Below are 56,801 nucleotides of genomic sequence, written 5' to 3'. Positions count from 1 at the left end.
AGGCGACCTCCCCGAAGCGGCCGGACTGCTGGACGAAACGACGTTCCGCCGTGTCCGGCACGTGGTCACCGAGAATGACCGGGTCCTGCAGACTGTGGAACGGCTGAAGGCGGAGGGCCCGTCATCCATCGGGGCGCTGCTGGACGCCAGCCACGCCTCCATGCGGGACGACTTCGAGATCTCCTGCCCCGAGCTGGATCTCGCCGTCGAGACTGCCCGGGCCCACGGAGCCATCGGCGCCCGGATGACCGGGGGCGGATTCGGCGGCGCGGCCATCGCGCTGACACCGGTGGGCGCCGAACCGGAGGTGCGCGCCGCCGTCGTACGCGCGTTTGCGGAGGCTGGTTACGCGGAACCGGACGTCTTCACGGTGTCCCCCGCCCCGGGCGCCCGGCGGATCGCCTAGCCCCGGACGCAAGCAGGGCCCCGCCGCACTGGCGGGGCCCTGCTCATGTGTCAAGAACGACGGCGTTACCCGCCCGGCGCCTAATCGTCGCCGCGGAGGATGGACAGCAGGCGGATGATCTCGACGTAGAGCCAGACGAGCGTCACTGTCAGGCCGAACGCGGCCGTCCAGGAGAAGCGCTGCGGGGCGCCGTTACGGACACCGGCCTCGATGCTGGTGAAGTCCATGATCAGGGAGAACGCGGCCAGGCCGATGGCGAGCAGGCCAATGAAGACGCCAAGGGGGATACCGAAGATTTCCACGCTGGTGCGCAAACCGAAGGGCTCCTGGACAGCACCGGTGAGCATCATGACCATGTTGATTAGCGCGAATACCGCGTAGCCAATGATGGCGATCATGAAGAAGCGCATTGCCTTGGGCGTGGCGCGGACCTTGCCGCTCTTGAACAGCACGAGGGTTACGGCGAACACGGACAGGGTGCCGATGACAGCCTGCAGCCCCACTCCCGGGTACATGGTGTCCAAAACCCGGGTGAGACCACCAAGGAAGAGGCCTTCCAGCCCTGCGTAAGCAAGGATCAGTGCCGGCGAAGGCTGCTTCTTGAACGTATTGACCAGTGCCAGGACGAAGCCGCCGAGCGCGCCGACGATCATCAGGAGTGAAGCGAGGCCCATGCTGACGAACATCGTCACCGCGGCACCGACGAGCAGCACTCCGAGGCAGGAAGCCGTCTTAACGATGACATCGTCGAAAGTCATCCGGCCCGTGTCCGCGGGTCCGGCAGCGGGCTGGTTGTACATGTCCTGCAACTGCTGGTCGGTCATGTTTGGCTGCGTGTTCCAGCCCTGCTGCCCGTAGGGAGCCTGGCCATACGGCTGCTGCCCGTACGGCTGCTGCCCAAAGGGGGCCTGGCCGTAACCGGGCTGGCCATACGGCGAGTGGCCGTACGGTGCAGGCGGTGCCTGGGTCGCTCCACGGAAATTCTTTCCGTTGAAGATCGGGTTGCCGCCAAGTGCCATTGCGGAATTCCTCCATAGGGATGTCAGTGAAACCTTAAGGTTTACGGTACCAATTACCACGCCGGGTTGGCGCATAAAGTTCCCGCCGGTCCAAGGCGCAACCCAACCGTAACCGTGGACTGTTTAGAAATACCGTGGCACAACATTTGTTTCTTTAGTTCTTCTATACAAACGGCATACGCGGGCTTCACAGTTGTTATCCGATCGCTACCTGCAGGGCGCCGATCACGGCGTTTGAGCCCGTCAGACGGCTGTAGCATAAACCCAACAGGGTGACGCAACTCACAACCGTGGGTGGCGCGTGACTTTTTGGCGCCTGCCAGCCCTGGATCCGTTCGCAACGGCTGCAATGGAGCAGCCTGGACCGCCCCCAAGTGGAGGTTTTTCAATTTGAGAAGTACACCCCAAGGCCCACCGGCCGCAGGACGCCTCGGTTTGCTCAGATTATGGGGAGCCGTGAGCGCTGCCATCCTGGCACTCCTTCTGGTGGCAGCGCCGGCCTCACAGGCCACTTCCCCATCACCGACACCATCCCCGTCGAACCAGACCTTCCAGAACAACATCAGCGGGTTCCTCCGCGATGATGCCCGCGCACCACTGGCGGACGTGACCATCACCGCGAAGAATGGCGACTTCACCGGCACGGCCAAGTCCTCCGCCAACGGTTCGTGGAGCATCGGAGTGCCCGAGCAAGGTACCTACACCGTGGAGTTGGACGAGTCAACGCTCCCGGAGGGAATCAAGCTCGCGGACGGCCAGGAAAACCCGCGCGAAGTGACATTTAGCCAGACCTCCAACCTGTCCGTGATCTTCGCCTTCGGCAAAGGCATCGTGGTCCAGGAACAGGACTTCGGCCAGAACCTCCTCAACCGTCTGGTGGCCGGCCTAAGCTTCGGCCTGCTGCTGGCCCTTGCTGCCGTCGGGTTGTCGCTGATTTTCGGCACCACTGGCCTGACCAACTTTGCCCATGGTGAAATGGTCACCCTGGGCGCGGTGCTGGTCTTCGCGTTCAATGCCCTGGGCCTCCCGTTCTGGCTGGCGGTCATACTCGCACTGGTCGGCGGCGGGCTCTTCGGCTATGCACAGGACCGCGGCCTTTGGCGGCCCCTGCGCCGCCGCGGCACCGGACTGGTTCCCATGATGATCGTCAGCATCGGCCTCGCCCTTGCTGTCCGCTACGTCATCCAGTTCTACTTCGGGGGCGCCACCCAGCAGCTTCCGTACGCCCAGAGCCCCGAGGTCCAGATCGGCCCGGTATCCATCTCCCCGAACAACCTGTGGTCACTGGTCATCAGTGCCGTGGTGATCAGCCTGCTGGGCATCGTGCTGCTCAAGACCCGTCTGGGCAAGGCAACCCGCGCCGTGGCGGACAACCCGGCACTCGCCGCCGCTTCAGGCATCGACGTGGACTCGGTCATCCGGCTTGTATGGATCACCGGCGGCATGCTCGCCTCCCTCGGCGGTATCCTCTGGGCCTACTACCGGCCCGGCGTCACCTTCGACATGGGCTCGGCCATCCTGCTGCTGATCTTCGCCGGCGTCACCCTCGGCGGCCTGGGCACCGTGTTCGGCGCCTTGGTCGGCTCCATCATCGTGGGCATCTTCGTTGAGCTGACCACCGTGTTCGGCCTCGCCGCAGACCTTAAATACGTGGGAGCACTTTTCATCATGATCGTTGTCCTCTTGTTCCGGCCCCAGGGCATCCTGGGCCGCCGCGAGCGCGTGGGTTAGGAGAGAACCATGGACTTTGGATTCATTCTTGCCAGCGCCGCCGGCGAAATTTTCAGCCCCACGACGGCCGCCTACGCACTTGCCGCCCTGGGCCTCGCCGTCCACTTCGGCTACTCCGGCCTGTTGAACTTCGGCCAGGCCGGCTTCATGGCGATGGGAGCCTACGCGTTCGCCATCTCCACCTTGACCTTCGGCGTCCCCTTCTTCGTGGGACTGCTGATCGCCATCGTCGCCGCCGCGATCTTCGCGCTCCTGTTGGGTATTCCCACCCTGCGCCTGCGCGCTGACTACCTCGCCATCGTCACCATCGCCGCTGCGGAAATCGTGCGGTACATCGTCACTACCAACCAGCTGACGTCCGTAACCGGTTCGGCCAACGGCCTCGCCGCGTTCGAAGGCGGGTTCTACGCGATGAACCCGTTCCCGGACGGCGACTACTTCGGTATGAACAACCGGGACTTCTTCATCCGCGTGGTGGGCTGGGTCCTCGTTGCCGTGTGTTGCCTGCTCGTGTGGCTCCTGATGCGCAGCCCGTGGGGCCGCGTCCTCAAGGGCATCCGTGAGGACGAAAACGCGGTCCGCTCCCTGGGCAAGAACGTCTACGCCTACAAGATGCAGGCCCTGATCATCGGCGGTGTGCTCGGCGCACTGGCCGGCATGATCTTCACCCTCCCCCGCGGAGCGGTGCAGCCGGCCAACTACGGGACCGAACTGACGTTCTTCCTCTACACCTGCCTGCTTCTGGGCGGGCTGGGCACCGTGCTGGGACCCGTCATCGGCGCCATGATCTTCTGGGTGGTCCTGTCGCTGACCCAGGGCGTCCTCTACGGGCTGATCGAATCAGGTGCCATCACCTGGCTGAACACCGTCCAGGCCGGTCAGCTGCGTTACATCCTGGTGGGTGTGGCACTGATGCTGCTGATGATCTTCCGGCCACAGGGTGTTTTTGGAAACAAGAAGGAGCTGGCGTTCGCATGAGCATGCACAGCGAAGAACCCACAACCCCGTCCGGCGCAGAGCCGGACTACATGACGGATACCCGGCCCATTGCGGCCGGCGAGACCGCCCCGGGCTGCAAGAAACGCGATCCGATCGTGGTTGCGGAAAACGTGACCCGCAGCTTCGGCGGTATTAACGCGGTGGACGTCGAATACCTGGAGATCCCCCGCCACAAGATCACTGCGCTGATCGGACCCAACGGTGCCGGAAAGACCACCCTGTTCAACCTGCTGACGGGCTTTGACACGCCCAATACCGGAAAGTGGCAGTTCGAAGGCAAGAGCCTGGCCGGCGTTTCGCCCTACAAGGTGGCACGCATGGGCATGGTCCGCACCTTCCAGCTGACCAAGGTGATGGGCAAGCTGACGGTCATGGAAAACATGCGGCTCGGAGCCTCGAACCAGCCCGGCGAGAGGCTGTCCAAAGCCCTGTTCAAGGGCATCTGGGGCGGCCGGGAGAAGCAGATCACGGAAGAAGCCAATGTCCTGCTGGAGAAGTTCAAACTGGATGCCAAGAAGGACGACTACGCGGCGTCCCTCTCCGGCGGCCAGCGAAAGCTTCTCGAAATGGCCCGCTCCCTGATGGTCCGGCCCAAGCTGGTCATGCTGGACGAGCCGATGGCCGGCGTGAACCCGGCACTGACCCAGTCCCTGCTGGACCACATCAAGAACCTGAAGGCCGAGGGCATGACGGTCCTGTTCGTCGAGCACGACATGCACATGGTGCGGCACATCGCCGACTGGGTAGTGGTCATGGCCGAAGGCAAGGTGGTGGCCGAGGGCCCTCCGGGCGAGGTCATGAAGAACCCGGCCGTTATCGACGCGTACCTTGGCGCGCACCACGACGTGGACCTTGGCGATACCGAAGGCATCAAGGAACTTGCGGCCGAATTGGTGGCCGACGAGGAATCCATTGTGGGGACCGAGAACGCTGGCATCATCTCCGTTGACGTCGTTGAGGCGGAGACCGACGAGGCGCCGGAGGAACGCGGCACGCACGACCCGCGCCGCGGACGGCACGGAAGCACGGAAACGGGCCCGACAGAGAAGGACAGCCAATGAGCAGCACCAGCGCGGCACCGGCCGCACATCCCGTCAGCGATGGCGACTCGGTGGTCAAGGTCACTGACTTGGTGGCCGGCTACCTGCCCGGCGTAAACATCCTGAACGGCTGCAGCATCGAAGCCCGGAAGGGCGAGCTGATCGGCATCATCGGACCCAACGGCGCGGGCAAGTCCACGCTGTTGAAAGCCATGTTCGGACTGGTCAAGGTCCACTCCGGCACCGTGGTGGTGCGGGGCCAGGACATCACGGGGCTGAAGGCCAACAAGCTCGTGACCCGCGGAGTGGGTTTCGTTCCGCAGACCAACAACGTGTTCGCCACGCTGTCCATCGAGGAAAACCTGCAGATGGGGATGTTCCAGCGGCCCAAGGACTTCGCCGAGCGGTTCGACTTCGTCACGGGTCTCTTCCCGGAGTTGGGCAAGCGCCGTGCACAGCGCGCTGGCTCGCTCTCCGGCGGTGAACGACAGATGGTTGCCATGGGGCGGGCTCTGATGATGGATCCGGCGGTGCTGCTGCTGGACGAGCCCTCCGCCGGCCTCTCCCCCGTCAAGCAGGACGAGACGTTCCTTAGGGTCCACGAGATCAACCGGGCCGGCGTGTCGGTGATCATGGTGGAGCAGAACGCCCGCCGCTGCCTGCAGATCTGCGACCGCGCCTACGTCCTGGACCAGGGCAAGGACGCGTACACGGGAACCGGCCGGGAGCTCATGAAGGACCCCAAGGTCATCCAGCTCTACCTGGGGACGCTGGCCGACACCGTCGACTAGCCCTCCCCCGAAGCCGGGAAACCGCATCAGGGGCCGTCACCGCGAGGTGGCGGCCCCTTTTTCGTGGCCGGGCCCAACAAGCCCAGCAGGTTTTCGCGCCGGTTTTGGACATGCGCACCGCGGACCCGCGCAGCCTATTACCGAAACCACGGCGGATGTCCGAAACCGCCGCCCGAGAAGGGAAGCAAGAGGCCCCCGTCCGGCTGGACGGGGGCCTCTTGATCGTTCAGGAAGGGGCTTTACAGCTTGCCGAATTCTTCCTTGACTGCCTTGTACGTGTTGTCATCCTGGTACTCGTAGATGCCAATGTACGCCTCGGTGGGGTCACCGGCGTCGGAGAACGTTACGGGGCCGGACTGGCCGTCGTAATCGATGTCCTTGCCGTCGCGGAGGAGGGTGACACAGCCTGCGTAGGAGGTGCACTTCTCGCCGCCTTCGGAAACTTCCTTGAGCTTCGCGGCGATGTCCACGCCCTTGGTGCTCTTGGCGGCTTCCGAAGCCAGTGAGATCAGGTTGACGGCGTCGTAGGACTCACCGGCGTAGCTGTAGTCCTTCAGGGCCGGATCGATCGCCAGCAGCTTCTTCTTGAAGTCCTCCTTGGCGAACGTGCCCGGGATGGTGCCCTGCGCGCCCTTCAGCGTGCCGGCCTTGAAGTCCTTGCTGTAGTCGGACGTGTTGCCGTCCACCATGAACAGCTGCGTGGGCTTGACGCCCTTGCCGGTCATCAGCGGAACGATGCTCTTGGCCTGGTCGAAGGTGATCAGGGCAATGGCGTCCGGCTTGGCAGCAATGACCTTGTCCACCTGGCTGCTGAACTGGGTGTCGCCCTCATTGAAGAGCTCCTCGGCGACGACCTTGCCGCCGGCGGATTCGAAGGCCGACTTGATGTTCTTGGCCAGGCCCGTGCCGTAGGCATCGTTGAGGACGATCAGCCCCACGGTCTGGGCGCCACAGGTGGCCATGTAGTTGCCCAGGACCTTGCCCTGCAGCACGTCGGACGGGGCAGTACGCCAGTACAGGCCCTTGTCATCCCAGGTGGTGAAGTCCGGGGACGTGTTCGCCGGGGAGAACTGGATCACGCCTGCGCCGGTGATCTGATTGATGACCGTCTTGGACACACCGGACGATGCGGCACCGATGATGGCGCTCACGCCCTGGCCCAGGAGTGCAGAAGTGGACTGGGTGGCGATGTCCGTCTTGGTGTCGCCCGAGTCGCGGTGGATTACGTGGATGGGCTTGCCCAGGACGCCGCCAGCCTTGTTGACTTCATCGACACCAAGGTTGACGCCTGCGATTTCGGGCGGGCCCAGGAAGGCCAGGGAGCCCGTGGTGGGCAGCAGTGAACCGATCTTCAAAGGCTTATCGGTGGTGGTGCCTGAGGGCGGAACCGATGCGGGGGCCGGAGCCTGGCTCGCTGCCGCGCCACCGGTGCCTTCAGGTGCGGGGCACGCAATGCCTGCCGCAGCTTCGGAGGCGGTCTCGGACGCCGTGGGTGTGGACGAACCGCCGCAAGCCGTTGCCATAAAGGCAACGCCGATGCCAAGCGCTGTCAGCTTGGCAACGCGGGTTCCCGCCTGGGGAAATAATGTCATGAACTAGCTCCTCGATCTAAAGGTGCGAACGGCCTTTGACGCGAAAAATCAGGTATTCCTGATCAGGTTCAAGCTAATGTAATTTGCCGCCGAAAATAAGTGATTGAGGTCACATCCTTATAACAGTCGTTGCCTATGCGGAATTAAACGCCGAAAGCCGCCCGCACAGCGGACGGCTTTCACTTCCGGGCGCGCTTTCCCGGGCTTTTTCGTTTGTACCCCAGGTGGGACTCGAACCCACAACACGCGGATTTTAAGTCCGATGCCTCTGCCAATTGGGCTACTGGGGCGCCGCAACAATGGTATCCCGACACAGAGCCCCGTCATCGTTTTCAGCCGGCCACACTCTTCGGACCGCGGTTCCGGGCGGAGAGCGCGGCAAGCTCTTCAAGGGCGCGGGGCGCGTCCGCGACAGGCACCAGCAGGTGGTCGTGGTGGAACCCGGCCAGCACATTGCAGCTGATCCCGGCCTGCGTGAGCGCCCTGCTGACCGCGGCAGTGAGGCCTACGGCCTCCAGCGCAGAATGTACCTCCAGGGTGATCCAGGCGGCCACAAAGTCGTAACTGAGTCCTTCGGCGTCCGCGACGGACCGCGGGAGGACAACCGTCAGGCCTTCGGCTTCGCGGACGGCCGCCTCGATGCCGGGAGTCAGCGGCCGGCCGTGCGGCCACAGGACGTACACGTACTCACCGTCGCGCTGCACCGGCCGCAGGCCGGCCAGCAGGGCCTGGAGGTTCATTTCGCCGCTCATGGGAAAAGTCTAGGACGGGCGCCGCGGCAGCGGACTCCCCCGGTAAAGCGTGACGGCGGCCGTCCCGGCAATGGGGACGGCCGCCGTCGGGCGCTCAAGAAGGGAGCCGGGCTACTTGGCGTTGGCCGGCACCGATTCCTTGGCCCCGGCGGGAGCCGCCGCTGCGGGCTCGGGGGCAGCAGCCGGCTTGGGGGCCGGGGTGGCCGCGGCCACGAAAGCGCCGCGCGGGTTGTCCAGGTCCATCAGCTGCGTCGTGTCGCGGCCGGCGAAGAATGCGATGATCCAGTTCAGGACCACGCGGAACTTGCGCTCGAACGTGGGCATGGCCATGCCGTGGTAGCCACGGTGGGCCAGCCAGGCCAGGGGTCCCTTGAGGCCGATGCGGCCCAGCAGGTTGATGTTGGCAACGCCCTTCCACTCGCCGAAACCAGCCACGGCACCCAGGTTCTTGTGCTTGTAGTCCTTCATCGGCTTGTCCCAGCGGGATGCCCACAGGTTCTTGGCCAGGCGCTTGGCCTGGCGCAGCGCGTGCTGCGCGTTGGGTACGCAGGTGCCGTCCGGCAGGCCCTTGCCCGTAAGGTCCGGAACCGCGGCGATGTCGCCGGCTGCCCAGGCGTTATCCACGATGCCTTCGTCGCCGCCGATGCGGAGGTCCGGAAGGACGCGGACGCGCCCGCGGGGTTCCAGCGGGAAGTCGGTGGAACGGACCATCGGGTTGGCCTGAACGCCAGCAGTCCAGACGAGGGTGTCCGCTTCGAATTCCTGGGCGGGGGTCTTGTCCGGCAGGTTGATGAGCTTGAGGGAGCCCTCGGCGCTGTCCAGGGAGGTGTTCAGCAGCACCTCGATGCCGCGGCTGCGCAGGTGCTCCACGACCCATTCGGCCTGGGAAGCGGTGACTTCGGGCATGATGCGGCCCATGGCCTCGACCAGGACAAAGCGGACTTCCTCCTGCTTGACGCGGGGGTTGTTGCGGACCGCGGCGCGGGCCAGGTCCTCCATCTCGGTGATGCATTCGATGCCTGCGAATCCGCCGCCCACCACCACGAAGGTGAGGGCTTTGGCGCGCTCAGCAGCGTCCGTCATGGTGGACGCAACCTCGATGCGCTCCAGCACCTTGTTGCGCAGTGCAACGGCTTCCTCGATGGTCTTCAGGCCGATGCCCTTGTCCGCGAGGCCCTTGATGGGGAAGGTACGGGTGATGGCGCCGGCTGCGAGGACGACGTCGAAGTAGGGAACCTCGAAGTGTTCGCCGCCGTCCGCGGGAGCCACGACAGCGGTGCGGTTCGCGTGGTCGATCGAGGTCACGCGGCCCTGGATGAGTTCAGTCTGCTTGAGGTGCTGGCGGTGGGAGACCACTGCGTGGCGTGCCTCGATGTTGCCACCTGCCACCTCGGGGAGGAAGGGCTGGTAAGTCATGTAGGGCAGTGGATCCACGAGGGTGACGATGCCACCGGCATTCGCGATCTTCTTCTGCAGTTTGAGTGCTACGTACAGGCCGACGTACCCGCCGCCGACGACGAGTACCCGGGGACGGTCCTGGAGCTCTGGTGTGGTTGCCATGTATTAAACGATACAACAGTTTGTGAAAATCTTCACTAGCGGGACCGTGGGCCGGGAAAAGCCCGGGAATGCCTAGGATTTGCCCGGCGAATCCACCTTCTCCACGGCACCGGTGGCCGGCTCCTCCCGCGTCAGCGACGGGTCCTTGGCGGCGCGGCGAAGCTGTACGGCCGCTGCCGCGATGATTGCCACGAAGAGCACCGAAAAGCCGATCACGACGGCGGCGCCGACGGCCGAGTCGCGCGGGGACGGCGCCTTGACTGCGGGCACCGTGGCCTCGGGAAGGGTGGGGACGGCACTGGGCACCTCCGCGGTGGGCAGCGGAACGGGCGTGGAGAGGTTGCCGCGCCGGTGCACCCGGATCCACTCGGCGATGCTTCCGAGCGGGTTCGCCGAAACCTCGGGAACGTCATCCTTCAATGCTGCCGCCGCGTCCAGCACGCCGAACCCGTAGAGCGGGTCTTTGCCGGACGGGCCGGCATCCTTGGCCGTGGCAACGATGCGGTTGATGACCTGCTCGGCGCTCATCTCAGGCCACTTGGACCTGATCAGGGCAGCCACACCCGCCACCATGGGGGCGGAGCCCGAGGTGCCCTCCCATTCGGCGTAGCCGCCGCCGGGAAGCCCCCCTATCAAGTCCTCAGCCGGGGCCGCCACACCGATGCTGATGCCCTGCGAGGAGGCGTCCACGCTGGCAACGCCCTTGCGGTCCAGGCCAGCCACGGTCAGCACACCGGGAATGGTTGCGGGCGCGCCCACCTGGACGTTTCCGCCCACCCGGTTGCCGGCCGCCGCCACGATGACCACGTCCTTCTGCTCGGCGTACAAGAACGCGGCGTCCCAGCTTTGCGGCCACTGCGGCGTGGTGCTGCCCAGTGAAATGTTGATGACCTTGGCACCGTTATCCACCGCCCAGCGTACGGCCTCGGGAATCTGGTCCTGGTCGCTCTTGCCCGACGGGTTGGGCGAGCCCAGCCACGTGGAGACGGAAAGGATCTCGGCTTCGGGGGCCACCCCCACCATGCCGTCCGGGCCAGCTGCCCCGGTTTTCGGGACGGGGCTGGGCGAGGCGTCCTTGGGCTGGTGCCCGCGTCCGGCCAGGATGGTGGCCACCAAGGTGCCATGTTCGGGCTTCGCCCCGATGCTCTTCTGCCCGTCTGCCTCGCCCGAGCCGGATGCGTCAAAGCCGCCGGAAACGGCGCCCTTGAGGTCCGGGTGCTTGGCGTCCACGCCGCTGTCGATCACGGCCACCTTCACACCCGCGCCCTTGGAAACCTTCCAGGCCTCGGTGATCCCGGTTTCCTTCAGCCAATACTGTTTGTCCCGCCATTCGTCCGCCCGCGCAGCCGGGGCTGTGGTCACGCCGGCCGCGACGAAGAGGCCGGACAGCAGCATGACCAGCAGCGCCGTGGCTGCCTTGCCAAGCGCAGCGGTCGCCCCGTTGAAAATCGCCATGGGTCAGCCGATGCTCAGCGCAATGCCGTCGAGGATGTCATGCTCGCTGGCCGTGGCCGTGGAGATCCGGCCCCCGGTCAGCGCGCCCAGCTGTTCGAGGACGCGCCGCCATACCAGTCCCCCGGCGCCGATGACGTCAACCCGGCCAGGGTGCATATACGGCAACGCTGCCCGGTCCGCGCGGGGCATCCGGAGCAGCTCCGCGGCGGCCTCGCTCACTTCGGCAAGCGGGAGTTCGGCACCATGGATGGCGTCCGGGGAATATTCCGGGAGCCGCAGGGCGTGGGCGGTGATGGTGGTGACGGAGCCGGCAACGCCCACGACGGCGGTGGCCTGCTCCAGGGGAACGTCTTCCCGGGCGCGGGCGATGGCTGCGTCCACGTCGGCTTCCGCGGCGGCTATCTGGTCCGCGGTGGGCGGGTCGTCGGCAAGGTGCCGCTCGGTGAGCCGGACGCAGCCGATGTCCACAGACTTCGCCGCGGTGACGCCGTCGGCCGTGCCCAGCACGAATTCCGTGCTGCCGCCGCCAAGGTCGACCACCAGGACCTGCTGCCCGTCCAGGACAGGCAGGACGCTGCTGGCCCCCGCGAAGGACAGGGCCGCTTCCTCTTCCCCGGAGATCACTTCGGGTTCGACGCCCAGGAGGTCGCGGATGCCGTCCACGAAGACCTGCCGGTTGCGGGCGTCCCGGGTTGCCGAGGTGGCGGCGAACCGGATTTTCTCCGCGCCGTGCTCCTTGATCAGCTGCCCGTAGGCGGCGGTGGCGGCGAACGTGCGCTCGAGCGCCTCGCGGGCCAGCTCGCCGGTGGCGTCCACGCCTTGGCCCAGCCGGACCACGCGCATTTCGCGGACCACATCGGTGAGGACAGGGCTGCCGCTGCTGCGATCGATGTCCGCGATGAGCAGGCGGATGGAGTTGGTGCCGCAGTCGATGGCAGCGACGCGGGTCATTCGGCGGCTCCTGCCGGGCCGGCCGACTTGCGGACGGGCGCGGGACGGCCCACGATGTCCGGCAACCCCTGGGGTCCATGGCGGCTCAGGTCGCGGGAGGGTGCTTCACCGCTGGTGTCCCAGGCGCCGTCGCAGTAGCAGCGGTCCCTGGTCCACCACTCGCTGATGAGGTCCAGGGCTTCGTCACCGAGCGGGTTCACGCCGGGGCCGGCAGCGAGTGAATGGCCCACCAGGACGTGGAGGCATTTGACGCGGGTGGGCATTCCGCCGGCGGAAATGCCGTCGATCTCCGGAACAGCGCCGGTGCCGCAGCGTTCGCCGATGGCCTGCCGGGCGGCCAGGTAGGCCTCGTGCGCCGAATGGTAGGAGCCTGCCAGGTCCTGGTCTTCGGCGAGGCGCCCGTTCATCTCGTTCATGACACCAGCGGCTTCGAGCCGGGACACCGCGGACGTGATCACGGGGTGAGTGAGGTAGAAGGTGGTGGGAAACGGTGTGCCGTTGCCCAGCCGCGGTGCCGTGGCGGCCACGAGGGGGTTGCCGCAGACGCAGCGCGCCGGAATCTCCACCACGTCGCGGACCGGCCGTCCCAGCTGCCGACTCAGTACTTCGAGGTCGCGGGCAGATGGTTGGCGGGATTCTTCCCGGGCGGCTGCCGTGGTGTGTTCCATCGTCGCGGGCCGTCCTTCCTGTTGCGGTTCAGTCTGTGGCCGCGCGCCGGACGGACTCCCACAGGGAATCCACCCACGGCAGATCGGCGGGGTCTTGTGCTGCTGCTGCGCCGGGCTGGCTACTGCTTTCTCCGGCTGGCAGATCGCTGCCGAAAACCCAGTAGCCGGTTTCCCCCGGCATAACCATGTTAATGCGGTCGCGGGCCTGCTGCTTCACGTAATTGGGGTCCTGCCACCGCGACACCTGCCGGCGCAGGGCGTCGCCCTCGGCTTCGCGGGCAGCGATGTCGGCGTTCAGGGCGTCGATTTCGGCCCGTTTGTCGAAGAACACTTTGACGGTGGGCGCCAGCATGATGGTGATGGCAATCATGACGACGGCGAGGGCCAGCATGCGTCCGGAGAACGCCTTGGCGGGCACCGGCTGCGCCTCTTCCGCGGGCGGGGCGGCCGGCGCGGCAGGACTACTGCCGCCGGCGGCGCCGGGACCGCTCTCCGATGTTTCCTCCGGGGCCTTGCCGGCGCCGAAGTCCGCCCGAATAACGTCGGCACCATCCGGGGATTCCGAGGCAGGACGGGACGGTGCAATCTTTGGGACTTTGGGACGGCGGGTAGCCATGACACTCCTGAAAACGCAGCTGCCAAAACAGCAACGGTGGCTATGGTCTTTCAACCATAGCCACCGTTGCGGTGCAGGCTCGGCTACTAGCCCTTGAAACGCGGGAAGGCGCTGCGGCCGGCGTAGCGTGCGGCATCGTCGAGCTCTTCCTCGATGCGCAGCAGCTGGTTGTACTTGGCCACGCGCTCGGAGCGGGCCGGGGCGCCGGTCTTGATCTGGCCGGCGTTGGTGGCCACCGAGATGTCGGCGATGGTGGTGTCCTCGGTCTCGCCGGAGCGGTGCGAGGTGATGGTGGTGAAGCCGGCGCGCTGGGCCAGGCTGACGGCGTCGAGCGTTTCGGTGAGCGATCCGATCTGGTTCACCTTGACCAGCAGGGAGTTGGCGGTCTTCGTGTCGATGCCGCGCTGCAGGATGGACGGGTTGGTAACGAAGAGGTCGTCGCCCACCAGCTGGACCTTGTCGCCGATGGTGTCGGTGAGGGTCTTCCAGCCGTCCCAGTCGTTCTCGTCCAGCGGGTCCTCGATGGACACCAGCGGGTAGTCGGCCACGAGCTCGGCGTAGTAGGCGCTCATCTCGGTGGCGGACAGGGACTTGCCTTCGAACTGGTAGGCACCGTCCTTGAAGAACTCGGAGGAGGCGACGTCCAGGGCCAGGGCGATGTCCTTGCCCGGGGTGTAGCCGGCGTTCTTGATGGCTTCCTGGATCAGGTCCAGTGCGGCACGGTTTGACGGCAGGTTCGGGGCGAAGCCGCCCTCGTCGCCCAGGCCCGTGGACAGGCCCTTGTCCTTCAGGACGGACTTGAGGTTGTGGTAAACCTCAACACCCCAGCGCAGGCCCTCGGAGAAGGTCTCGGCCCCGATGGGGGCGATCATGAACTCCTGGATATCAACGTCGGAGTCGGCGTGTGAGCCGCCGTTGAGGATGTTCATCAGCGGCACGGGCAGCACGTGCGCGTTGGGACCGCCGAGGTACTTGTACAGCGGCAGGTCGGCGGAGGCGGCGGCGGCGTTGGCGACGGCCAGGGACACGCCCAGGATGGCGTTGGCGCCGAGCTTGCCCTTGTTGGGGGTGCCGTCCAGGTCCAGCATGGCCTGGTCGATGCTGCGCTGGTCGGTGGCGTCGAAGCCGGTGAGGGCCGGAGCGATCTGGTCGATGATGGCGTCAACGGCCTTCTGGACGCCCTTGCCGAGGTAACGGCCCTTGTCGCCGTCGCGCAGTTCCACGGCTTCGTGCTCGCCGGTGGAGGCGCCGGAGGGGACGGCTGCGCGGCCGATCTGGCCGTCAGAGAGCAGGACCTCGACTTCTACGGTGGGGTTGCCGCGGGAATCGAGGATCTCGCGGGCGTGGATGGCATCGATAAGCGCCATGAATTTTGCTCCTTATGGGCGATTAACGGGGGAATGTGGCAGAAAGATTCGACGTCCTCGTCAGGGACCAGCGTAGTCCAGAGTGGTACAGGTTACGGAAACCTATCCAGCCCCCGGACGTCATGATGGCGCGTGCCCGGGCTTTGCAGGGTCCTGCTGGTAGCGCCGCACCGCCCCGCGCAGGGCACGCTCGGCATCCAGCCCCGCAGCCTGGGCGGAACGCACGACGCCGAACAGCAGCTCCCCGAGCGCGTCTTCCGTTGCGGGGGCGGCAGCCGCGGGCGGCAGTTCCAGGCCGGCGCGGGCGGCCCGGTCCAGCGACTTCTGCGCCTTGGCCAGGGCCGGCAGCGCATCCGGAATACCGTCGAAAGGGCCGCGGCCCGCCGGCCCCTCGGTGCGTTTGACCGCGTCCCACTTCTGCTCGATCTCCGCCACGGTGGCCGGGAAGCTGTCCTGCAGCGAGCCGTCAGGCCGGAAGACGTGGGGGTTGCGCCGGACCATTTTGGCATCCAGGCCGCGCGCCACGTCGTCGAAGGTGAACGCGCCCCGTTCCTCCGCGAGGCGGGCGTGGAGGACCACCTGGAGCAGGACATCGCCCAGTTCCCCCTGCAGCTCGGCGTCGGAGTGGCCCCCCTCGATGGTCTCGGCCACCTCGTAGGCCTCCTCCAGGAGGTACTCCACCAGGGAGGCGTGCGTGAGCGCCCCCATCCACGGGCAGTGCTCCCGCAGCTGCGCGATTACCTGAATCAGGCGTTCGACCGGACTTTCAGCCAAGGTTGGCGTAGGCGTCGTTGATGTACTCCACCAGCGCTTCCTTCTCCTCCAGCGGCAGGAAGGATGCCTCCGCGGCGTTGAGCGTCAGCTCCAGCAGGTCGTCCAGGTCGTAGTCGAACGTCTCCACCAGGAGGTCGAACTCGTCGGTGAGGGTTACGCCGCTCATCAGCCGGTTGTCGGTGTTGATGGTGACGTTGAAGCCCAGCTGGTAGAGCATGTCCAGCGGGTGGCTCTCCATGCCTTCGCCGAAGCCGGCAATGGCACCGGTCTGCAGGTTGGAGGACGGGCAGATTTCCAGGGCGATGCCACGGTCCCGCACCCAGCTCGAGAGGTCTCCGAGGGTCACCAGGCCGATGCTGCCCTCGCCGTCGCCCTCTTCGGCGGCCTCGTCGTCGTCGAACTCCACCATGATGTCCTCGGCGATCCGGACGCCATGGCCCAGCCGCAGCGCGCGGCCGTCCACCAGGGCGGACTGGATGCTTTCAAGCCCGGCTGCCTCGCCGGCGTGGACAGTCGCCGGGAAGTTGTGCTGGGCCAGGTAGGTGAAGGCATCCCGGAAGCGGGCGGGGAGGAAGCCGTCCTCGGCGCCGGCGATATCAAAGCCCACGGCGCCCTTGTTGCGGTGGCGGACGGCGAGCTCGGCGATTTCCTGGCCGCGGTCCGCGTGGCGCATGGCGGTGATGAGCTGTCCCACTTGGATTTCGCGGCCGGAGTCGCTGACGGCTTCAACGCCGGCTTCCAGTCCCTCCTGGACGGCTTCAACGGCTTCGTCCAGCGTCAGGCCCTTCTGCAGGTGCTGCTCGGGAGCCCAGCGGACCTCGCCGTAGACCACGCCGTCGTCTGCCAGGTCCTCCACGAACTCCTTTGCCACGCGGTACAGGCCCTCGTGGGTCTGCATCACGGCGATGGTGTGATCGAACGTTTCCAGGTAGCGGACCAGCGAACCGGAGTCGGCGGACTCCCGGAACCACTCGCCGAGCGCCACAGGATCGGTGGACGGCAGGGTATGTCCCACGGCTGCTGCCAGTTCAATGATGGTGGCCGGGCGGAGACCGCCGTCCAGGTGGTCGTGCAGCGAGACCTTCGGCAGGGTCTTCAGGTCGAACTCGATGGCGGGGGCGGTGTCAACAATAGGCTCAGTCACGTACCCACCTTAGGGTGGGCGCAGGCGCAATGCCAGCGCCTATTCCGGCGCCGGCTTGCCATCCCGCGGAACCCGGGCGAGGAATTCGTCCGGTTCCGGATGAAGCGCGCCGGACGGGCCGCCGTCGAGCCATTCGTCCACCTCTTCGGCGTCCTTGCGGGACAGGTGGCGGTGCCACCAGCGGAGCGTGTGGTCCATGACGATGCCCAGGACGACGGCGAACACCACGGCGATTCCGGCGCTGAGCAGCGGGCTGTCGTGCAGCCAGTGGAAGGAGCTTGCCAGCAGCCCGATGCCGATGGAGTAACCCACCCACGTCAGGCAGGCGAACGCGTCCAGGAGGAAGAACCTGCGGTGCCCGAAACCGGTGCTCCCGGCTACGTAGTTGACGGCCACCCTGCCCCAGGGGATGTAGCGGGCGGTGAAGATCAGGACGGCGCCGCGCTTGTCCAGTTCCCCGCGGGCCCAGTCGAAGGCCCGGCGCACCTTGGGCCGACGCATCCACCGCCAGCGGTCCAGGCCGATGCGCCGGCCCAGCATGAACGCCATGTTGTCGCCGGCGATCGCACCAACCAGCGCCGTGCCGCCCAGGATCCAGAGGTTCGGCTCCCCGCTCTGCCGGGAGAAGGCCGCCAGCGCCACGATGAGGGTTTCGCTGGGCACCACCATGGCGAAGCCGTCCACGAAAAAGAACAGCAGGAGGACCGGGTAGATCCACCACTGGCCCGCCGCATGGAGCACGGCCTCACTTATAAAATCCACGCGGTCCTGCTTCTCGGAAAAACGCCGTCGACGTGACGGAAATCGCCCCCTAAGTCTCCCACGGGCAGGCCGGATTCGCTACGCTTCGGGTTCCTTCATCCGTTCCACGATGGGCGGCTTGTGCCGGAATCGGTTGACGGCCACATCCACCACGATGCCGAGGGCCACAGCGCACACGATGGCGATCGCGGCGCCCAGCAGGTGGTTGTCCTCGAACCACTGGCCGAAGAACAGGCCGATGCCCACCGAGTAGGCCGCCCACAGCGTGGCAGACAACACCGTAAGCCCCACGAACCTGGTCTGCGGATAGCTGCTGACGCCGGCGGTGAGGTTGACGGCGACGCGCCCGATGGGGACGAACCTCGCCACAAGGATCAGCGCCGCCGGACGCTTACGGAGTTCGCGGCCGGCCCAGCGGAACGCCCCCTGCATCCGGGGACCGCGCATCCAGGACCAGCGGGTGGTGCCCACCCGGCGGCCGATCAGGTAGGCAATATTGTCCCCTGAGAAGGCGCCCGCGGCGGCCACCAGCATCAAGACCCAGGGATTGGGAACCTGTGCGGTGGCCGCGACGGCGGCAAGGCCCACCACCACCGATTCGCTGGGAATCGGCGGGAAGAAGCCGTCAATGATGCAGCACGCCAGGACCAGGACCAGCACCCAGGGCTGGCCGGCCGCCGCGAGGATGAAGTCATTAATGGCCTGCACGGTTCTATTACGCTATGCGGTCGATAATGAGCTGCTGCGCCGGGCGTGAGCCTTCCGGGGCGATGACCACGGCACCTTCCAGGGCCTCCTTGGCCCGCGCGAACCGCTCAGGCGTATCGGTGAGCAGGGTCATCAGCGGCTCGCCGGCCCGCACCACGGCTCCGGGCTTGGCGTGCATCCTTACCCCCGCCCCGGCCTGCACCGCGTCCTCCTTGCGGGCACGGCCGGCGCCAAGGCGCCAGGCAGCCACGCCCACGGAGAGGGCATCGAGTTCCACCAGCACGCCGTCGGCAGGGGCGTAGACCACCTCGGACTCGCGGGCCACCGGAAGTTTGGCCCGCGGGTCGCCGCCCTGGGCCTCGATCATCCGGTTCCATACGTCCATGGCCCGGCCGTCTTTCAGCGCGGCGGCGGGATCGGCGTCGTGCACCCCTGCGCAGGCGAGCATCTCCTCGGCGAGCCGGACCGTCAGTTCCACCACATCGTCCGGTCCGCCACCAGCGAGGACCTCGACGGATTCCTCCACCTCAATGGCGTTGCCGGCGGTGAGGCCCAGCGGGGTGTCCATGTTGGTAAGCAGTGCCACGGTGTTCACCCCGGCGTCCTTGCCCAACGCCACCATGGTCTCGGCCAGCTCCCGCGCCTTCGCCTGGTCCTTCATGAAGGCCCCGGAGCCCACCTTTACGTCCAGGACCAGCGAACCGGTGCCTTCGGCGATCTTCTTGCTCATGATGGAGGAGGCGATCAGCGGAATGGCCTCCACGGTGCCCGTGACATCGCGCAGGGCATAGAGCTTCTTGTCCGCAGGCGCCAGCCCCGCGCCCGCGGCGCAGATCACGGCTCCCACGTCCTGGAGCTGCGCCAGCATTTCCTCATTGGTCAGTGACGCGCGCCAGCCTGGAATGGATTCAAGCTTGTCCAGCGTGCCGCCGGTGTGGCCCAGGCCCCGGCCCGAGAGCTGCGGAACGGCAACGCCAAACACGGCCACCAGCGGTGCCAGGGGCAGGGTGATCTTGTCCCCCACCCCCCCGGTGGAATGCTTGTCCGAGGTGTACTTCAGGCCGCCGTCGGGCCGGCGCAGGCTGGAAAAGTCCATGGTCTCGCCGGAAGCGATCATCGCGGCAGTCCAGCGGGCGATCTCGGTGCGGTCCATCCCGTTGAGCAGGATGGCCATGTTCAGCGCCGCCATCTGCTCATCGGCGATCACCCCGCGGGTGTAGGCGTCAATGGTCCAGTCGATCTGCTCCGGACTGAGCGCCCCCTTGTCCCGCTTGATGCGGATGATGTCCACGGCGTCGAAGGCCTCGGCGTGGTTCTGGGTCATCGGGTTCCCTCCAGGTGTTCGGGACCGAAGGCGTCCGGGAGGACCTGGTCCATGGTCTTGATTCCTTGCGTGGTCATGAGTTCCATGTCCGGGGCGCGGAATTCATACAGCAGCTGCCGGCAGCGGCCGCAGGGCATGAGGATGTTGCCCTCCCGGTCGACGCAGTAGAAGGCTCGCAGCCGGCCGCCGCCGGTCATGTGGAGGTTGCCCACCAAGGCGCATTCGGCGCACAGCGTCAGGCCGTAGCTGGCATTTTCCACGTTGCAGCCGCTGATGATCCGGCCGTCACCGGTGAGGGCCGCGGCCCCCACCGGGAACCTGGAGTACGGTGCGTAGGCATTGCGCATGGCCGCGGTGGCCGCTGCTGCCAGCGCGGACCAGTCCACCTCCTGCGGCGAGGTTTCCACGGCGCTCATCCCTTGACGTACGGGATGCCGCTGGCCGCCGGTCCCCGGGACCTGCCCACCAGTCCTGCCACCGCCAGCACGGTCACCAGGTACGGCAGCATGGCCATGAACTGGCTGGGCACCGGAGTTCCGATAATGGTCACGATGCTCTGCAGGTTATCCGCGAAACCGAAAAGCAGTGCGGCGAAGAACGCGCCGATGGGGTTCCAGCGGCCGAAGATCAGCGCGGCAAGGGCGATGAAGCCGCGCCCTCCGGAGATCTCCTTGGTGAAGCTGTCGATGGCCACGAGCGTGAAGAACGATCCGCCGATACCGGCCACGGCACCGCCGAGGGTGACATTCCAGAACCGGGTGAGGTTCACGTTGATGCCCATCGTGTCCGCGGCCTGCGGGTGCTCGCCCACGGCGCGGACCCGAAGGCCCCAGCGGGTCTTGAACAGTCCGATCCAGACGGCGATCACGGCCACGTACATCAGGTAGCCCACCAGCGACTGCCGGAACAGGATGGGCCCGATGATGGGGATGCCGGACAGGACGGGGATCTCAATGATTTCCAGGCCGGGGGGTGAGTTGAACTTTGCCTTGTCAGCCTGCATCACCGTGCTGAAGAGGAAGCCCGTGACGCCGGACACCAGGACGTTCAGCACCACGCCGACGATGATCTGGTTCACCAGGTACTTGATGCTGAACAGTGCCAGCACCATGGAGACGAGCGCTCCTGCCACGGCCGCGGCCAGCAGGCCGATGAAGGGGTTCTGCGTCACGGTGGCCACGATGGCTGCGGTGAACGCGCCGCCCAGAAGCTGACCCTCGATGGCGATGTTGACCACACCGACCCGTTCGCAGAGCACACCGGACAGTGAGCCGAATACCAACGGCACGGCGAGGGTAACGGAACCTGCGATCAGGCCCGCAAGGGAGATGTTAGGGGTGCGGGCCCCGCCCACCACCCAGATCAGGAAGGCTGCAACGAACAGGACCGTGAACAGGATGGTGGCCCAGCCGGGTGCGGAACGGTCCCTGGCCTTGAGGTAGACCGAGTAGGCAGCGAGGCCAACCATGAGGGCGGAGAGCACCAGTCCGGCGGCGAAGGCGTTGATTTCCAGGGCGGGCAGCTGAAAGAAGTCACTGCCGGTGGAAATGCCGAAACTTGCCGTGCTGCGGGGCGCCAGGAATCCAAAGAAGACCAGGGCCACGAGCGCCAGCACGCAAAGCATGACAGGCGTCTTCCAGGTGGCCGGTTTGGCCGCCAGCGGTGCAGGGCCGCCGTCGGGTCCGTCAGGCTGGGGCTTTTCGGCGCGGGGCGGGGTAACTGTCGTGCTCATGCTGCACCTCCGGTGGAAGCTGCCTGACGGGACGTGGTGGCGCGGACGCGCTTGCGGCGCCGGGGGTTGAGCCCGAACACCGCCCGGACCAGCGGCGGGGCCGCAATAAACAGGACGATCAAAGACTGGACCACCAGGACGATGTCGATGGGGGTGCCGGTCTGGATCTGCATCTGAACCGCTCCGGCGCGGAAGGCGCCGAACAGCAGGCCGGCCGCAAAGGTACCCCACGGCGTCGAACGTCCCAGCAGCGCGACCGTGATCGCGTCAAAGCCGTAGGTGGCGGCCACACCGTCCGTCAGCACCTTCTCGGTGCCGGCAACCTGGGCCACTCCGGACATGCCCGCGAGGGCGCCGGCAATGGCCATCACCAGGATGGTCGAGCGGGACACGTTGATGCCGGCCGTGCGGGCGGCGCTCGGATTGGCTCCCACGGCGCGGAACTCGAAGCCCACGGTGGAGCGGTTGAGCAGCCACCACACGAGCAGCGTGGCACCGATTGCGAGGAGGAAGCCCAGGTGCAGCCGGTACTGGCTGCCCAGGATCTGCGGGTACACGGCGGTGGCGTCCAGGACCGGCGAAATGGGATTGGTCTCCCCTGGTCGCTGGAATGCGGGCGTGCTCATGAGGAAGCGCAGGAAATACAGCGCGATGTAGTTGAACATGATGGTCAGGATGACCTCGTGTGCGCCGGTGCGTGCCTTAAGTACGCCTACCAGTCCGCCCCACAGCGCGCCGCCGGCGATCCCGGCCACCAGAACCAGCAGCAGATGCAGGCCAAGGGGCAGGTGGAGCGCGAACCCGACCCACGCAGCCAGGATGCCGCCCATGATGATCTGGCCCTGGGCACCGATGTTGAAGAGGCCGGCACGGAAGGCCAGCGCCACGCCCAGGCCCGCGGTAATCAGCGGGGTGGCGATGGTCAGCGTCTCCATGAACGGCGCGAACTGGGCCGCGGCGCTGGCGCCGCGCGGGTTGAAGACCGCACCCTGGAACAGCGCAATGTAGGAGCCGGTGGCCGCGTTCCAGACCGCTGCCAGGAAGTCGGTGGGGCGGGCAAGGAAGTAGCTGCCGGTGGCTGCCACCTGCTTGTCGGTGCTGGCGATGAGCAGTCCGCCGATAATCAGTGCCAGGAGCACGGCAAGGACGGAGACCATCCCGCTGCCGGTGAAGATCCGCCGCACGAGCGTGTCCGGCTGGCCGGGCAGCACGCCGCTCTGCGCGGTGGCTGGAACGGCCGAAGGTTCCATGGCGCCGCCGGCGGTATCCACGGATACGACGGCGGCGGTCTCCTCCTCAGCCGGGCTCGGCTGGTGCGCGGCGGCGGGCTCCCCGCCGGCCACGTGCTTGGGTTCGTGCTTGTCAGACATGGTCGCCTCCTTCGGCGTCGTCGGAGGTTGCGGCCTGCTGCGCGGGCGGGTGGTCTTCCGGCGGAATGCCGGCCATCATGAGGCCCAATACATCGCGTCCGGTGCCGGCCGGGACGATGCCCACCAGCTTCCCCTTGTAAATCACCGCGATCCGGTCGGCCAGCTCCATGACCTCGTCCAGTTCCGTGGAGATGATCATGACAGGAGTGCCCTGGTCACGCTCTGCCACGATCCGGCGGTGCAGGAACTCGATAGACCCCACGTCCACGCCGCGGGTGGGCTGGCTGGCGATGAAGAGGCGCAGCGGGCGGGACAGCTCACGCGCCATGACAACCTTCTGCTGGTTGCCGCCGGAGAGCGTTCCCGCCGCGGCGGCAGCGGAGGGGGTCCGGACGTCGAATTCGTCGATCCGGGCCTTGGCGTTGTCCATGACTTTGGCCGGGCTCATGCTGATGCCCTTGGCATACGGTGCTTTGTCGTACAGGTCCAGCACCAGGTTTTCAGCTACGGAGAAGGTGCCTACCAGGCCGTCCACCTTGCGGTCTTCGGGAACGAAACCGACGCCGGCATTCAGCACGTCCTTGACACTGCGGCCCAGGAGTTCCTTCCCGTCCAGCCGGATGGACCCGGTGGCCCGGTCCTGGAGGCCAAGGATGGCTTCGGTCAGTTCCGTCTGGCCATTGCCTTGGACACCGGCCACAGCCAGGATCTCACCGCGGGCGATGGAAAAGCTGAGCCCGTCCACCACGTGCTGGCCGTTGGCCGCCACCACCGTGAGGTCCCGGACTTCGAACGTTGTTTCCTGGGGGCGCGCCGGCTCCTTGTCCAGTGTCAGGCTGACGGCGCGGCCCACCATCATGGATGCCAGGTCTGTGGTGGATGCCGACGGCTCGGCGGTGCCCACCACTTTGCCCCGCCGGATCACCGTGATGGTGTCTGAGACTTCCTTGACTTCCCGCAGCTTGTGCGAGATGAAGACGATGGAGGTGCCGCCGGCCTTCAACTGCCGCATGATGTCCAGCAGCTGGTCCGTCTCCTGCGGAGTAAGCACGGCCGTGGGCTCGTCCAGGATCAGGACCTTCGCGTTGCGGACCAGGGCCTTGATGATTTCCACCCGCTGCTGGACACCGACGGGCAGGTCTTCCACCAGGGCGTCCGGATCGACATCGAAGCCGTACTGGTCGGAGATCTCCCTGATTCTGCGGCGGGTCTCATCCAGGTGGAGGAAACCAGCAGCCTTGGTCGGCTCCGCCCCCAGGGCCACGTTCTCGGCCACCGTAAAAACCGGGACCAGCATGAAATGCTGGTGCACCATGCCGATGCCCGCTGCCATGGCATCTCCCGGGCCGCGGAAGGATACGGCCTTCCCGTCCACCAGGATCTCGCCTTCGGTGGGCTCGTAGAGCCCGTACAGCACATTCATCAGGGTGGATTTGCCGGCACCGTTTTCACCCAGCAGGCAGTGAATCTGCCCGGGTTCCACCACAACGTCAATGTGGTCGTTGGCGACCAGGGTACCGAAGCGTTTTGTGATCCCTCTGAGTTCAAGTTTCAAAACTCTGACCAATCTCGAAGCGTCCAGTGATCGACCGGACGGGCTATGCGGCTGCAGCTCCAGCCTAGTGGGTGCAGCCGCGGGATGAGCCGGCGCGCGCCCGGAAAGGAGGACGGCCAGCAAAAAGCGCCACCGCCCGGCCAGTCTGTAACCAGCCGGGGGTGGCGCTTAGGGCAGGGATCAGGCCTTCGGGCTCGCTGCGGATTCGACCTTCAGCTTGCCGTCCACAATGTCCTTCTTGATCTGGTCCAGCTCGGACTTGAGCTCGGCCGGAACCTCTGAATCGAAATCGTGGAAGGGTGCCAGCTGGACACCCTCGTTTTCCAGGGTGCCCACGTACGGGGTGTTATCGAAGTTGCCTTCGACGTCATCCTTGATGACCGTCTCCACGGCGTCGCCCATCAGCTTCATGACCGAGGACAGCATGATGTCCTTGTAGTCCGGGGCGGTGAGGTAGCCGTCGGAGTCAACCCAGATGAGCTTGACGTCCTTGCCGGCGGCCTTGGCTTCCTTCAGTGCCGCGCCGGCGCCCTTGCCTACGGGGCCTGCGACGGGCATGACGATGTCAGCACCCTGGTCCAGGAAGTTCCGGGTAAGCTGCTTGCCCACGTCCTGCTTCTCGAAGTCGCCCGTAAAGCTGCCGTCCTGGGATTCCTTGTTCCAGCCGAGGAGCTTGACGCTCTTGTTCTTCTGCTCGTTGTAGTACTTCACGCCGTCCGCAAAACCGTCCATGAAGATGGTGACGGTGGGGATCTTGATCCCGCCGAAGGTTGCCACCGTGCCGGTCTTGGTGGTGCCGGCCGCCAGGTAGCCGGCGAGGAACGCCGCCTGGGCCGTGTCGTAGATGATCGGCTTGACGTTCTCGATGGGGGTTTCGTAGCCGAAGTCGACGATCGCGAAGTGGCTGTCAGGGTTGGCTTCCGCCTGCGCCTTGGTGGCGTCGCCCAACAGGAAGCCCACAGTGACGGTCAGGTCGCAGCCCGCCGTGACCATGGCACGGAGGTTGGGCTCGAAATCGTTGTTGGTCTTGGATTCCACCTGGTTGACCTTGATGCCCAGGTCAGCTTCCGCCTTCTTCAGGCCCTCGTAGGAGGACTGGTTGAAGGACTGGTCGTCGAACCCGCCGGAGTCCGAGACGATGCAGCCGGTGTAGTCGCTGGCGGCTTCGGTGGATCCGCCGCCGGCTTCAGGGGCCGCGCCGCAGGCCGTCAGCAGGAGCGCCGAAGCGCCAACGGCAGCCACGCCGGCCATTGAACCGCGCTTAAAGCGTGCACGCAGTGATGTCTTCAATATTCCTCCAGGAGAGAGTGGCGCTACGGCTCGAATTCAATGAGTGTCCGTTTCTACACTGAAATTCTGTTTTCACTGAGGGCACGCAGCACTGCGCCGGAGCGCACTGATGCCCCCTACTTTAGTGGCCTGCGCCACGGGCCCGTAGCACACGCCGTCCTAGGAGGGAGATTGTTTACAAGTTGTTACCAACTGGTAGCGGACGACGACGGCAGCCGGCGCCGCATCAAAGGTCGCGGATGGTGCGCAACGCCGCTCCAGTGAGCACCCGGATGCCCAGGCCCAAGGCCCGTTCGTCCAGGATGTAATCCCCGCGGTGCAGGTCGTACTCCTCACCGCCCGGGGTCTTGGTGCCCAGGCGCATCATGGCTCCGGGCAGGTCAGCAAGGAACCAGGCGAAGTCCTCCCCGCCCATGGACTGCGGTGTCAGGACCACGGCGCCCTCGCCGATTTCCGCGCGGGCGGACGCCTCAATGAGCGCGGTCTCGTGTTCGGAGTTCACTACCGGGGGCACTCCCCTAGTGTGTTCCAGGCGGACGTCCACTCCGTAGGGCGCAGCCACCTGGTGGACCACCTCGTCCAGGAGTTCTCCCGCAGCGTGCCAGGCGTCGCGGTCCAGGCAGCGCATGGTGCCTGCCATGTAGCCGACGCCGGGAATGGCGTTGGGTGCCGACCCTGCGGAGATCTGTCCCCACACCACGGACACGCCGCTGCGGACGTCCACGCGGCGGGACAGCACTGCGGGTACATTCACGGCGATCTGTGCCAAGGCGAACACCAGGTCCTCGGTCAGGTGCGGGCGGGAGGTGTGCCCGCCACGGCCGGAAAGTTCAATGCGGATGGTGTCCGAGGCGGAGGTGATGGCCCCGATGCGGGTGCCGATTTTGCCCACCTCGATGCGGGGGTCGCAATGCAGGGCCAGGATCCGCGGCACGCCCTCGAGGACGCCCTGCTCGATGCACGCGTGGGCCCCTCCCGGCATCGTCTCCTCAGCCGGCTGGAAGATCAGCCGCACCGTGCCGCCCAACGACTGCTCCTCGTGCATCCGCTGGAGGACCAGGGCGATGCCCAGCATGGTGGTGGTGTGTACGTCGTGGCCGCAGGCGTGGGTCACGCCGTGGTTCTTGGACGCAAACGGAAGCCCGGTCTCCTCGATGATCGGCAGGGCGTCGATGTCGCCGCGGAGAGCTGTCGCGATGGGTCCTTCGCCCACGTCTACGGTGAGGCCTGTTCCCTCCAGGCGCCGCGGGGCCAACCCTGCCGCTTCCAGCCGTTCGGCGAGTTTGTCCGTGGTGCGGAATTCCTTGAAGGACAGTTCCGGATGCGCATGCAGGTCCCGGCGGAAATCGATCAGTTCCGGCAGGAGCGGGTCCAGCCAGGGGGCCACCAGGGCTGTGGGCTGGGCTTCCGTAGTGTAATTGCGCACGGTTTCACTCTAGCGATGGTGGCCGGAAATGGGGGCTATCCCGGTCGCCGCGTTACAGGACGTCTGTGTCCCCGCTGGCCTTGAGGGCATCCACCGCGGCCTTGACCCGCTGCGAATTGGCCTTGGTGGTCACCAGCAGCGCGTCGGGCGTATCCACGATCACCACGTCCTCGATACCGATCAGGGCGATCACGCGCTTGGTATCGGAAACCACCACGCCGCTGGAGTTCTCGGTGAAGACGCGCGCGCCTGCCCCCAGAACCGTGACGTCGTCCACTTCCCGCGCGCTGTTGAGCCGTCCCACCGAGGCGAAGTCGCCGACGTCGTCCCAACGGAAGGTACCGGGCACGACGGCGACGTCCCCGGCTTCGGCGGCAGGCTCCGCCACCGCGTAGTCAATGGCGATCTTCGGCAGCGTGGGCCATACCCGGGCGGTGACCTCTTCGCGCTGAGGGGTGTCCCAGGCCGCTGCAATTTCCTGCAGGCCCTGGAAGAGGCCTGGCTGGTTGGCTTCGAGGTGCTTGAGCATCAGTGCCACTGGGGCCACGAACATACCGGCATTCCAGACATAGTTGCCGCTTTCCACGTACTGCCGGGCCACGGCCTCGTCCGGCTTCTCGACGAACTCCACCACGTCCTGCGCAGTAGGGGCGCCCTCGATCCGCAGGCCCTGGCCGGAACGGATGTAGCCGAAGCCGGTGGAGGGGTGCGTGGGCTTGATGCCGATGGTGACAATTTTTCCCGCCGCAGCCGTGTGGATGGCCTCGCGGACCGCGTCCTGGAAGAGGTTGTCCGGGCTGATGACGTGGTCCGCGGCGAAGGAGCCCATGATGGCGTCCGGGTCGCGCTGATGCAGGATGGCCGCGGCCAGCCCGATGGCGGCGGCGGAGTCTTTCGGTTCGGACTCGAGCACCAGGTCAGAGTCGTGCAATTCCGGCAGCTGACGGCACACGGCCTCCCGGTGGGCCACACCCGTGACCACCAGGATCCGGCTGCCGGCCAGCGGGTGCAGGCGGTCATAGGTGGCCCGCAGCAGCGTGCTGCCCGAACCCGTGAGGTCGTGGAGGAACTTGGGAGCTGCGGCGCGTGACAGGGGCCAAAGGCGGGTCCCGACACCGCCGGCCGGAATTACCGCAATAAAGCGGTCAAGTGGTGATGCCTGGCTTGTCACTTTGTCTGTACTCATCACGGCTTACTTTAGCCGACCCGCCCTGGCCGCCCCCGGGACGGCGGACGGTCCGCGCAACACTGGCGCACGCGACCGTGCCCGTTATGTGGCGTTCGTCTCAAAAAACAGCGGATTCCGCGCCGGTGCTGGTCACCAAGTCTTCCCTAAATTGAATAAGCTGTGAGCGAAGCCTAGATTTAGGCCTGAGCTACGAGTGCTCTCGCAGCAGGCGTTCCCCCCGCGTGGATCTCATGCCAGCGCCGCTGTGTTGCAGGGAGGTTTATCAGTGCCGACAAAACCAGCTGGCACCTTGTACCGCGGCCGTGAAGGCATGTGGTCCTGGGTAGGACACCGTATTACCGGTGTAGTGATCTTTTTCTTCTTGTTGGTCCACGTCCTGGACACCTCATTGGTGCGCGTGTCCCCCGAGGCCTACACCGAAGTGATTGGCGCCTACAAGAATCCCCTCATGGCGCTGGGTGAAACCGGCCTGGTTGCCGCCATCGTGTTCCACGCCTTCAACGGCCTGCGGATCATCGCCGTGGACTTCTGGAAGAAGGGTCCCAAGTACCAGCGGCAGATGCTGTGGGCAGTCCTGGGCCTCTGGGCCGTCACGATGATCGGCTTCTCCATCCGCCACCTGTCACTCGCCTTCGGAGGTCACTGACCCATGTCTGCAACCATCGAAAGCCCCCGCAGCGGGCGGATCGCTCCCGAATACCGGCGCCACGGCGGCAGCAAGGGCAACTTCGAGATGATCGCATGGCTGTTCATGCGGCTCTCCGGTGTCGTCCTGGTGGTCCTGATCTTCGGCCACCTCTTCGTTAACCTCCTGGTCGGCGAAGGCATCCACGCCATCGACTTCGGCTTCGTGGCCGGCAAGTGGGCCGACCCGTTCTGGCAGTTCTGGGACCTGGCCATGCTGTGGCTGGCCATGCTGCACGGCACCAACGGCGTGCGCACCATCATCAACGACTACGCGGAGAAGGACTCCACGCGCCGCTGGCTGAAGACCGTGCTGTACGCGGCCACTGTCGTCATCGTGGTCCTGGGCACCCTGGTGATCTTCACCTTCGATCCCTGCCCCGTGGTGGATGGTGTCCAGCTGCCCGGCGGATTCTGCCCTGCCTAGTATCAGCACCGTCCCGGGCCCGCGGGCTGTCCCGCGGGCCCTGTTTTGCGGAGCCGGCAACGCCGCCCCGTTGTTTTATTGCGAATTTTGAGAGAAAGAGCGTCTGGTATGCAGGTCCATAAGTACGACGTCGTCATCGTCGGTGCCGGTGGCGCTGGCATGCGCGCCGCGATCGAATCCGGTCAGCGCGCGCGCACAGCAGTACTGACCAAGCTCTACCCCACCCGCTCGCACACCGGTGCGGCGCAGGGTGGCATGTGTGCGGCCCTTGCCAATGTCGAGGAAGACAACTGGGAATGGCACACCTTCGACACCGTCAAGGGCGGCGACTACCTGGTGGACCAGGACGCCGCAGAGGTCATGGCCAAGGAAGCGATCGACGCCGTCCTGGACCTGGAGAAGATGGGCCTGCCGTTCAACCGCACGCCCGAAGGCCGGATCGACCAGCGCCGCTTCGGTGGCCACACCCGCGACCACGGCAAGGCTCCGGTCCGCCGTGCGTGCTACGCCGCCGACCGCACCGGCCACATGATCCTGCAGACGCTGTACCAAAACTGCGTCAAGCACAACGTGGAGTTCTATAACGAGTACTACGTCCTGGACCTGCTGACGGTCGAGGAAGACGCAGTCCGCGAAGACGGCACCCCGTACAGGCAGAAGCGCGTTGCCGGCGTGGTCTCCTACGACCTCGCCTCCGGTGAACTGCACGTGTTCCAGGCCAAGTCCGTGGTGTTCGCCTCCGGCGGCGCGGGCAAGGTTTTCAAGACCACGTCCAACGCCCACACCCTCACCGGCGACGGGATGGGCATCGCGTTCCGCCGCGGCATCCCCCTGGAGGACATGGAGTTCTTCCAGTTCCACCCGACCGGCCTGGCCGGCCTGGGCATCCTCCTCTCCGAGGCTGCCCGCGGTGAAGGCGCCATCCTGCGCAACTCCGAGGGTGAGCGCTTCATGGAGCGCTACGCGCCTACCATCAAGGACCTGGCGCCCCGTGACATCGTGGCCCGCTCCATGGCCAACGAAGTCCGCGAAGGCCGCGGCTGCGGCCCCAACAAGGACTACGTCCTCCTGGACCTGACCCACCTGGAGCCCGCCCACATCGACGCGAAGCTTCCGGACATCACCGAGTTCGCGCGCACCTACCTGGGCGTCGAGCCCTACACCGAGCCCGTTCCGGTGTTCCCCACGGCCCACTACGCCATGGGCGGCATCCCCACGAACATCGAGACCGAGGTCCTCCAGGACAACGACACCGTGGTCCCCGGCCTGTACGCAGCCGGCGAAGTGGCCTGCGTGTCCGTTCACGGCTCCAACCGCCTGGGCACCAACTCACTGCTGGACATCAACGTGTTCGGCAAGCGTGCCGGCATCGCCGCCGCGGAGTACGCCAAGACCGCCAACTTCGTGGATCTGCCGGAGAACCCGCTGGCCTACACCACGGAACTGCTGGACATTGCCCGCAACGGCACCGGCGACGAAAAGGTGGCCCAGATCCGCAAGGAACTGCAGGACACCATGGACGCCAACATGCAGGTGTTCCGCACCGCTGACACCCTGAACCAGGTCCTGCGCGACATTGCGTCCTTCGAGGAGCGGTACAAGCGGATCAACGTCCAGGACAAGGGCAAGCGCTTCAACCTGGACCTGCTCGAGGCAGTTGAGCTCGGCTTCCTGCTGGAACTGGCCAAGGTCATGACCGTGGCTGCCCTGCACCGCGAGGAATCCCGCGGCGGACACTTCCGCGAGGACTTCCCGGACCGCGACGACGAGAAATTCATGAAGCACTCCATGGCGTACAAGGACGACCACGCCCCGGCTGACGGATCGGCGGAATCTATTGCCGGCATCCGCCTGGCCACCAAGCCGGTTGTCTTTACCCGCTACGAGCCGATGGTGAGGAAGTACTAAGATGACCGCTGAAATCGCTGAGCCAGCCTCAAAGATTGAACTGCCTGCCGGCGTCGGCGGGGGCGGCGAAATCCCGACGTTCGATGTGCACCTGCGCGTCCGCCGGTACAACCCGGAGGTTTCCGCGGATGCCACGTGGGACGACTACCACCTCACCATGTATGGCACGGACCGCGTGCTGGATGCCCTGCACAAGGTCAAATGGGAGATGGACGGCAGCCTGTCCTTCCGCCGCTCCTGCGCCCACGGCGTCTGTGGATCGGATGCCATGCGTATCAACGGCCGCAACCGCCTTGCCTGCAAGACCCTTCTGAAGGACCTGGACACGTCCAAGCCCATCACGGTCGAGCCCATCAAGGGCCTGCCGGTGGAGAAGGATCTCATCGTGGACATGGAACCGTTCTTCCAGTCCTACCGCGAGGTCATGCCGTTCCTGATCAACAAGGGCCACGAACCCACCCGGGAGCGCCTGCAGTCCGCCGAGGACCGCGAGCGTTTCGACGACACCACCAAGTGCATCCTGTGCGCCGCGTGCACCTCCTCCTGCCCGGTCTTCTGGACTGACGGTCAGTACTTTGGCCCGGCCGCGATCGTGAACGCCCACCGCTTCATCTTCGACTCCCGTGATGACGCAGGCGACATGCGCCTGGAGATCCTGAACGACAAGGAAGGCGTGTGGCGCTGCCGCACCACGTTCAACTGCTCGGAGGCATGCCCCCGCGGCATCCAGGTCACCCAGGCCATCGCCGAGGTCAAGCAGGCCATCCTGTCCCGCAAGATCTGACTTAGGCCCATCAAGACGACGGCGCCGTCCCCGCACGAGGGGGCTGGCGCCGTCGTTGTTCTATCACCCCCGCTTGCTCTATCACTTTTGGTTCCTAAACCGAGGTTTTAGGCACCAAAAGTGATAGAGCATCCGTACAAACGAAAGGGGCCGCTTTGTCCCGCTCCGAAAAAGTCACCTTCGAGGGTTCCACCGGAGAGATGCTTTCTGGCATCATCGACGTTCCGGAAGGCCCGGTGAAGGGCTGGGGTGTGTTCTCCCACGGCTTTACCCTGGGCAAGGACAGCCCGTCCGCTTCGAGGATGTGCAAGGCCCTGGCGGACGCCGGCGTGGGCATGCTGCGCTTCGACAACCTCGGGCTGGGTGAATCCGCCGGCGAATGGTCTGCCGGTTCCTTCAGCCACAAGGTGGCAGACACCGTTAAGGCCGCCGAATTCATGCGCAGCGAAGGCAGGCAGATTTCCCTTCTCGTGGGGCACTCCTTCGGGGGCGCGGCGGTCCTTTCCGCCGCACGGCACATACCGGAGCTCGACGCCGTCGCAACAGTCGGGGCGCCCTTCTCGCCGAAGCATGTGGCCCATGTTTTCGACGCGGCGCTGGACAAGATCCTCAGCGAAGGAAGCGCAGAGGTGGATTTGGGCGGCAAGCGCGTCGAGATCCGGAAGCACTTCGTGGAGGACCTGGAAAAGGCGGACCTTACGGACTGCATCAAGCAGCTGCACAAGCCCCTGATGGTGCTGCACTCCCCCACTGACAACACCGTGGGGATTGAGAACGCCAGCAGCATCTTCCAGGCTGCCCGGCATCCGCGGAACTTCGTCTCCCTGGAGGGCAGCGACCACCTGCTCACCGGGAAGGGCCAGGCCGCCCGCGCGGCCCGGATTATTGCTGCCTGGGCCGACCAGTACCTCGACGCCGCGCAGTAGCTGTTGCGGCGGCGCCGCCGTGCCCGGGGACTTTGCCAGGCTGCACCTGCCGTGAACCCCAGGCGGCCTTGGCCTGCGCCGTGTGCAGGGAGTGCAGGTCGGCCTCACGCACCGCAGACCATCCTGCTGAGACCAGGTAGACCTGGCTGACCAGGTTGAACCAGATCAGCAGCCCAATGATGATGGCGAACGGTGCCAGGATGGGGTTCCTTCCGGCACCGGCGAGCAGTTCTGTACTGAAGATCTGCAGGACCGTGGTGCCCACCGCCGCCAGCACTGTCCCTTCCAGCAGGGCACGCCGGGACAGCTTCAGCCCGCCGGCCAGCCGGAACATGACCAGCGCGGTGAACCAGTTCAGTACCAGCGGGACGCCTATTTTGATGGACGTGGTCAGCGGCCCGGCCACGACAGGATCGAGCTTGAGAAAATCCGTTACCCAGCCTGCCGCGGTGCCGAAAATCAGCGAAGCACCCGCACTGATCACCAGGGCAACACCGAGCAGGAGCAGCGTCCCGGCGTCCCGCAGCTTCATCAGGATGGGGTTTACCTGCAGCGGCGGCAGCTCAAGCACGCCGCGGAGGCCGTCGCGCAGGCCGGCGATCCAGCCGAGGGAGGTGATGACAGTGACCACTGCAGCCACCAGGGCCGTCCAGCCCAGCCCGCCGGGATCCAGCAGGTCATCCGGATCCACCAGCCCGGCACCGCCATTCACCTTGAGCAGGCCGGGCGCACTTTGGGCGACGCTTTCGATCACGGTGTCCAGGAGCGCAGGCTGGCCCCGAAGCACCAGGCCGGCAATCGAAAACCCGGTGGCAAGGAGGCCCGTGATGGAGAAGAACATGTTGAAGCCAATGCCCGCGCTCATCAGCGGGCCGTGCTGCAGGGTGTAATGCTTGAAGGCGCGCATAGGACGGAAGGCGTTCAGCCGCGCCAGCAGCCACTGGGCCAGGCCGACGGCATTCGCGAGCGGGCCGGCGCCGGCCCGGCGCGACTTGCCCCACTCCATCCGTTTCCGGATCACGGCCAGCCGGAGCAGGGCCTGTTCGGTGGGAAGCGGCTGCCGCTTAGCCCCGCCGGGACGGGCTGCCCGGGGCGGCACTGCCGGTGACGCGCTCCGCCCGGGAGGCGCCGTCGTCGTCGTTTTCTCTCCCAAAGTCCAGCTCTTCCCGTAGCTGCCAGATGCCGTCCGCACCGTGCTCGTAGAGTCCCATGCTAACCACGGGGAAGGTGGCCCTATAGTCCCGCAACACGGCTTCGGCCTCATCGAGGCTTTCGGGGGCGACGTCGTGTGCGATGGTGACGTGGGGGTGGTATGCGAACGGGAGGTCACGTTCCAGGGGGCCCTGTTGCAGCTGGCGATGCAGCTCAACGCACTCGTCGAACCCTTCCTCCACATTGATGAACACCACCGGGGATACGGGCCGGAAGGTCCCCGTGCCGGCGATGGTGATGGTGAAGGGGCGCTGGCGGCGGGCCACTTCGCGCACGTGATCGCAGGTTGCCCCCCAGTTATCGGTGGGAGTGGTGGTCACCAGCGTGATGTGCGCCGGGACCACGGTTGCCAGCGGATCCCCGAAGGAAGCCCGCCAGCGCTGCAGTTCCTCCGCGATGTCAGGCGGGAACCCCAGGATGACGCCTACGCTGGTGTCCATTGCCCTAGCGGACTCCGGCGAGGCTGAGGGACGGCAGGAAGCCCATGCGGTCATAGACCTGGCCGAGCGTGACGGTGGCGATCTCCCGTGCCCGCTCGGCGCCCTTGGCCAGGAGCCGGTCCAGTTCCGCCGGGTCCGCCATCAGCTCGTTGGTCCGGTCCCGGAGCGGGGTCACGAAGTCGACAACGACCTCCGCCAGGTCCACCTTGAGGTGGCCGTACATCTTGCCCTGGTACTCGGCTTCAAGATCGGCCACGGATTTGCCGGTGAGGGACGAATAGATGGTGAGCAGGTTGGAGACGCCCGGCTTTTCCTCGGCGTCGAAGCGGATGTCCGTGCCGGCATCCGTCACGGCGGACTTGATGCGCTTGGCCGCCACCTTGGGGTCCTCGAGCAGCTGGATGGCACCGTTGGGCGACTCCCCCGTCTTGGACATCTTGGCGGTGGGGTTCTGCAGGTCGTAGATTTTGGCGCGTTCCTTGATGATGGTGGCCTCGGGAACGGTGAAGGTCTGGCCGAACCGGGTGTTGAACCGCTGGGCCAGGTTGCGGGTCAGTTCCAGGTGCTGGCGCTGGTCCTCGCCCACCGGGACCAGGTCCGTCTGGTACAGCAGGATGTCCGCGGCCATCAGCGTGGGGTAGGCGAAGAGGCCCAGTGTCGCCGCGTCCGCCCCGGATTTCTGGGTCTTGTCCTTGAACTGGGTCATACGGGACGCTTCGCCGAACCCGGTGATGCAGTTCAGCGCCCAGGCCAGCTGCGCGTGCTCGGGCACGTGGGACTGGACAAAGAAGATGCTCTTGTCCGGGTCGATGCCGGCGGCAATGTACTGGGCAGCGACGATCCGGGTGCGCTTGGCCAGTTCCGCAGGGTCGAAGTCCACGGTGACTGCATGCAGGTCGGGGATGAAGAAGACCGCATCGTACTCGGCCTGCATATCCACCCAGTTGCGCACCGCGCCGATGTAGTTGCCCAGGTGGAGGGAGTCCGCGGTGGGCTTGGCACCGGAGAGGATGCGCTTCTTGGCAGTCTGGGAAGTCTGGCTAGTCATGGGTAAAGGAACCTTTGGGGTGGCTTGGAGCTGGGGAGGTTAGAGCAGGTAGTCCACTACCAGCGGGGCGTGGTCGGAGAACCGGGTGTCCCACGAGGGTGCGCGGTCCACCACTGCGGAGATGGCGGCGGAGGCCAGGGCGGGGGTGGCCAGGTGGTAGTCGATGCGCCAGCCGGTGTCGTTATCGAACGCCTTGCCGCGCTGGGACCACCAGGTGTAGGGGCCGTCCATGTCACCGGCCAGGTTACGGTGCACGTCCTGCCAGCCGATCTCCTCGCCGAGGAACCGGTCAAAGTAGGCCCGTTCTTCCGGGAGGAAGCCTGCCTTCTTGACGTTGCCTTTAGCATTCCGGATGTCCCGGGCCGTGTGGGCTACGTTCAGGTCACCCACCACCAGTGCGTGGTCGCTGTGCTTGGCCAGTTCCGGGAGCCGGGTGGTCATGACATCCAGGAACCGGAACTTGTCGTCCTGCTTGGTCGTACCGGCTTCGCCGGAGTGCACGTAGGCGCTGGCGACGGTCAGCTGGACCGGGTTTCCCGCGGCGTCCCGCAGGCGGAAATCGGCTTCCACCCAGCGGCCGGCGGTGGCGAAGTAGTCGTCACCGATGCCGTTCCGGGTTTCCAGCGGCTCCTCCCGGGAGGCGATGGCGACGCCGGCCCGGCCTTTCGCTTCGGCTTCGGCGTGCAGGATATGCCAGCCATCGCCGAGCAGCTGCCGCACGATGGCGTCCGGGGCGCGGACTTCCTGCAGGCAGAGAATGTCCACTTCGCGTGGCTCCAGCCACGCTGCCATTCCGTTGCGGAACGCAGCCCGGAGGCCGTTAACATTCACGGATGCGATGCGCAGGTGGTCCTTGTTCAATGCCGAGCTCACCCGTTCCACTCTAGTCGATGACGGTTCCGGTCACCGGCTCGCCGCTGCCGCCTGAGGACTTGATCATGTCCCGGGCGTTGGTGGCCGTAATCTCGATGGTTTCCAGGGCGCGGTTGATGGTGTCCTGGTTGGCAGCAGCACCTTTGGCGCGCTCGTCCTCCACCACCCGGACCTGCACCTGGACGATCTTGAAGGAGTGGTCCAGTTTCAGGTCGCGGACCTCGTCGGCTTCGGTGCGTTCGTAGATGACGCGGGTCCCGCCCTGGTCGGCCCGCGCGGACGGGCCGCGCCCGGCAGCCGTGCTGAAGGCGTTCTGCGCTTCGGTCAGCTTGGCGCCTGCCTTCTTGGCCGCCTTCTGGATGCTGAACACCACAAAGGAAGCGAGGGCGAGCCAGAAAAAGGCGATGACGGCAACCACCCACCCCACCACGTCGTTCTGGTTGGCCGCGAAGATCACGGCCACCACGAACGCGGTCACCAGGACCATCAGGCCCGGACCGCTGATCCGGAACAGGGAAAATCCGGCCTTGGCGGACTTGGAGGATGAAGAGGGGTTGCCCAAAGATTGCATGAGCCCATTCTCTCAAATTACTGCGGGTGCTCCGGCCGCCTTCCACCGGCGGCGAACAGCACGTGGGGAAGCCGGAACCCCTTGTCCGCTCCAGAGTGCAGGAGTACGTTGGGTCGGGCCGGGGATGCCCAGGAATCAAAGCAAAGGACCAGACCATGACTCGCTCTGCATTCAGGACCGCCGCAGCAGCCGCGGCCGTCATTTCCCTTCTCGGTTCCGGCAGTGCTGCCGTGGCCAAGCCCGGCGGCACCCCCGCTGTCCCGCTCAACACGGCCCAGGAGGTAACCGGTTCCAATACCGGTGCCAGTGGATTCTTCAGCTACACCATCTCCGGGGACCAGCTCTGCTACACGCTGGAAGCCCGCGACCTGTCGGTCTCCGCCGCCGCCGCACACATCCACTTCGCCCCACGCAACCAGGCAGGCGGGGTGGTTGTTCCGCTCACGGTGGGAGCAGGCACGGACTGGGTGGTGCAAGCCTGCGCCACGGCCGATCCCGCCCTGCTGGCGGCGATAGCGGAAAGCCCGCGCAGCTACTACGTGAACGTCCACACCGCCACTTTCCCCGGCGGCGAGATCCGAGGCCAGCTCAAGTAGGGCATCCGTACGACGGCGGCGCGGCGCCTTCCGCTGGGAAAGGTGCGGCGCCGCCGTCGTACTTCAGGTGTGGTGGCTAACCCGCGTGCTCGGCCGCACGTTCTGCCGCTTCAACCACGTTGGTCATCAGCAGCGCCACGGTCATGGGGCCCACTCCGCCGGGGTTCGGCGAGATCCAGCCGGCCACCTCCGCAGCGGCGGGATCGATGTCGCCGTGGACCCTGCTCTTGCCGGACTCCGGGTCCGTCTCGCGGGTCACACCGACGTCCAGCAGGGCGGCGCCCGGCTTCACGTCCGCTGCCTTGACGATGTGCTTGACGCCCGCCGCGCCCACAATGACGTCCGCCTGCCGGAGCAGGTCCGGCAGGTTCGTGGTGCCGGTGTGGGTGAGCGTGACGGTGGCGTTGACGTTCCGTCGGGTCAGCAGCAGCCCGATGGAACGGCCGATCGTCACGCCGCGGCCCACCACCACAACGTGCTTGCCGGCCAGGCTGTAGCCATTGCGCTCGAGCAGCTCAATGACGCCCCGGGGGGTGCACGGCAGCGGCGTGGTGATCTCACCGTTAACGTTCAGCACCAGCCGGCCGAGGTTGGTCGGGTGCAGCCCGTCGGCGTCCTTGGCGGGGTCGATGCGCTCCAGGATGGCGTCGGTGTCAAGATGCTTCGGCAGCGGCAGCTGGACGATGTAGCCGTGGCAGGCAGGGTCAGCATTGAGTTCGTCAATGAGGGCCTCTACCTGGGCCTGGGTGGCGTCCGCCGGAAGCTCGCGCTGGATGGAGTTCATGCCGATCTGCACCGACTGCTTGTGCTTCATGGAGACATACAGCTGCGAGGCAGGGTCAGCGCCTACCAGCACAGTGGCGATGCCGGGGGTGACGCCCTTGGCCTTGAGTGCGGCCACGCGTTCGGTCAGCTCGGCCTTGATGGCGGCGGCGGTGGCCTTGCCGTCAAGGATCTGTGCGGTTTTGGTTTCAGTCATTGGTTACCACTGCTCGTGCTGCGGGTACAGCGGGAAATCGGCGGCGAGCTTGTCCACGCGGGACTGCAGGGCCTCGACGTCCGCGCCGGTACCGGCCTTCAGCGCGGTGGCAATGATCTCGGCAACCTCGGTGAACTCGGCGGCGCCGAAACCGCGGGTGGCAAGGGCGGGGGTACCGATGCGCAGGCCGGAGGTGACCATCGGCGGACGGGGGTCGAACGGCACCGCGTTGCGGTTGACCGTGATGCCCACGGAGTGCAGGAGGTCCTCGGCCTGCTGGCCGTCCAGCTGGGAGTTCCGCAGGTCGACGAGCACCAGGTGCACGTCGGTGCCGCCGGTGAGGACGGAGACGCCGGCTTCGGCGACATCGGCCTGGTTCAGGCGGTCGGCGATGATGCGGGCACCTTCGAGGACGCGCTCCTGGCGCTCCTTGAATTCCTGGGTTCCGGCAATCTTGAAGGCCACCGCCTTGGCAGCGATGACGTGCATCAGCGGGCCGCCCTGCTGGCCCGGGAAGACGTTGGAGTTCAGCTTCTTGGCCCACTGCTCCTTGGCCAGGATCACGCCGGAGCGGGGGCCCGCCAGGGTTTTGTGCACCGTGGAGGTGACGACGTCGGAGTACGGCACCGGGCTTGGGTGCAGTCCTGCTGCCACCAGGCCGGCGAAGTGCGCCATGTCGGTCCAGAGCAGCGCACCCACCTCATCAGCGATGGAACGGAAGGCAGCGAAGTCCAGGTGCCGGGGATACGCGGACCAGCCGGCGATGATCACCTGCGGCTTCTCGGCGATAGCCTGCTCGCGGAGCTTGTCCATGTCGATGCGGAAGTTGTCCTCTTCCACCTGGTAGGCCGCAACGTTGTACAGCTTGCCGGAGAAGTTCAGCTTCATGCCGTGGGTCAGGTGGCCGCCATGTGCCAGGGACAGGCCCAGGATCTTGTCGCCGGGGGTGATCATTGCTGAGAGCGCAGCAGCGTTGGCCTGCGCGCCGGAGTGCGGCTGGACGTTGGCGTATTCGGCGCCGAACAGAGCCTTCACCCGGTCGATGGCCAGTTGCTCGGCAACGTCGACATACTCGCAGCCGCCATAGTAGCGGCGGCCCGGGTAGCCCTCGGCGTACTTGTTGGTGAGGACCGAACCCTGGGCTTCCATGACTGCACGCGGTGCGAAGTTTTCGGAGGCGATCATTTCCAGGGTGCCGCGCTGGCGGCCGAGCTCCTGGTCCAGGACTGCGGCGATTTCGGGGTCAAGCTCAGCCAGTGGCTGATTGCTGACGGCGGTGGTTGAGGTGGCTGGTGTAGTCACGGAGAACTCCTCGCTAGGCGTAAGGGCACTGCTAAGGTCAGGCTACCGGCCGGCGCGCTGTCGCGGCCTGTCAATGACAGGTGTGACAGCGCACGTCATGGTGCTGCGGTACTGACGGGGTGCAGCCCACTTCCGGCAAAACATGACCCTCGGCCCAGGCGTACGATCCGTGGTCTTCGTGATTGCCGCTCCCTGGTGGTTAGCCACCCAACGCCAGTTGCGACGCTTTCAGCCTACCAAATCCGAGGGGTTCACCCGCGGGTAGGCTTGTACGTGTGAGTGAAGACCACCTGACCCAAGCGCATGTAGTAACCCTGTCCTGCCCGGACCGCCCCGGGATCGTCCACGCGGTGGCCGGAGCCCTGCTGGTGGCGGGGTGCAATATTACGGACTCACAGCAGTACGGCAGCCCGGCGACCGGAAACTTCTTCATGCGGGTGGAGGTAACCACGGCGGCCCCAAAAGCCGAGCTTCGGGCCGCCCTGGAGCCGGTGGCAGAAGCTTTTGGCATGCAGTGGAGCCTGGACACCGTAGGCGAAAAGGTTAGGACGCTGGTCATGGCCAGCACATCCGCCCATTGCCTTAACGACCTCCTCTTCCAGCAGCGCAGCGGAACCCTGCCCATCGAAATTCCGGCCATCGTGTCCAACCACCGCGACCTGGCCGGACTGGCCGAGTTCTACGGCATCCCCTTCCACTACATTCCCGTCACCCCGGAGACCAAAGCGGAGGCCGAGGACAAGCTGCGCGCCATCATGGCCGAGCACCGCATTGAGCTGACCGTGCTGGCCCGGTACATGCAGATCCTCTCCGATGAGCTGTGCACCGAACTGACCGGCCAGGCCATCAATATCCACCACTCGTTCCTGCCCTCCTTCAAGGGTGCCCGCCCATACCACCAGGCCCACGCCCGCGGCGTGAAGCTGATCGGCGCCACGGCTCACTATGTGACCGCAGCCCTGGATGAGGGGCCCATTATCGAGCAGGAAGTCATCCGTGTGGACCACGCGCGCACGCCGGAGCAGTTCGTGCAGATGGGCCGGGACGTCGAGGGGCGCACTCTGGTCCAGGCTGTGCAGTGGCATGCCGAACACCGGGTCCTGCTGGACGGAAACCGGACGGTGGTGTTCAACTAGCCACCGGCCAGCCGCCCGGTCTTATGCTGAAGTCATGGTTGACGCACCACGGAACGCGGACCATGAGGCGGACCTCGCGCTGTTCTATGACCGGCAGGCCCCGGCCGTTAATACACGGGCCGGTACTCCACAGCGCGTCGCATGCCGGGAGTGGTTTATCCGGCTGCTCAAGAGCGAGCACCGGCGCTCCGTCTTCGAACTCGGATGTGGCACCGGGGTTGAAGGCCTTGAATTTGTCCGCTCGGGCCTGCACTACTGCGGCGTGGACCTCTCCGGCGAGAGCGTCCGCTTGGCCATAGCCAAAGGCCTGAACGCCAGCGTCGCCAGCGGGCGGAACCTGCCGTTCCTGGACGGCTCCTTCTCTGCCGGGTGGACCATGAGCACCCTGTTGCACGTGCCCAACATCCTGATCGAAGGCGTCGTCAGTGAATTGGTGCGGGTGTGCGCACCCGGCTCACCCATCGCCGTCGGACTCTGGTCCGGGGATGATGAGGAAGTCCTGAACCCGGAGGACGACCAGGAGCCGCGCCGGTTCTTCAGCCGACGGAGCGACGCGGCGGTAATGCGGATCTTCAGTGCGCATGGCGAGGTGGAGCACTTCCGCACCTGGCCGGAGGGCACCGGGGATGAGTCAGGGCCGGGGCGGGGCGCATGGACGCAGCACTACCAGTTCCTGGTCCTCCGCACCCCGGGCCCTCCGGCCGGCCCGCCGGACACATTGGCCCGGGAGCAGCGGCCGCACCCCTGAGTGACCTAGGGTGAATCCATGGCTCCTCTCCATCCTTTTGCCGGCGTTTCGCCGGCCGTCCACGACTCCGCCTTCGTCGCCCCCACCGCGTCCATCATCGGCAGCGCCACGCTCGCAGCAGGGTCCAGCGCGTTCTACGGCGTTTCCGTACGGGCTGATACGGCCCCCATCTCCGTAGGCGAGGGCACCAACCTGCAGGACAACGTGGTGCTGCACGCAGATCCCGGCTTCCCCTGCTCGGTGGGGGCCCGGGTCAGTGTGGGGCACGCCGCCGTCGTCCATGGCTGCACCGTGGAGGACGACTGCCTCATCGGCATGGGCGCCACCGTCCTCAACGGCGCGGTGATCGGCGCCGGCTCGCTCGTCGCCGCGGGCGCCGTTGTCCTCGAGGGCACCATTATTCCGCCGCGTTCCCTGGTGGCCGGAGTGCCCGCCAAGGTGCGGCGCGAACTCACCGGGGAAGAGTACGACGGCGTGCGCGCCAATGCTGCGCGGTACGTGGAGCTCGCGGCGCAGCACCGGGAGCTCCACACCTAGTCGAGGCTCCCCGCCCGCTCCCCTGCGGGCGCGGGGCCAGGTTAGTCCAGTGAGATCGGGCCTATCGCGTCCAGCAGTTCGCCTGGACCGGGGTTCCCCGGCGCCGAGGAGCCCCCCAGGTGTTTCACCACGCCCCACACAGCGTTGAGGCCGGTGGTGACGGCTCCCTCGGCCCAGCCGGCGGTGAAGGAAACATCGTCCCCGGCGAGGAAGATGCCGCGCTGGGATTCGGGCAGCCCGTCCTGCTTGAAGTGGGTGAACAGCCTCTGCTGGTAGCGGTAATGCCCGGGCAGGTTTGCTTTGAAGGCACCCATGAAGTTGGGGTCCGCTTCCCATGACACCGTGATCGGTTGGCCCACGATGTGACTGGCAATGTCCACGCCGGGGTAGATCTGTTCCAGCGAATGCAGCATGAGTTTCACGCGCTCGTCTGCGTCCAGGGCAAGCCACTTGAGTGCATCATCGTTCCAGGTGTAGGACAGCAGGATCACCGCCGGTTTGTCCGGGCCGTTGTCGAGGAGGTAGGTGGCCCTGTTCAGCCGGTCCGTCAGCGTCATGGACAACACCTCGCGGCCTGTGTCGGGGTCGATGTCCTTCCAGAACGGCCGGTCGACCATCACGAATGTCTTGGACGACTGCATGTAGTGCGATCGTTCGATGGCGCTCCACAGCTCCGCCGGGAACAGCGCCTCTTCGGTGTGGATCCGCGTGGACAGCAGCCAGGACTGGCAGGTTGTCACCACCGCCGGGTAGCTGGCTTCCCGGCCCCACCGTTCGCGGATCCGCAGGTTTCCGTCAGGGCCGCGGCTGATCCTGCCCACGGCGCCGCGGGGCGAACCGGAATGAAGGGAAGCCAGGGAGGTGCCCTCCGGCCAGTGCCGCATGCCCGACGGCGCGTGCTGCCACAGTGCCTCCGGCAGACGTTGCGCGCCCCCGCGGATGAGCCGGTGCTGGTCGTCCGCGTCGGTGTACACCACCCGCAGGATTTCCAGGATGGAATTGGGGAAATCCGTGTCCCAGCCGCCGGTCCCGAAGCCCACCTGACCGAAGGCCTCCCGGTGGCTGAACCCTGCCTTCTTAAAGGACTCGTTCGCGGCTATGAATCCGTAGAACGTCTGCTCGTCCATCAGCGGCAGCAGCCCATTCCACAATTCCTTGATCCGTGCCGTGTCGCGTGCCCGGATGGCGTCCTGCATCTCGACGAATTTGGCGCCGTCAGTCACGGCGGATTTCCAAGCGTCGGCAACCTCGCGGAAGAAGGGCGGAAGGTCACTGGGCTTTTCGGCGTAGTGCTTCTTGCCCGCAAGTTCGATCACCGTGCTGGAGGTGGCCTCAGCGAGCGGGTTCGGGAAATCCTGGGTCTCGAGGCCCAGCAGGTCGACGTAGTGGTAGAACGCCTTGCCGGAGACCGGGAACCGCATGCCGCCCAGGTCCGCCACGACGCCCGGGGCGGCCGGGAAGGCAGCGGTGCGGAGCCGCCCGCCGATCCGGTCCGCTTCATACACCACCGGGCGCAGGCCCAGCTTCATCAGCTCATACGCCGTCACCAGGCCGGATAAACCGGCGCCAACGACAGCCACCTCCGTACCCAACAGTTCTTCAGGCACGGACCCCAGCCCCTCCGGGTGTGCCAGGTAGTGGTCGTAACTGAACGGGAAGTCCGGATTGAGCATGGTGATGGGCGCGGTTTGCTCCTCCGGACGCCGGCTGACGCCTTCCTCAGTCGAAGTGGAGGTGCTGGACGGGTCGGGGGCCGGAAGTTCGGTGGCGGTGGTCATGGAGGGTCTGCCTTTTGTTGTTTCGGGGCGTCGGTACGTGGCCGGGAGCGGTCAGGACTTGCTGGAAATGGAGATGGCGGACAATTCACGGTATTCCCCCTCGTCCAGTGCCGCCACCCTGGAGTTGCGCCGTCCGTAGCCGAAGTACGCTGCCAGGCCCACCAGCATCCACACCGCGAAAGTCAGCCAGGTTTCCGCGCCGAGGTTGGCCATCAGGTAGCCGCACATCAGGGCGCCGAGGATGGGAGTGAGCGGGAACAGCGGCACCCGGAAGCTGCGTTCCAGTTCCGGCCGGGTACGGCGGAGGTAGATGACCGCCACATTGACCAGAGCGAAGGCGAACAGGGTACCGATACTGGTGGCGTCCGCCAGCGCGCCCAGCGGCACGAGTCCGGCGGTCAGCGCGACGGCGATCCCCACCAGAAGCGTTCCCGCGACGGGGGTGCCGGTGCGGCGGGACACGCGCCCGAATACGGCAGGAACAAGGCCGTCGCGGGACATTGACAGCAGGATGCGGGTCTGGCCGTAGAGGACGGTCAGGACAATGCTGGCGATGGCCAGGACGGCGCCCACGGCGAAGGCAAGGGCAATCCAGGGCTGACCGGTGATCTCTTCCAGGATCTTCACCAGGGCGGCCTCGGTCCCGTCGAACCAGCCCCAGGGGCGGGCGCCGATCGCCGCCACTGCCACCAGCACATAGATGGTGGTAACGATCAGCATCGAGAGCATGATGGCGCGCGGCAGGTCGCGCTTGGGGTTGCGGGCCTCCTCGCCCGCGGTTGAGGCGGCGTCGAAGCCGATGTAGGAGAAGAAAACGCGGGACGCGGCGGCAGAAACACCGGCGGCCCCCATCGGCAGCAGCGGTTCGAAGTTGCCTGCGTTGAAGGCGGTGAAGGCAACGGCGCAGAAGAAGAGCAGGATACCTACCTTGACCACAACAATCGCGGTGTTGATCCAGGCACTTTCCTGGGCGCCCCGGACCAGCAGGACGGTGGCCAGCACCACGATGACCATCGCGGGGATGTTGACCATGCCGCCGTCGCCCGGAGGCTGGGAGAAAGCGTCCGGCAGCGCTGTGCCGAACACAGCCAGGCTCTCGTTCACGTACTGCCCGGCGCCAACGGCAACGGCGGCTACGGACACCGCGTATTCAAGGACCAGGCACCAGCCACAGATCCAGGCCATGCCCTCGCCCATGGTGGCGTAGGTGTAGGAGTAGCTGGAGCCGGACACGGGCACCAGCCCGGCCATCTCCGCGTACGACACCGCGGACAGCAGCGCGGCGAGCCCTGCGATCGCAAACGAGATCCAGATGGCGGGACCGGCCAGCGGCACGGATTCACCCAGGATCACCAGGATGCCCGTGCCCAGCGTCGCGCCCACGGAGATCATGGTCAGCTGCAGGACGCCGAAGCTGCGGACAAGACGGGGTCCGCCCTGGCCGGACTCGGCCTCGTTGACCATCTGCGCGATGGGCTTGCGGCGCAGCAGCTGCGCTCCAAGGGTGGGCCGGGCGGCCGCGCGGGCAGGCACTTGGCCCGAAAGTGTAGGCACAGTCATCGTTGACGTCCGTTCGTGTCGGTGAGTGGTTGGACTTGTTTTCCCTCCCCCAGCGTAGGGGTGTGAGCCGCATCTCAAGATGTGCAAAATGACCTATAGTCTTCACTCATGAGACGCAATGCACCAGCCACGGAGTCTGCTTCCGCGGGACTTCCGGCCCAGCTGGACGCCGTGACGCTGAACCAGTTTCTGGTCTCGCTGCCCGCAGGTGTGGCCATACTGCACGACGCCGGCAACGGCCATACTCCCCTGCGGTGGGTGGAGCCGAGCGAACTTGAAGACCCTACGCCGTACCTGCTTGACGGCGAGTTTCTGCTGACCGCCGGACTGCCCTTCCGGCGTGGCGTCAAAGGCGCCGACGAAGACACCGTCACGGGCAGCAGGGGCGAGGGAGCCGCAGAGGGGGCAGCCGTCGCCGACACGTACGTCCGCCGCCTCGTCGCCGCGGGCGTAGCGGCGCTGGGGTTCGGCCTTGAGCCGTACTTCGACGAGGTGCCCGCTGATATCGTGGCGGCCTGCCGGAAGCACGGCCTGACACTGGTGGCGGTACCCGCCAGCATCCCGTTCGCCGCGCTGGGACTCGAGTTCTCCAAGCTGCTCGAATCAGGGAACGCCCAGGTGTTCCGCCAGCTCGCCGAAACCAACCGCCATCTCATGCGGGCGGTCCTGTCGCCCCGGCCGGAGCATGAGTTGCTGGCAGCCCTGGCGCAGCGGGTGCCGGCCTGGGCCGTCCTGGTTGGCGCGGACGGCAGGGTACGCGCCCGCGCCGGTACCGCCGTCGAACTTTCCAGGCTCCAGCCGCTGCTCAAAAGGCTCCTCGCCGGCAGTGGCCCCCGGGTGGAGACTGAAGCCTTTGACGTTCCGGGGTCAGCGCTGGTGTTCGGCCACCCGCTGCGGAGCACCAGGGACGCCACCCTGGGCGGCCTGCTGCTCGGCACAGACAAGCCGCTGACCCCCGCACAGAACAATGTAGTCTCCTCGGTGGTGGGCCTGCTGGAACTCCTGGTCCGGCAGCGGACCAGTGGTTCCCTGGCGCCCAGCCAGCTGGCCACAGCGTTGCTCCTGCATCCGGAAAGCATCGCCGGGGCCCGCACCTCGGAGCTGAACATCCTGCGGGATCTGCTGGCCCAGAGCGTCGGGGGCACCCGCAGCGGGCGGGTCCGGGTGATTCAGGGAATCCGGCCCAAGGCAGCGGCTGCAGCTGACGGTCCCGTGCGCGAACTGCTGCAGTGGCGGCGGCTGTTTGACACCAAAATGGTGGAACTTACCGACTACGGATTCGCCGCCGTGACCCGGCTGAAGGTTGACGACCAACTGCTGTCCGAGGTGGAGCAGCTGGGCTGGCGGCTGGTGGTGGGCGGCGCCGCGGAACTGCCGGGCCTTGCCGCCGCCTACCGCAGCGCCTCGGCATTGCGCGCCCGGGTCCAGTCAACCGGTACCACCGTCCGCGAAGAGGAACTGACCTGGTCTGTCACCGGCCTGCTGGGTGGTGAGGCAGGCGGAATGCTGGCCTCCCGCCTGCTGGCGCCTGTTCTCGGGCAGGAACCGGGGCGCCGCGAAGCCCAGCTCCAGATCCTCCGCGCATGGTTGGGCACCAACGGCAATTGGGACGCGACAGCCAAGGACACGGGACTGCACCGGAACAGCATCCGCCGGCAGATTAACGCCCTGGCGGACATTCTGGACGTGGACCTGGCGCATGCCGGAACGCGGGCGGAGCTGTGGATCGCACTGCAGTTTGCCGATTCCGCGGCGCTGCCCGGCGCAGCGCCGCGCGGCGGTCCAGGTGCCTAGGCTTCCCAGGCGCGGTAGAGGTCCGGGCGGCGCTCGTCCAGGTAGGGTACTGCGGCGCGCTCACGCTTAGCCGCTTCTGCATCGACTTCGGCGAAGAGCAACTGCGGCCCCTCCCCGGCTGCGGCGAGCAGCTTCCCGTCCGGGCCGGCGATGACGCTGCCGCCGAGGAACCTGCAGCCGTCTTCCACTCCAGAGTGGTTGGCGTAGGCGATGGTCAGCTGGCTTTCGAGTGCCCTGGCCCGCAGCAGCACCTGGGGGACGTCATCGAATCCGTGGGCCAGCGCCGTGGGCACCAGCAGCAGCTCGGCGCCGCCGGCCGCCGCGGCCCGCACGGCTTCAGGGAATTCCACGTCGTAGCAGATGACCATGGACGTGGGAATTCCCAGGAAGTCCACCACGGCGGGACGCCTTGTTGCCGGACTGAAGGCCGCACGCTCGTCGGGTCCGAACAGATGGACTTTTCCATACTCCAGCAGCACCTCCCCGTTCGAGTCCAGTAGGGTGGCGCTGATCTGCCACTCCCCCTCGGCCGTGACACGCGGAAGGCTGTAGACGAGCCCGATGCCGTGGCGGCGGGCGGTAGCGGCAAGTCTTTCGCGCAGCATGGGGAGGAGCGCAGGGTCGAGTCCGGACCGCAGCCTGCGCGGAGCATACCCCACCGGGAAAAGCTCCGGGGTGAGCAGCACCCGGGCACCCGCCGCTGCTGCTTCCGCGGCGGCGGCATCGATGATGGCACAGTTCGCCTCGGGATCAAGGACCGCAGAGTTAGCCTGCAGAAGTGCCAGCAGCACCGCTACCACCTTCCGTCGTTGAAGCGGCCGCGTGATGGGCCGTTCCTCCCAGCGTAGCCAGAGGATAGGGCTATGGGGCGGGGCCATTTGCACCGCCGGACGAAGGTTCACGGCCGGATCGTCCCGGTCCAGGCAGAGGGCGGCCGCGGCTTCATGCGTTAACTTCTTGACGCCAAGACCCCGTATAGGGCAATCTTCTTAGCATGCCCGCAACCCCGCGCTCAACGAGGAGCAAACCAACAAATCCCGGCTCGCAGTCGGCACTGCGCCAACTGAACCAGCAGCGGATTATCGAGACCCTGATGGGCGGGCCCTCGACGCAGGCGGAACTCGCCAGGCAAACCGGCCTCTCCACCGCCACCGTCTCCAACATCGTCAAGATCATGCTCGACTCGGGGCTGGCCTCCACGGAACCGATCACCAGCTCCGGACGCCGCGCCCTCAATGTCCGGCTGAACAGCAACGGGGCCGTCGCGGTAGGGATCGACTTCGGCCGAAGGCACCTCAGGGTGGTCCTGGCCTCATTGAGCTACCACGTCATCGCAGAAGAATCAGTTCTCCTCCCCTTGGGCCACCAGGCTGAGGAAGGCATTCAGGCTGCCGTGGCGCTGTTGGAGAAACTGCTGCGCGAGAGCGGCGTGGAGCGGACAGCCGTGGTGGGGGCCGGAGTCGGAATTCCCGGGCCTATCGACAGGCGCACCGGAACCGTTGCACAAGGTGCCATTCTTCCGGAATGGGTAGGGATCAACATCCTCCAGCACCTCGAGCAAACCCTCAAGATACCCGTCTTTGTTGATAACGACGCCAATTTGGGGGCTTGGTCAGAGGTGACCTGGGGGCAGCACACCGGCGTCAGCAATTTGCTCTTCCTGAAGATCGGGTCGGGCATCGGTGCGGGCCTGATCCTCAACGGCGCCCCGTACTACGGCAACGTAGGCATCACCGGCGAAATAGGCCACGCGACCATCCACGAGCAGGGCCTCGTGTGCCGCTGCGGAAACCGCGGATGCCTCGAAACCATCGCATCCACCACCACCATGATCGAGCTCCTCAGCCGCGGCGAGGACAGGCCGCTGACTCCCGCCGACATCGTGCGCAAAGCACTGAACCGTGACCCCGCCACACTCCGGGTGGTGGACGACGCCGGCCTGTCCGTCGGCCGGGCCCTGGGAAACGTCGCCAACCTGATCAACCCGGAGGTGATCGTGGTGGGCGGCCCCCTGGCCGGCCTCGGCGATCTCCTGCTCGACCCCATCAGGCGCGGCTTGATCCGGCACGCGGTGCCCGTGATCGGCGAGAGCACCACCCTCACCATGTCGTCCCTGGGGGACCGCGCAGAAGCGCTGGGAGCGGCCGCCCTGGTGTTCCAGCAGGCCGGAATCCGAAAGGCCTAGACCGCATCGTTATCCGCAAATTGCGTTAAATACTTGACGACAAGACCGGTGATCCAGTTTACTTTTCCATCAGACGGCCCTGCGCTTTGCCCGGCCGGACAAAGAAGTCATCGCATTGGAGGGTTAGGGCAAATGACGTCCCAGACCACGCACACGGAGCCGCTCATACTGGAGATGCGCTCCATTACCAAGGAGTTCCCCGGCGTCAAGGCCCTGGCGGACGTGAACCTGCAGGTTAAGGCGGGCGAGATCCACGCCATCTGCGGCGAAAACGGAGCCGGCAAGTCCACGCTGATGAAGGTGCTCTCCGGCGTCTACCCCTACGGCAGCTACGACGGCGATATCGTCTACCAGGGGCAGGTGCAGCAGTTCAAGGACATCCGTGCCAGCGAGCACGCAGGCATCGTGATCATCCACCAGGAACTGGCACTCATCCCCGAGCTGTCCATCATGGAAAACATCTTCCTGGGCAACGAGCCCACCAAACGCGGCGTCATCGACTGGGCGGAAGCACGGACCCGCTCCACCGAACTGCTGGCGAGGGTGGGCCTCCGGGAGGACCCGGACACCCCGATCAAGGAGATCGGAGTCGGCAAGCAGCAGCTCGTGGAAATCGCCAAGGCGCTGAACAAGTCCGTGAAGATCCTCATCCTGGACGAGCCCACCGCGGCGCTGAACGAGTCCGACTCGCAGCACCTGCTGGACCTGATCCTGGGCCTGAAAGGCCGCGGCATCACTTCGATCATCATTTCGCACAAGCTCAATGAGATCGAGCAGATCGCGGATTCCATCACCATCATCCGCGACGGCAAGTCGATCGAAACGCTGGACGTCAAGGCCGACGGCGTGGACGAGGACCGCATCATCAAGGGAATGGTGGGACGGACCCTGGAGTCCCGTTTCCCGGACCACACCCCGCAGATCGGCGAGGTCTTCTTCGAAGTCAAGAACTGGACCGTGGCCCACCCCAACGTGCAGGACCGCCTGGTCTGCAAGAACTCCAGCTTCTTCGTCCGCCGCGGCGAGATCGTCGGATTCGCCGGCCTCATGGGCGCCGGCCGCACGGAACTGGCACGGTCGGTCTTCGGCCGCTCCTACGGCCGGTTCATCGACGGGCACATCTACAAGGACGGCAAGGAACTCGTCCTGAAGTCCGTGCGCCAGGCCATCGACGCCGGCCTGGGCTACGTCACCGAAGACCGGAAATCCCTGGGACTGAACCTGCTGGACGACATCAAGACCACCACCGTCGCCGCCAACCTGAAGAAGATCAGCCGCCACTCAATAGTGGACGCCAACCAGGAATTCACAGTGGCCGAGCAGTACCGGAAGTCGCTGCGCACCAAGACCCCGTCCGTGGAAGAAGGCGTAGCCAAGCTCTCCGGCGGAAACCAGCAGAAGGTGGTCCTGGCCAAGTGGATGTTCACCGACCCCGAGCTCCTGATCCTGGACGAACCCACCCGCGGCATCGACGTGGGCGCCAAATACGAGATCTACGGCATCATCCAGCAGCTGGCCAACCAGGGCAAGGGAGTGATCGTGATTTCCTCCGAACTGCCTGAACTGCTGGGCCTCTCCGACCGCATCTACACCATCTTCGAAGGCGCCATCACCGGTGTCCTGAACAAAGACGAGGCCACGCAGGAAAGCCTGATGAAGCTGATGACCTCGAACCGCAAAGCCGCCTGACCCTCTGGACCACCCAGAACCTTCCGGACAAGGACTGACACCATGAACGCCCTTAAAAAGCTGTTTGGCGGCAACACCCGCCAATTCGGCATGATCTTTGCCCTGGTGGCCCTGATCATCTTCTTCCAGATCGCCACGGAGGGCCGGACCCTCACCTCCGGCAACGTCATCAACCTCTTCAACGGCAACTCCTACATCCTGATCCTCGCCATCGGCATGGTCCTGGTGATCATCGCCGGGCACATCGACCTGTCCGTCGGTTCCGTAGCCGCCTTCGTGGGGGTCACCGTCGCCCTGGCCATCCGCGACTGGGACCTGCCCTGGTACGCCGGGGTCCTGCTGGGCCTGCTGCTCGGTGCGCTGATCGGGGCATGGCAGGGCTGGTGGACGGCCTATGTGGGGATTCCCGCCTTCATCGTGACCCTGGCCGGCATGCTGCTGTTCCGCGGCCTGAACCAGTTCGTCGGCAAGTCGAACACCATCCCCGTACCGGAGGACTTCCAGTACCTCGGCGCCGGCTACCTTCCCGAGGTGGGCCCGGACACCGGCTACAACAACCTCACCCTCCTGATCGGCATCGCCGCCGCCGCATTCGTCATCGTCGGCGAGCTGCGCTCCCGGGCACGCGCCAAGGCCTTGGGCGCGGACGTTCCTGAAATGTGGATCATGGTGCTGAAGCTGGTGCTGATCAGCGGCGCCATCCTCTACGCAACGTACCTCTTCGCCACCGGCCGTCCGGGCACCTCCTTCCCCATCCCCGGCCTCATCCTGGCCGTCCTGGTACTGCTCTACGGCTTTATTTCCTCGCGCACCGTCCTGGGCCGCCACGTCTACGCCGTGGGTGGCAACCGGCACGCCGCCGAGCTCTCCGGCGTCCAGTCCAAGAAGGTCAACTTCCTGGTCATGATGAACATGTCCATCCTCGCCGGCCTGGCCGGCATGATCTTCGTCGGCCGCTCCACCGCCTCCGGCCCCTTCGACGGCGTGGGCTGGGAACTCGACGCCATCGCGGCAGTCTTCATCGGCGGCGCGGCAGTGACCGGCGGCGTGGGCACCGTCGTCGGATCGATCATCGGTGGTCTGGTGATGGCAGTGCTGAACAACGGCCTCCAGCTCCTGGGGGTCGGCGCGGACCTCACCCAGATCATCAAGGGCCTGGTTCTCCTGATCGCCGTCGCGTTCGATGTCTACAACAAGAGCCAGGGCAAGAAGTCGATCATCGGCATGCTGACCCGGAACATCAACCGACCCACCGGCGGGCCCAGCAACCCGCTGCAGCCGGACGAAACCACCTCCACCAAGGAAGCGATCGCCAGGGAAGCCTGAGCCCCGCAGCCTGAACATCGTCACAACACCACAAAGAAAGAGAACCAACAATGCGAATGATTGGTAAAGCAGGAAAGGCAGCAGCGGTCGCTGCCATCGCAGCACTGGCGCTGACGGGTTGCGGCCGGTCGGAATCAACCGGCGGCTCCACCGAAGGCGCCTCCGGATTCCCGCAGGACTCCGCGATCGGCGTCGCACTTCCGCAGAAGACCAGTGAGAACTGGGTCCTGGCGGAAAAGCTGTTCAACGACGGCCTCAACGGCGCCGGCTTCAAGGCCGATGTACAGTTCGCCAACGGCGGCGTCTCCGAGCAGCAAAGCCAGATCAGCGCCATGGTCACCAAGGGCGCCAAGGTCATCATCGTCGGTGCCATCGACGGTTCGCAGCTGGGCACCCAGCTGAAGCAGGCCAAGGACGCCGGCGCGACGGTCATCGCCTATGACCGCCTGCTCCTGAACACCGAGAACGTGGACTACTACGTGGCCTACGACAACTTCAAGGTCGGCGAACTCCAGGGCCAGGCCCTGCTGGAAGGCCTCAAGGCCAAGAAGCCTTCCGGCCCGTACAACATCGAACTGTTCGCCGGTTCGCCGGATGACGCCAACGCCAAGGTCTTCTTCGATGGCGCCATGAGTGTCCTGCAGCCGAAGATCGATGACGGTACCCTGAAGGTCCTCTCCGGCCAGACTAAGTTCGAACAGGCCGTGACCCAGGGCTGGAAGGCGGAGAACGCACAGCGCCGCGCCGACACCCTGCTCACGGGCAGCTACGGCAGCGCCTCCCTGGACGGCGTCCTGTCCCCGAACGACACGCTGGCCCGCGCGGTCCTGACCGCCGTCAAGGGCGCCGGCAAGCCGCTGCCCGTCGTGACGGGCCAGGACTCCGAGGTTGAATCCGTCAAGTCCATCATGGCCGGCGAGCAGTACTCCACCATCAACAAGGACACCCGCAAGCTCGTGGAGCACGCCATCACCATGGTGAAGGACCTCCAGGCCGGCAAGAAGCCCGAGATCAACGACGACAAGTCCTACGAAAACGGCGTCAAGACCGTTCCGGCCTACCTGCTGGAGCCGGTCATCGTCACCAAGGAAAACGTCAAGACCGCTTACACCGACGATCCGGTCCTCGGCCCGATCACCAAGTAGGCACCACCCGGGAAAGCCCGGCTCCCTGCGGTTTCCCCGCCATGGAGCCGGGCTTTCGCGTTCCTGTGGCAGGATGGCTCCATGCCCGCCCCCATCGCCACGCCATGGCTCTCCGCACAGACTGACCAGGACCCCCGCTCCGCCACGGGCAAGCCCCTGCGCTGGGGCGTCATTGCCACCGGCTCCATCGCGGACCTGATGGCACGTGACCTGTCGCTCCTCGCGGACGCCGAGCTGTACGCCGTCAGCTCCCGGCAGGAGTCCAGGGCGGCCGCCTTCGCCGCCGCGCACGGGGTGCCAAAGACCTACGCGGACGACGGCGGCGTCCCCGGCTACCAGCGCCTCCTCGCCGACGATGCGGTGGACGTTGTCTATGTCGCCACGCCCCACGCGCAGCACCACGAGGTGGTCCTTGCCGCCCTCGATGCCGGCAAGCACGTCCTGTGCGAGAAGGCCTTCACCGTCAACGCCCGGGAGGCCGCCGAGCTGATCGACGCAGCGCGGTCCCGGAACCTCTTCCTGATGGAAGCCATGTGGAGCCGTTTCCTCCCCAGCATGCAGCGGGCGTTCCAGATCGCCGCCTCCGGTGAGCTGGGCGAAATCCATTGGGTCACGGCCGACCTCGGCTTCCCCGCCCCGTACTCCCCCGAATCACGGCTCTGGGCGCCCAAGAGCGGCGGCGGCGCGTTGCTGGACATCACCGTCTACCCCCTGTTGTGGGCGCTGGGAACACTGGGATTCCCACAGACAGTCAGCGCCACGGGGTTCGTCAATCACGACGGGGTGGACTCCCAGAACGCCCTCACCCTCGGTTACCACCACGCGGCCCAGGTCCAGCTCACCTCATCGCTGTTATCCCACGGACCGCGGACTGCCACTGTGGCCGGCAGCGAAGGCTTCCTGCAGAGCGTCGGTTCCATCAACAATCCGCACGAACTGGTCATCACGAAGGGGCGGGACGAACGCCGCACGGAAGCGTTCGACGTCGTTGGCAAGGGATATACATACGAGCTGCGCGAGGTGACCCGCTGCATCCAGCAGGGCCTGGCGGAGAGCCCGGTCATGCCGCTGGAAGACTCGCTCAACACCATGCGGCTGTTTGACGGCGTCCGTGCCCAGCTGGGCGTGAGTTACCCCAACGATCGGCACTGATTTTTCCAGGACCCTCGACGTGAGCCCCGGAAGAGTCGTAAGCTGACTTATTATCGGTTGCACCGCTGCTGGGGGTGGTATGCATGGCTGGAGTCCGCTCGCCGTGGCATGCCCTGCGCCCTGTGTTCTTCGCCGGTGCCGCCACGTTCGCCTGGCTGACGTTCTCTTCTTCTCCTGCCTCGGCCGACCTTTTGCCGGAACCCGCCCCCGCGATGACTGAGATCCTCGCCGAGGTCCCGTACACGGACCCGCTCGCCCCGGTGGCCGATGGAGTCCCGGTGGTCGACGGCATCCACGCGGCGCCGATTACCGCCGTCGTGGACGACGCAGTGGAGGCAGCTGATCGGGTTGCCGAACCGCCGGTCAGCGACCTCGTCGAACCTGTAGTGGATTACGTCGAACCGGTCGTCGAACCTGTAGTGGAATACGTGGAACCCGTCCTTGAGCCGGTAGTGCCGCTCCTGGATCCTGTGCTTACACCCGTGGTGGAACCGGTCACGGAGCTTGTGCCGGTTCTCGAACCCGCGCTGGAGCTGGCGCCCGAAGCGCCTGTCCAGGCCGTCCTCGGGCTTCTTTCCGGTCCGGCCGCCGAAACTGCCGCAGCCGCTCCTGCCGTGAACGGCACCCCCGCCGGGGACCCAGCGCCGGCCGATACCGCTTCATCGCAACCTCCTGCAGCAGCACTTCCCGCGCTCCCGCTGCCCGCCGCCCCCGCCGCGACACTGTGGGCCGGCCCCGCCGCAGCGGAAAACACGGGCACAACGCCCGTGCCGCCGTCGTCCCCGCCTGCACCCGTCCCTGCGGCACCCGGATCGGGCGGCGCGGCTTCCGGCGGCCCGCCGCCTGGCTCGGCTGCGTGGCTGAGCCCTGTCCCTTTTCTCTTCCCATATCTTGGCGCGTCCAGCGCCCCGGAGTTCGTGCTCCATGCTCCGGAACCGGTGTCCTTCGACCCCGGTTCGTCTCCTGATTAGTTGAGCCATGCCTGCCTTCGATCGGCAGGACACGGCAATCGGGCTGCTTCCTGCGCCCGCCATCAACTTTTCAGGAGACATCATCATGCGTACCACCATTCGCAGGGGCCTTCTTGGCACCTTCATGGCCGGCGGGCTTCTCGCCCTCGGCTGCACCGCTGCCACAGCAGCGGACAACACGGACGCAGCGGACCTGTCCGCTTCGGCCCTCATCTCTGCGGCGGCGTCCACGGACACGGCGTCGTCGGGCCTGCTGGGTGACCCGACGGCGTCCCAAACCACGGACGTCGCCGCTGCCGTCAGCCTTACGGCCGATGCCAGCACCACCGCCGGCACGGACAGCACCACCGCGGACGGCACCCTCGCCACCACGGCTGCAGCCGACCTCACCCTCGGCCTTGCTACCGGCGGTGACATTGTTGGCGGTGACATCGTTGGAAGCGACGCCGTTGGAAGCGCGGCCACCGGCGCCGGCAGTGTCGCGGTCACCGGGACAGCAACCGGGTCTGCAACGGACGGGACAGCCGACGCGGCACTGGCCGCCGACGCAACCCTCGCAGCAGCGCTTGGCACCACCACCGGCACGGACAGCACCACCGCTGACGGCACCCTCGCCACCGCCGCCGACCTTTCCCTGGGCCTGGCCACCGATGCTGCAACCAACAGCACTGCAACCGACGGAACAGCCGACGCGGCACTGGCCGCCGACACAACCCTCGCAGCAGCGCTTGGCACCACCACCGGCACGGACAGCACCACCGCTGACGGCACCCTCGCCACCGCCGCCGACCTTTCCCTGGGCCTGTACG

Annotated in this window: 51 protein-coding genes, 1 tRNA gene and 2 pseudogenes (1 of these 54 running past the window's edge); 22 read left to right on the top strand and 32 right to left on the bottom strand. The window is 66.1% G+C overall.

Features of this window, described 5'->3' with window-relative positions:
• On the top strand, positions 1 to 406 hold the final stretch of the coding sequence (gene galK, locus ACFWIX_RS06505; protein ID WP_377215296.1) for a galactokinase. Its footprint begins 758 nt before the window's first position; 406 of the gene's 1,164 nt are visible here — the last part of the coding sequence; its start codon lies beyond the left edge, outside the window; its stop codon occupies positions 404 to 406.
• 80 nt (positions 407 to 486) lie between these two features.
• Here galK and ACFWIX_RS06500 read toward each other — a convergent pair whose 3' ends face one another.
• Positions 487 to 1,425, bottom strand: a complete 939-nt coding sequence (locus tag ACFWIX_RS06500; RefSeq protein ID WP_377215295.1) for a Bax inhibitor-1/YccA family protein — start codon at positions 1,423 to 1,425, stop codon at positions 487 to 489.
• A gap of 435 nt (positions 1,426 to 1,860) precedes the next feature.
• Between ACFWIX_RS06500 and ACFWIX_RS06495 the strand changes: the two genes are divergently transcribed.
• From ACFWIX_RS06495 to ACFWIX_RS06480, 4 genes are read left to right on the top strand one after another with little or no spacing between them, the layout of a single operon-like run.
• Positions 1,861 to 3,156 (top strand): branched-chain amino acid ABC transporter permease, encoded by a 1,296-nt coding sequence (locus tag ACFWIX_RS06495; protein WP_377215294.1) that lies wholly within the window; start codon positions 1,861 to 1,863, stop codon positions 3,154 to 3,156.
• A gap of 9 nt (positions 3,157 to 3,165) precedes the next feature.
• Positions 3,166 to 4,134 (top strand): branched-chain amino acid ABC transporter permease, encoded by a 969-nt coding sequence (locus ACFWIX_RS06490; RefSeq protein ID WP_377215293.1) that lies wholly within the window; start codon positions 3,166 to 3,168, stop codon positions 4,132 to 4,134.
• Positions 4,131 to 5,216, top strand: a complete 1,086-nt coding sequence (locus ACFWIX_RS06485) for an ABC transporter ATP-binding protein (RefSeq protein ID WP_377215292.1) — start codon at positions 4,131 to 4,133, stop codon at positions 5,214 to 5,216. The genes ACFWIX_RS06490 and ACFWIX_RS06485 overlap by 4 nt, the downstream gene beginning before the upstream one ends.
• On the top strand, positions 5,213 to 5,986 hold the full coding sequence (locus tag ACFWIX_RS06480; RefSeq protein ID WP_377215291.1) for an ABC transporter ATP-binding protein: 774 nt from the start codon (positions 5,213 to 5,215) through the stop codon (positions 5,984 to 5,986). The genes ACFWIX_RS06485 and ACFWIX_RS06480 overlap by 4 nt, the downstream gene beginning before the upstream one ends.
• A gap of 239 nt (positions 5,987 to 6,225) precedes the next feature.
• Here ACFWIX_RS06480 and ACFWIX_RS06475 read toward each other — a convergent pair whose 3' ends face one another.
• From ACFWIX_RS06475 to ACFWIX_RS06375, 21 genes and pseudogenes are all read right to left on the bottom strand, one after another.
• Positions 6,226 to 7,578 carry an ABC transporter substrate-binding protein gene (locus ACFWIX_RS06475; RefSeq protein ID WP_377215290.1) on the bottom strand — a complete coding sequence of 451 codons (1,353 nt, stop codon included), beginning with the start codon at positions 7,576 to 7,578 and terminating at the stop codon, positions 6,226 to 6,228.
• A gap of 216 nt (positions 7,579 to 7,794) precedes the next feature.
• A tRNA-Leu gene (locus tag ACFWIX_RS06470) sits at positions 7,795 to 7,868 on the bottom strand.
• Between the two features lie 78 nt (positions 7,869 to 7,946).
• A pseudogene (locus ACFWIX_RS06465) lies at positions 7,947 to 8,330 on the bottom strand (ACT domain-containing protein); the annotation flags it as partial.
• A gap of 111 nt (positions 8,331 to 8,441) precedes the next feature.
• Positions 8,442 to 9,890: an NAD(P)/FAD-dependent oxidoreductase gene (locus ACFWIX_RS06460; protein ID WP_377215289.1), complete on the bottom strand. Its 1,449-nt coding sequence runs from the start codon at positions 9,888 to 9,890 to the stop codon at positions 8,442 to 8,444.
• A 72-nt stretch (positions 9,891 to 9,962) separates the two neighbouring features.
• On the bottom strand, positions 9,963 to 11,345 hold the full coding sequence (locus ACFWIX_RS06455; protein WP_377215288.1) for a S8 family serine peptidase: 1,383 nt from the start codon (positions 11,343 to 11,345) through the stop codon (positions 9,963 to 9,965).
• A 3-nt stretch (positions 11,346 to 11,348) separates the two neighbouring features.
• Positions 11,349 to 12,296 carry an exopolyphosphatase gene (locus ACFWIX_RS06450; protein ID WP_377215287.1) on the bottom strand — a complete coding sequence of 316 codons (948 nt, stop codon included), beginning with the start codon at positions 12,294 to 12,296 and terminating at the stop codon, positions 11,349 to 11,351.
• A complete protein-coding gene (locus tag ACFWIX_RS06445) occupies positions 12,293 to 12,964 on the bottom strand; it encodes a DUF501 domain-containing protein (protein WP_377215286.1) in 672 nt (223 codons plus the stop codon). The genes ACFWIX_RS06450 and ACFWIX_RS06445 overlap by 4 nt, the downstream gene beginning before the upstream one ends.
• A 28-nt stretch (positions 12,965 to 12,992) precedes the next feature.
• Positions 12,993 to 13,580 (bottom strand): septum formation initiator family protein, encoded by a 588-nt coding sequence (locus ACFWIX_RS06440; protein WP_377215285.1) that lies wholly within the window; start codon positions 13,578 to 13,580, stop codon positions 12,993 to 12,995.
• An 86-nt stretch (positions 13,581 to 13,666) separates the two neighbouring features.
• A complete protein-coding gene (gene eno, locus ACFWIX_RS06435) occupies positions 13,667 to 14,947 on the bottom strand; it encodes a phosphopyruvate hydratase (protein WP_377215284.1) in 1,281 nt (426 codons plus the stop codon).
• A gap of 120 nt (positions 14,948 to 15,067) precedes the next feature.
• Entirely contained in the window at positions 15,068 to 15,655 is a 588-nt protein-coding gene (locus tag ACFWIX_RS06430; protein ID WP_377215509.1) for a MazG nucleotide pyrophosphohydrolase domain-containing protein, read from the bottom strand.
• A 58-nt stretch (positions 15,656 to 15,713) separates the two neighbouring features.
• Positions 15,714 to 16,865 carry an adenosine deaminase gene (locus ACFWIX_RS06425; protein WP_377215283.1) on the bottom strand — a complete coding sequence of 384 codons (1,152 nt, stop codon included), beginning with the start codon at positions 16,863 to 16,865 and terminating at the stop codon, positions 15,714 to 15,716.
• A gap of 39 nt (positions 16,866 to 16,904) precedes the next feature.
• Positions 16,905 to 17,627 (bottom strand): DedA family protein, encoded by a 723-nt coding sequence (locus tag ACFWIX_RS06420; RefSeq protein ID WP_377215282.1) that lies wholly within the window; start codon positions 17,625 to 17,627, stop codon positions 16,905 to 16,907.
• Positions 17,628 to 17,705: 78 nt separating this feature from the next.
• Positions 17,706 to 18,335, bottom strand: coding sequence for a DedA family protein (locus ACFWIX_RS06415; RefSeq protein ID WP_377215281.1), 630 nt, complete (start codon positions 18,333 to 18,335; stop codon positions 17,706 to 17,708).
• 7 nt (positions 18,336 to 18,342) lie between these two features.
• Complete coding sequence (locus tag ACFWIX_RS06410) at positions 18,343 to 19,659, bottom strand: thymidine phosphorylase (RefSeq protein WP_377215280.1); 1,317 nt, start codon at positions 19,657 to 19,659, stop codon at positions 18,343 to 18,345.
• Complete coding sequence (locus ACFWIX_RS06405) at positions 19,656 to 20,066, bottom strand: cytidine deaminase (protein ID WP_377215279.1); 411 nt, start codon at positions 20,064 to 20,066, stop codon at positions 19,656 to 19,658. Before ACFWIX_RS06405 ends, ACFWIX_RS06410 begins: the two co-directional genes overlap by 4 nt.
• A gap of 5 nt (positions 20,067 to 20,071) precedes the next feature.
• Positions 20,072 to 21,391: an ABC transporter permease gene (locus ACFWIX_RS06400; RefSeq protein WP_377215278.1), complete on the bottom strand. Its 1,320-nt coding sequence runs from the start codon at positions 21,389 to 21,391 to the stop codon at positions 20,072 to 20,074.
• Positions 21,388 to 22,761 carry an ABC transporter permease gene (locus ACFWIX_RS06395; protein ID WP_377215277.1) on the bottom strand — a complete coding sequence of 458 codons (1,374 nt, stop codon included), beginning with the start codon at positions 22,759 to 22,761 and terminating at the stop codon, positions 21,388 to 21,390. The genes ACFWIX_RS06400 and ACFWIX_RS06395 overlap by 4 nt, the downstream gene beginning before the upstream one ends.
• Complete coding sequence (locus tag ACFWIX_RS06390) at positions 22,754 to 24,316, bottom strand: ABC transporter ATP-binding protein (protein ID WP_377215276.1); 1,563 nt, start codon at positions 24,314 to 24,316, stop codon at positions 22,754 to 22,756. The genes ACFWIX_RS06395 and ACFWIX_RS06390 overlap by 8 nt, the downstream gene beginning before the upstream one ends.
• Before the next feature lie 180 nt (positions 24,317 to 24,496).
• Positions 24,497 to 25,567, bottom strand: a complete 1,071-nt coding sequence (locus ACFWIX_RS06385; protein ID WP_377215508.1) for a BMP family protein — start codon at positions 25,565 to 25,567, stop codon at positions 24,497 to 24,499.
• Between the two features lie 265 nt (positions 25,568 to 25,832).
• A complete protein-coding gene (locus ACFWIX_RS06380; protein WP_377215275.1) occupies positions 25,833 to 27,032 on the bottom strand; it encodes an amidohydrolase in 1,200 nt (399 codons plus the stop codon).
• Between the two features lie 52 nt (positions 27,033 to 27,084).
• Positions 27,085 to 28,218, bottom strand: a complete 1,134-nt coding sequence (locus ACFWIX_RS06375) for a mannose-1-phosphate guanylyltransferase (protein WP_377215274.1) — start codon at positions 28,216 to 28,218, stop codon at positions 27,085 to 27,087.
• A 268-nt stretch (positions 28,219 to 28,486) separates the two neighbouring features.
• On the opposite strand from ACFWIX_RS06375, the gene sdhC reads away from it, so the two are divergent.
• From sdhC to ACFWIX_RS06350, 5 genes are all read left to right on the top strand, one after another.
• On the top strand, positions 28,487 to 28,867 hold the full coding sequence (sdhC, locus tag ACFWIX_RS06370) for a succinate dehydrogenase, cytochrome b556 subunit (protein WP_377215273.1): 381 nt from the start codon (positions 28,487 to 28,489) through the stop codon (positions 28,865 to 28,867).
• A 3-nt stretch (positions 28,868 to 28,870) separates the two neighbouring features.
• Positions 28,871 to 29,332 carry a succinate dehydrogenase hydrophobic membrane anchor subunit gene (locus tag ACFWIX_RS06365; protein ID WP_377215272.1) on the top strand — a complete coding sequence of 154 codons (462 nt, stop codon included), beginning with the start codon at positions 28,871 to 28,873 and terminating at the stop codon, positions 29,330 to 29,332.
• A gap of 108 nt (positions 29,333 to 29,440) precedes the next feature.
• The gene (gene sdhA, locus ACFWIX_RS06360; protein ID WP_377215271.1) at positions 29,441 to 31,240 is read left to right on the top strand and encodes a succinate dehydrogenase flavoprotein subunit; all 1,800 of its coding nucleotides are present in this window, start codon (positions 29,441 to 29,443) and stop codon (positions 31,238 to 31,240) included.
• 1 nt (position 31,241) lies between these two features.
• Positions 31,242 to 32,024, top strand: a complete 783-nt coding sequence (locus ACFWIX_RS06355; RefSeq protein WP_377215270.1) for a succinate dehydrogenase iron-sulfur subunit — start codon at positions 31,242 to 31,244, stop codon at positions 32,022 to 32,024.
• 155 nt (positions 32,025 to 32,179) lie between these two features.
• Complete coding sequence (locus tag ACFWIX_RS06350; RefSeq protein WP_377215269.1) at positions 32,180 to 32,950, top strand: alpha/beta hydrolase family protein; 771 nt, start codon at positions 32,180 to 32,182, stop codon at positions 32,948 to 32,950.
• On the opposite strand, the gene ACFWIX_RS06345 is transcribed toward ACFWIX_RS06350, so the two are convergent.
• From ACFWIX_RS06345 to ACFWIX_RS06325, 5 genes are read right to left on the bottom strand one after another with little or no spacing between them, the layout of a single operon-like run.
• A complete protein-coding gene (locus ACFWIX_RS06345; RefSeq protein ID WP_377215507.1) occupies positions 32,907 to 33,956 on the bottom strand; it encodes a YihY/virulence factor BrkB family protein in 1,050 nt (349 codons plus the stop codon). The two genes, ACFWIX_RS06350 and ACFWIX_RS06345, sit on opposite strands and share 44 nt — an antisense overlap.
• Positions 33,957 to 34,014: 58 nt before the next feature.
• On the bottom strand, positions 34,015 to 34,602 hold the full coding sequence (locus ACFWIX_RS06340) for a 2'-5' RNA ligase family protein (protein WP_377215268.1): 588 nt from the start codon (positions 34,600 to 34,602) through the stop codon (positions 34,015 to 34,017).
• A 4-nt stretch (positions 34,603 to 34,606) separates the two neighbouring features.
• Positions 34,607 to 35,650, bottom strand: a complete 1,044-nt coding sequence (gene trpS, locus ACFWIX_RS06335) for a tryptophan--tRNA ligase (RefSeq protein WP_377215267.1) — start codon at positions 35,648 to 35,650, stop codon at positions 34,607 to 34,609.
• A gap of 39 nt (positions 35,651 to 35,689) precedes the next feature.
• Positions 35,690 to 36,523 (bottom strand): exodeoxyribonuclease III, encoded by an 834-nt coding sequence (locus ACFWIX_RS06330; protein ID WP_377215266.1) that lies wholly within the window; start codon positions 36,521 to 36,523, stop codon positions 35,690 to 35,692.
• A gap of 10 nt (positions 36,524 to 36,533) precedes the next feature.
• Positions 36,534 to 37,094 carry a hypothetical protein gene (locus tag ACFWIX_RS06325; protein WP_377215265.1) on the bottom strand — a complete coding sequence of 187 codons (561 nt, stop codon included), beginning with the start codon at positions 37,092 to 37,094 and terminating at the stop codon, positions 36,534 to 36,536.
• A gap of 155 nt (positions 37,095 to 37,249) precedes the next feature.
• Here ACFWIX_RS06325 and ACFWIX_RS06320 point away from each other — a divergent pair, with 155 nt between their 5' ends.
• Positions 37,250 to 37,690 (top strand): CHRD domain-containing protein, encoded by a 441-nt coding sequence (locus ACFWIX_RS06320; RefSeq protein ID WP_377215264.1) that lies wholly within the window; start codon positions 37,250 to 37,252, stop codon positions 37,688 to 37,690.
• A 76-nt stretch (positions 37,691 to 37,766) separates the two neighbouring features.
• Here ACFWIX_RS06320 and ACFWIX_RS06315 read toward each other — a convergent pair whose 3' ends face one another.
• Complete coding sequence (locus ACFWIX_RS06315; protein WP_377215263.1) at positions 37,767 to 38,669, bottom strand: bifunctional methylenetetrahydrofolate dehydrogenase/methenyltetrahydrofolate cyclohydrolase; 903 nt, start codon at positions 38,667 to 38,669, stop codon at positions 37,767 to 37,769.
• 3 nt (positions 38,670 to 38,672) lie between these two features.
• Positions 38,673 to 39,971, bottom strand: coding sequence for a serine hydroxymethyltransferase (gene glyA / locus ACFWIX_RS06310; protein WP_377215262.1), 1,299 nt, complete (start codon positions 39,969 to 39,971; stop codon positions 38,673 to 38,675).
• A gap of 275 nt (positions 39,972 to 40,246) precedes the next feature.
• Here glyA and purU point away from each other — a divergent pair, with 275 nt between their 5' ends.
• Genes purU through ACFWIX_RS06295 form a run of 3 tightly spaced genes read left to right on the top strand, consistent with a single transcriptional unit; the run spans position 40,247 to position 42,392 of the window.
• A complete protein-coding gene (gene purU, locus ACFWIX_RS06305) occupies positions 40,247 to 41,107 on the top strand; it encodes a formyltetrahydrofolate deformylase (protein WP_377215261.1) in 861 nt (286 codons plus the stop codon).
• A 34-nt stretch (positions 41,108 to 41,141) separates the two neighbouring features.
• Positions 41,142 to 41,855: a class I SAM-dependent methyltransferase gene (locus ACFWIX_RS06300; protein WP_377215260.1), complete on the top strand. Its 714-nt coding sequence runs from the start codon at positions 41,142 to 41,144 to the stop codon at positions 41,853 to 41,855.
• Between the two features lie 18 nt (positions 41,856 to 41,873).
• Positions 41,874 to 42,392, top strand: coding sequence for a gamma carbonic anhydrase family protein (locus tag ACFWIX_RS06295; RefSeq protein WP_377215259.1), 519 nt, complete (start codon positions 41,874 to 41,876; stop codon positions 42,390 to 42,392).
• A gap of 41 nt (positions 42,393 to 42,433) precedes the next feature.
• On the opposite strand, the gene ACFWIX_RS06290 is transcribed toward ACFWIX_RS06295, so the two are convergent.
• On the bottom strand, positions 42,434 to 44,170 hold the full coding sequence (locus ACFWIX_RS06290) for a flavin monoamine oxidase family protein (RefSeq protein ID WP_377215258.1): 1,737 nt from the start codon (positions 44,168 to 44,170) through the stop codon (positions 42,434 to 42,436).
• Positions 44,171 to 44,221: 51 nt separating this feature from the next.
• Positions 44,222 to 45,730, bottom strand: a complete 1,509-nt coding sequence (locus ACFWIX_RS06285) for an amino acid permease (RefSeq protein ID WP_377215257.1) — start codon at positions 45,728 to 45,730, stop codon at positions 44,222 to 44,224.
• A gap of 108 nt (positions 45,731 to 45,838) precedes the next feature.
• Here ACFWIX_RS06285 and ACFWIX_RS06280 point away from each other — a divergent pair, with 108 nt between their 5' ends.
• The gene (locus ACFWIX_RS06280; protein WP_377215256.1) at positions 45,839 to 47,524 is read left to right on the top strand and encodes a PucR family transcriptional regulator ligand-binding domain-containing protein; all 1,686 of its coding nucleotides are present in this window, start codon (positions 45,839 to 45,841) and stop codon (positions 47,522 to 47,524) included.
• Here ACFWIX_RS06280 and ACFWIX_RS06275 read toward each other — a convergent pair.
• On the bottom strand, positions 47,521 to 48,315 hold the full coding sequence (locus tag ACFWIX_RS06275; protein ID WP_377215255.1) for a nitrilase-related carbon-nitrogen hydrolase: 795 nt from the start codon (positions 48,313 to 48,315) through the stop codon (positions 47,521 to 47,523). The genes ACFWIX_RS06280 and ACFWIX_RS06275 overlap by 4 nt on opposite strands.
• A gap of 203 nt (positions 48,316 to 48,518) precedes the next feature.
• Here ACFWIX_RS06275 and ACFWIX_RS06270 point away from each other — a divergent pair, with 203 nt between their 5' ends.
• The 7 genes and pseudogenes from ACFWIX_RS06270 to ACFWIX_RS06240 all read left to right on the top strand — a co-directional run.
• Entirely contained in the window at positions 48,519 to 49,709 is a 1,191-nt protein-coding gene (locus ACFWIX_RS06270) for an ROK family transcriptional regulator (protein WP_377215254.1), read from the top strand.
• Positions 49,710 to 49,841: 132 nt separating this feature from the next.
• Positions 49,842 to 51,398 (top strand): multiple monosaccharide ABC transporter ATP-binding protein, encoded by a 1,557-nt coding sequence (gene mmsA, locus ACFWIX_RS06265; protein ID WP_377215253.1) that lies wholly within the window; start codon positions 49,842 to 49,844, stop codon positions 51,396 to 51,398.
• A 42-nt stretch (positions 51,399 to 51,440) separates the two neighbouring features.
• Complete coding sequence (gene mmsB, locus ACFWIX_RS06260; RefSeq protein ID WP_377215252.1) at positions 51,441 to 52,724, top strand: multiple monosaccharide ABC transporter permease; 1,284 nt, start codon at positions 51,441 to 51,443, stop codon at positions 52,722 to 52,724.
• A 50-nt stretch (positions 52,725 to 52,774) separates the two neighbouring features.
• A complete protein-coding gene (locus ACFWIX_RS06255) occupies positions 52,775 to 53,869 on the top strand; it encodes a substrate-binding domain-containing protein (RefSeq protein WP_377215251.1) in 1,095 nt (364 codons plus the stop codon).
• Between the two features lie 81 nt (positions 53,870 to 53,950).
• Positions 53,951 to 55,021 carry a Gfo/Idh/MocA family protein gene (locus ACFWIX_RS06250; RefSeq protein WP_377215250.1) on the top strand — a complete coding sequence of 357 codons (1,071 nt, stop codon included), beginning with the start codon at positions 53,951 to 53,953 and terminating at the stop codon, positions 55,019 to 55,021.
• An 83-nt stretch (positions 55,022 to 55,104) separates the two neighbouring features.
• Complete coding sequence (locus ACFWIX_RS06245; RefSeq protein ID WP_377215249.1) at positions 55,105 to 55,992, top strand: hypothetical protein; 888 nt, start codon at positions 55,105 to 55,107, stop codon at positions 55,990 to 55,992.
• Between the two features lie 85 nt (positions 55,993 to 56,077).
• Positions 56,078 to 56,801: pseudogene (locus ACFWIX_RS06240) on the top strand (hypothetical protein); the annotation flags it as partial.

The organism is Pseudarthrobacter sp. NPDC058362 (assembly GCF_042723515.1).
Lineage (GTDB): Bacteria > Actinomycetota > Actinomycetes > Actinomycetales > Micrococcaceae > Arthrobacter.
Note: the sequence above shows the minus strand (reverse complement) of the source record. Positions and strands in the feature narration are given on the sequence as shown.

Excerpts from the sequence above, each read along its gene's own strand:
- ACFWIX_RS06340 (WP_377215268.1), bottom strand. The coding sequence starts at position 34,602 with ATGGACACCAGCGTAGGCGTCATCCTGGGGTTCCCGCCTGACATCGCG.
- ACFWIX_RS06285 (WP_377215257.1), bottom strand. The coding sequence starts at position 45,730 with ATGACTGTGCCTACACTTTCGGGCCAAGTGCCTGCCCGCGCGGCCGCC.
- ACFWIX_RS06270 (WP_377215254.1), top strand. The coding sequence starts at position 48,519 with ATGCCCGCAACCCCGCGCTCAACGAGGAGCAAACCAACAAATCCCGGC.
- ACFWIX_RS06250 (WP_377215250.1), top strand. The coding sequence starts at position 53,951 with ATGCCCGCCCCCATCGCCACGCCATGGCTCTCCGCACAGACTGACCAG.
- ACFWIX_RS06375 (WP_377215274.1), bottom strand. The coding sequence starts at position 28,218 with ATGAGTACAGACAAAGTGACAAGCCAGGCATCACCACTTGACCGCTTT.
- ACFWIX_RS06455 (WP_377215288.1), bottom strand. The coding sequence starts at position 11,345 with ATGGCGATTTTCAACGGGGCGACCGCTGCGCTTGGCAAGGCAGCCACG.
- ACFWIX_RS06475 (WP_377215290.1), bottom strand. The coding sequence starts at position 7,578 with ATGACATTATTTCCCCAGGCGGGAACCCGCGTTGCCAAGCTGACAGCG.
- ACFWIX_RS06385 (WP_377215508.1), bottom strand. The coding sequence starts at position 25,567 with ATGGCCGGCGTGGCTGCCGTTGGCGCTTCGGCGCTCCTGCTGACGGCC.
- ACFWIX_RS06245 (WP_377215249.1), top strand. The coding sequence starts at position 55,105 with ATGGCTGGAGTCCGCTCGCCGTGGCATGCCCTGCGCCCTGTGTTCTTC.
- ACFWIX_RS06400 (WP_377215278.1), bottom strand. The coding sequence starts at position 21,391 with ATGAGCACGACAGTTACCCCGCCCCGCGCCGAAAAGCCCCAGCCTGAC.
- ACFWIX_RS06355 (WP_377215270.1), top strand. The coding sequence starts at position 31,242 with ATGACCGCTGAAATCGCTGAGCCAGCCTCAAAGATTGAACTGCCTGCC.
- ACFWIX_RS06255 (WP_377215251.1), top strand. The coding sequence starts at position 52,775 with ATGCGAATGATTGGTAAAGCAGGAAAGGCAGCAGCGGTCGCTGCCATC.
- ACFWIX_RS06480 (WP_377215291.1), top strand. The coding sequence starts at position 5,213 with ATGAGCAGCACCAGCGCGGCACCGGCCGCACATCCCGTCAGCGATGGC.
- ACFWIX_RS06445 (WP_377215286.1), bottom strand. The coding sequence starts at position 12,964 with ATGGAACACACCACGGCAGCCGCCCGGGAAGAATCCCGCCAACCATCT.
- eno (WP_377215284.1), bottom strand. The coding sequence starts at position 14,947 with ATGGCGCTTATCGATGCCATCCACGCCCGCGAGATCCTCGATTCCCGC.
- ACFWIX_RS06430 (WP_377215509.1), bottom strand. The coding sequence starts at position 15,655 with ATGGGGGCGCTCACGCACGCCTCCCTGGTGGAGTACCTCCTGGAGGAG.
- ACFWIX_RS06460 (WP_377215289.1), bottom strand. The coding sequence starts at position 9,890 with ATGGCAACCACACCAGAGCTCCAGGACCGTCCCCGGGTACTCGTCGTC.
- ACFWIX_RS06295 (WP_377215259.1), top strand. The coding sequence starts at position 41,874 with ATGGCTCCTCTCCATCCTTTTGCCGGCGTTTCGCCGGCCGTCCACGAC.
- ACFWIX_RS06300 (WP_377215260.1), top strand. The coding sequence starts at position 41,142 with ATGGTTGACGCACCACGGAACGCGGACCATGAGGCGGACCTCGCGCTG.
- ACFWIX_RS06450 (WP_377215287.1), bottom strand. The coding sequence starts at position 12,296 with ATGACCCGCGTCGCTGCCATCGACTGCGGCACCAACTCCATCCGCCTG.
- ACFWIX_RS06395 (WP_377215277.1), bottom strand. The coding sequence starts at position 22,761 with ATGTCTGACAAGCACGAACCCAAGCACGTGGCCGGCGGGGAGCCCGCC.
- ACFWIX_RS06315 (WP_377215263.1), bottom strand. The coding sequence starts at position 38,669 with ATGACTGAAACCAAAACCGCACAGATCCTTGACGGCAAGGCCACCGCC.
- ACFWIX_RS06440 (WP_377215285.1), bottom strand. The coding sequence starts at position 13,580 with ATGGCTACCCGCCGTCCCAAAGTCCCAAAGATTGCACCGTCCCGTCCT.
- ACFWIX_RS06490 (WP_377215293.1), top strand. The coding sequence starts at position 3,166 with ATGGACTTTGGATTCATTCTTGCCAGCGCCGCCGGCGAAATTTTCAGC.
- mmsB (WP_377215252.1), top strand. The coding sequence starts at position 51,441 with ATGAACGCCCTTAAAAAGCTGTTTGGCGGCAACACCCGCCAATTCGGC.
- ACFWIX_RS06485 (WP_377215292.1), top strand. The coding sequence starts at position 4,131 with ATGAGCATGCACAGCGAAGAACCCACAACCCCGTCCGGCGCAGAGCCG.
- mmsA (WP_377215253.1), top strand. The coding sequence starts at position 49,842 with ATGACGTCCCAGACCACGCACACGGAGCCGCTCATACTGGAGATGCGC.
- ACFWIX_RS06325 (WP_377215265.1), bottom strand. The coding sequence starts at position 37,094 with ATGCAATCTTTGGGCAACCCCTCTTCATCCTCCAAGTCCGCCAAGGCC.
- ACFWIX_RS06365 (WP_377215272.1), top strand. The coding sequence starts at position 28,871 with ATGTCTGCAACCATCGAAAGCCCCCGCAGCGGGCGGATCGCTCCCGAA.
- ACFWIX_RS06345 (WP_377215507.1), bottom strand. The coding sequence starts at position 33,956 with ATGGAGTGGGGCAAGTCGCGCCGGGCCGGCGCCGGCCCGCTCGCGAAT.
- ACFWIX_RS06500 (WP_377215295.1), bottom strand. The coding sequence starts at position 1,425 with ATGGCACTTGGCGGCAACCCGATCTTCAACGGAAAGAATTTCCGTGGA.
- ACFWIX_RS06280 (WP_377215256.1), top strand. The coding sequence starts at position 45,839 with ATGAGACGCAATGCACCAGCCACGGAGTCTGCTTCCGCGGGACTTCCG.
- sdhA (WP_377215271.1), top strand. The coding sequence starts at position 29,441 with ATGCAGGTCCATAAGTACGACGTCGTCATCGTCGGTGCCGGTGGCGCT.
- ACFWIX_RS06320 (WP_377215264.1), top strand. The coding sequence starts at position 37,250 with ATGACTCGCTCTGCATTCAGGACCGCCGCAGCAGCCGCGGCCGTCATT.
- ACFWIX_RS06410 (WP_377215280.1), bottom strand. The coding sequence starts at position 19,659 with ATGACCCAGAACCACGCCGAGGCCTTCGACGCCGTGGACATCATCCGC.
- ACFWIX_RS06290 (WP_377215258.1), bottom strand. The coding sequence starts at position 44,170 with ATGACCACCGCCACCGAACTTCCGGCCCCCGACCCGTCCAGCACCTCC.
- trpS (WP_377215267.1), bottom strand. The coding sequence starts at position 35,650 with ATGACTAGCCAGACTTCCCAGACTGCCAAGAAGCGCATCCTCTCCGGT.